Below are 57671 nucleotides of genomic sequence, written 5' to 3'. Positions count from 1 at the left end.
GTTCGAGTGGTGCTGGTGGACAGCATGTTAACACGACGGACTCTGCTGTACGTATGACGCACATTCCAACGGGTGCGATTGTTACGTGTCAGACGGAACGTTCACAGATCAAAAACCGTGAGCGTGCGATGAATCTGTTGAAGGCGAAGATTTACCAGATTCGCGTAGAGGAAGAGGAAGCGCGCTTGGCGGATATTCGTGGCGAGCAGAAAGAGATTGGTTGGGGCAGTCAGATTCGTTCGTATGTGTTCCATCCGTATTCGATGGTCAAGGATCACCGTACGAATGAGGAGACGGGTAACGTTAGTTCTGTAATGGACGGCGAGATTGATCAGTTTATCAATGCGTATTTGCGTTCTAGAATTTCTTAAGTATACTTAGGCAGCTGGGCAGGTCATTTTTTAATGACTTGTTGCGGCTGTTTTTTAATTAAATTGGGTATGTTCATTGTGGGTTTTAAGGTAGAGAGGCTGGAGTGGCTGTTGGGATGGGGATTGGCGCTTCGGAGGGGACGCTTTCCCATGGGCCCGCGGTGAGCCAACCAGGTCGCAGGCTTCCTTTTGGTTGTCTCACCTGATCGGGCTGATCCATCGGGAGTCGCCCTTCCTACGCACCAATCCTTATAATTTGAGTGGGTGACACTCAGTGCGGTTCACTTTAAGTTGGCTGAGCTGTTAATTTTCACAGAGTAGCTCACATGTAAAAAAGTACATGGAAAGATTTTTGTCATGTAGATCTGAAAGTAGATCATAGTAAATGAAAATTCATTCTGTAATATTGTAACGTCCTTGTATATTACAAAGACGTTACAATATTACAGACTATGACAAAGAGTGATTTTTATTTAACTCAAATTATGTGGTACACGCTGAATTTCCTTGTTATGTTACCCACATGACAAAATACTATGTTTAAGAACGGGTTTTCTGGTGAATACTATATATGTATTCACTACCAAAAGGGCTTTTTATGGCTTGAAATAGAAAAGGAACGCGATGGTCCTCGTTAGTTTATAACTTTGTCATCTATTTTCACCATAATTCGGTCGGTATTTGGTATACTACTTGTTGTGTTAGAAAATTTTAAGTAAAAGGGAGGATATTACATGAAGAACAAACTATTGGCTACACTCTTCGGAGCGGCTTTAGTTCTCGGCGCTTGTGGTGGAGGCGACGATAACGCTTCAGAACCAAAAGATGACGCAAACAACGACAACGGCGCAGCTACTACTGATGTAGATGCAGAAGCAGTTGTACAACAAAGCTGTGCATCATGTCACGGAGGAAACTTGGAAGGTGGAGCAGGTCCAGCACTAGAAAACGTTGGAGCTACACACTCTGAAGAAGAAATCCATGATATTATCATTAACGGTAAAGGCGCAATGCCTCCTGGTATTATTCAAGGCGAAGAAGCAGACGCAGTTGCTGCTTGGTTAGCTGAAAAGAAATAATGAACTGTCCGGTCGTCTCCAAGACTTTCTTGGGGGCGATCTTTTTTTGTACATATTTCCAAAAGATAAACTAGATTTTTACAATTTTGCTGTCTTAATCAATTGATACATAACTGTAATACATGGTAGAGTTAAGCCCATGCTATAATAAAAATGGCGAATATGAGAGAAAAACAAAATTCAGGTGGTTATGATGTATGATTGTGATGAAAAATGTATACAAAAAGTACCCGAATGGTGTTGTAGCCTCTAACGGAATTCATGTCGAAATCGATCAAGGGGAATTTGTATATGTTGTCGGGCCGAGTGGGGCAGGTAAATCTACGTTCATTAAAATGATGTATCGTGAAGAAGTCCCGTCTAGTGGATTGATTTATTTTAACAATACCGATCTGACAAAAATGCAAAGAAGAGATATCCCTTATTTGAGAAGACAAATTGGCGTAGTGTTTCAAGATTTTAAACTACTGCCAAAACTAACCGTCTATGAAAATATAGCGTATGCGCTAGAGGTAATTGAAGAATCACCGAGCGTCATACGTCAAAAAGTGACAGACGTGTTGAAATTAGTGGGACTCACTAAGAAAACGAGAATGTTTCCAAATGAATTGTCTGGCGGAGAACAGCAACGCGTGTCGATTGCACGATCGATCGTCAATCAACCGAAGCTTGTCATTGCAGACGAACCGACAGGAAATTTAGATCCAGAGACTTCATGGGAAATCATGAAGATTTTTGAACGGATAAATGCACAAGGTACAACGATCATTATGGCTACACACAATAAAGAAATTGTGGATAATCAACCACATCGCGTGATACAGATCGAAGGCGGACTCATCACACGAGATGAGCACGAAGGAGAATACTCCAATGAAATCTAGAACAGTACGACGTCATATTCGGGAAAGTTTCAAAAGTCTTAGTCGAAATGGCTGGATGACCTTTGCTTCAGTTAGCGCTGTGACTGTGACTTTACTATTGATTGGTGTATTCATCGTGATCATGATGAACTTAAATCAACTGGCCGATAACATCGAGAACGATGTGGAGATCAAAGTCGTTGCGGAACCAGGAGCGAATGAAGTAGAAGTCCAGGAACTATTGAAGGAAGTTAAAGAAACCCCAGGTGTTGCTGAAGTCAAGTATTCCTCACGAAAACAGGAATTGGAGCGAATGATTCAATCTTTCGGTGATGAGTTAGCGCTCTACAAACAAGACAATCCCCTCGGTGATGCCTTATATGTAAAAGCGGATGACCCAAAAAACACAGCATCCATCGCCAATGAAATTGCTACGTATACGTATACGTTTGACGTAGAGTACGGAGAAGGTAAGGTAGAAAAACTTTTCAATGTCTTAAAAATAGGACGAAACGTGGGACTAGGTTTAATATTGGCCTTACTGTTTACTGCCATGTTCCTCATATCGAACACGATTCGACTCACGATTGTGGCGAGACGGACAGAAATCGATATTATGAAACTGGTTGGTGCAACAGATAGTTTCGTACGGATTCCTTTCATGCTCGAAGGTGTGTGGTTGGGGATTTTTGGTGCGATTATTCCAATGGCCCTCATGACCACATTTTACTCGAAATTGTACGAATTCTGGGAAGGTCGTTTGCAAAATCAATTATTCCATTTGCTCGATCCTAACCCCTTCCTATTACAATTAAACTTCTTACTACTATTTGTCGCTGTCTTTATTGGCGTCTGGGGTAGTTTCATGTCAGTTAGGAAATTCTTAAAATCGTAATTTTTACTAAGGGGAGAACACGGATTTGATAAAAAGACATAGAATCATTTCAAGTGTCCTTGCGGTATGTTTGCTAGCCACAACGGTTGGTAGTACAGATGTATTCGCGGACTCTCTGAAAGATTTGCAGAATGAAAAAAAGGCTGCAGAAATGAAGAAGAAAAACTTAGATTCGACTATCCAAAAGAAAGAAACGCAAATACAGGAAAAGCAGTCAAAAGTCGATCAGCTGATCAACCAAATCAAAAAGCTGAATGATAAGATTGAAGAGACTAACCAAAACTTGGATCGCATCCTTGCTGAAATGAATCAAACGAAAAAGGAAATTGATGAACTTCAAGCATCTATTAAAGAATTAGAGATTCGGATCGAACAACGAGACGAAGTATTGCGTGAGCGCGTTCGCGTGATGCAAGTCAAGGGGAATAAAGTCAGTTATTTAGATGTACTTCTTGGCGCTAACAGTTTCTCAGATTTCATTGACCGCTTCTCGGCAGTATCTACATTGATGGATGCCGATCGAAAAATCATTCAACAGCAAGAAGAAGATATGGAGTTACTTGAAGAAGAGAAGAAACTTGTCGAGCAGAAATTGGCTGAACAAAAAGAACGCAAGCAAAAAATTCAAGCGATAAAAGATGAATTGCATAACCAAAAGCTCGAAAAAAGAGATGTGGTCAATGAGCTTGAAAAGAGTCAAGAAAAACTTTCAAGTGAAAAAGGCGCATTAGAAGAAGAATATAGCGATACGGTAGCATTCAGTTCTAAACTCGAAAAGAAAATTATCGCAGAACAAAATCGCTTAGCAGAAGTCGCTCGTAAAGAGCAAGCGAGAAAGCAAAAGTTGCAGCAAGAAAGATTGGCAGCAGCGGCAAGTAGTAGTGCAAGTGCTTCTACAAGTGCAAATGCGGCTCCGCCTGTCTCGAGCGGATCATGGACAAAGCCGACAACGGGTAGATTCAGTTCAGGATTTGGCTGGCGGACTCATCCGATATCGAAAGTGAAAAAACAACACCGTGGAATGGATATTAGCGCACCTACTGGAACTCCGGTTGTCGCAGCAGGAAATGGTGTCGTCTCTTATGCAGGTACTATGGAGGGCCTAGGGAACGTGGTCATGATCACGCACTCCGTAAAAGGTCAAATTTTGACGACAGTCTATGCTCACCTATCCACGATTGGTACGAGTTCAGGACAATCTGTCGATAAAGGTCAATTAATAGGAGCAGTCGGTTCGACAGGTTACTCTACGGGTCCACATTTGCACTTTGAAGTGCACGTAGGCAACTTCTCTGCCACAGGTCCGAGTGCAGTCAACCCTTTGCATTACGTTTCTTTTTAATATAGCATGAAATGAAAACCTGCCTGAAAAGGTAGGTTTTCATACGTTTACAGAAAGAACAGGGGGATGGACAATGCCTGTTACGCAGTATTACCCAATCGGTTCCATTACCATGCCTTCCTCATGGATTGCGTTCATTACAGGTTTCTTAGTGACCTATCTTTTCATTCGCTTATATTTTGGTAAAGTACATGGCGCACGAGTCGGTGATGTATTTTTTAATGTGGTGATTGTCTGGAAATTATCCGTGATTTTGACAGATTTCACTATGGTCCTAAAAAATCCACTCTCTATTCTTTATTTTCATGGCGGGATGTTTGGCTGGATACTGGGACTCGTCGTAGCTGGTTTAATGATGCTCCGGCAAGTATATAAAGAGAAGTGGAAGCGTATCGATAAATGGTCGCTGTTGCTTGCGTTGATTTGTTGGCAAGCTGTCTATCAAATCGCTATGACTTTTCTAAATGAAGGCAGTATAGTAGTGAAAAGTGCAACGGTTCTATTATTTGCGGCCATTTTTGTCTTGTCTTGGTGGAGTGAACGAAAGAAAGTCAATACAGTGAGTGAACTCGCCGGCGTCTTGGTAGCGGTTCATTTTCTCGGATCGGCCATTCAAGGCAATCTACTGAATACAGCATTCATCACGACTATTTTCATCGGCTTGTTCATGTGGGGAATAGAGAGAGCTACAGCACAACCGATTAGTGGAAAGGAAGAGGTAGAGTGAGTAAGAAAACACTTGGGTATATCATTACGGCATTAGTGATCGGAACATTAATCTTCATTATGGTACAAAATACAGTTGGACAGAAAGACCCTGTAGAAGCCCCGATTACACAAGTAAACGAGGAAGATGCATTGCCAGGCGAAGAGGAAGGGTTGGCGCAATATTCAGTTGCACCAGACTTTACACTGGACACATTAGCAGGCGAAACGGTGACGCTTTCTGAGTTGAAAGGAAAGAAAGTCATTTTAAATTTCTGGGCGACGTGGTGTCCTCCGTGTAAAGCGGAAATGCCGCATATGGAAAGTTTTTATTCGAAATTAACGGATGAAGACCAAGTAGAACTGATCGCAATCAACGTGACGGAATCCGAGAGGCTTGGTTTAAGCGAAGTGGAAACGTTTGTAGATGATTATGGATTAAGCTTCCCTATTCCACTAGATAAAACGGCGGAAGTCACCCATACATATGGTGTGTTTTCGATGCCTACGACGTATATGATTGATACGCAAGGACGCATAGCACAAAAAATCATTGGACCATTAGATGAAAAAGCATTGAATGAATTAGTCGATTCGATGGACTGAAAAAAGAGTCTGTTCTCGTGTCGTAACTTCTTGTCTCCCTTCATATAGTGAAGAGAGGAGGAGGTTATGAATGCGTAAGAGCAGGCTTTTTTTGGTGGGGGTGTTATTACTGATCGGCGCCATATGGCTAAATGGTTGTGGTAAGCAGGAGGTGGCAAAGAATGAATCGGTCAGTAAGCTACCTGTAGTCGATGAGGTGTTTGAAAAGATTCAGGAGAGAGCTGTATACCCAGTCAAAAAGGACGAGCTGATTGAAGGGGCATTGAGGGGGATGACGGATACAATCGGTGATCCGTATTCTACGTATCTAACGGGACAGGAAGCGGAGTCTCATCGGGAATCACTTGCAGGATCACGTGTAGGGATCGGTGCAGAAATGACACGGACGAACGGTAAGTATGTGATTGTAGCCCCAGTTAAAGGAGGACCAGCAGAAAAGGCGGGATTACAGCCCTATGATGAAATTGTGCGCGTCAATGGAGAACGTTTGGCCAATGAAACATTACGCGATGTAGTGAATATGATCCGCGGTGATAAGGGAACAGAAGTGAAGTTGACGATTTTTCGACCTGAAGCGGATAAGCATATGGAATATACGATCACGCGCGATCATATGCCCGTGCAGTCTGTGTCACATGAGCTGATGAAAGAACGGGATGCTAAGCTCGGGTACATAGCGCTAAGCATGTTTGGTGAAGAGACCGCAAAAGAGTGGCAAAAGGCTACGTCTGACGTCATCAAAAAAGGTGCCCAAGCGATCATCATCGATCTTCGTGGTAATCCAGGTGGCTATTTGCAGGCAGTATCTGAAATTTCCAGTAGTTTGTTAGAAGAAGATCGAACATTTGTCGTGATGCAAGATGCACAGGGAAATTTGACGCCTATTTCAACGGAGAAAGACGAAGAACTTTCATTCAATGAACGATTGAAACAAATTCCGATTGTGGTCTTACAGGACGTCGGCAGCGCATCGGCGAGCGAAGTATTGAGTGCGGCGATCAAAGACTTGAAACGTGGTGAAATTATCGGCACGACAAGCTTCGGAAAAGGAACAGTTCAAGAAACGATGGAATTGTCAAACGGCGGAGAGTTGAAGTTGTCCACGAGTAAGTGGCTGACACCTAAAGAGAAATGGATCCATGGTAAAGGGGTCGCAGCGGACATTGAAGTAAAACAGAACAGTTTATTCACGGAGCACTTACAGATGGTGACGGATACGATGAAAGAAGGGCATTTCAATGATCAAGTTGCTTATGCGCAACGCATGCTCAAAGCTTTTGATTTCCGTCCAGGTAGAACAGATGGCTATTTTGACAGTGAAACGGCAGAAGCTGTACATGCATTCCGTGCGGAGCAAGAGATCAAAGAAGGCTATGATATGGACAGAGAATTCTTCACGGCATTGAAAACAGCTACAGAAGAATATCGTGCAGAGTCAAAGAACGATAAACAATTGCGAATGGCGGTCGATTTCCTCGTCAATGAACTGGAAAAATAATAGTAGAGGCGGTTCGGCAAGGTCTTGGCAACAAGACACGTGCTGACAGCCTCTTTTTTTATTGTGTAATTTAGCTTATATTGGAACTTCGCTAAGAACTCACTCGCTATTTTCTATCTTTTTTTGTACAATGAAGAAAAGAGCTGTAAAGATAAGCGGGAAAGGTGACAGAAGATGTCTAGCGAACTATTACGTAATTTACAAGAAGCATTACTCTACTTTTTTCTGAATCCAGTCTGGCTAATCGCTTTAGTGGCTGCCTATATGCTGGGCAGTAAACGGGTAAGCCGCGAACGAACAGATTTCAATGTGGGCATACATAAAGGTTCTACTGAAATGAAACACATTCTCTCAGTAGGTTGGTTGCACGGACTCGTCCTGTCGATTCTGATCGCAGGTATAGGGTTGATCGTGGACTTTAACTGGATTATCCTTTTATCCGTTAGTATGTTGCTCGTTATTGTCTCATTCTCTTATAAACTAGCATCACCGATCTACTATGTGGCTCTCGCGTTTTTTGCGCTCTGGGCATTGGATCGTTTTGCAGGAGATTTTTCAATCGGCACATGGTTCGTTCAAGAAGATCTGGACTTCTTCGGTACATTGGCTATAACGGTACCGATTATTGCAGGATTGTTGTTGATTTCGGAAGGCTTATTGGTTCGTCGTCACGCGGCGCGTCATACGTCTCCAACATTCGTTTCGACGCAACGTGGAATGCGTGGAGCCATTTATCAGTCTAAATTACTTTGGCTCGTGCCCGTCGTATTTTTAGTGCCGGGACATATGGTGGCGGAATTTGCTCCATACTGGCCGCAATTCACATTAGGCTCAGAGCAATTTTCCTTCATTCCGGTGCCTGTCGTAATCGGATTCTCGCAACTGGTACGTTCGACGTTCCCAGACGTGCTGTTTCCTAAGATGGGAAAAGCTATTGCTTGGCTTGGTGTAGCGGTAGTGCTTGTAGGGATTGGCGCAATCTGGATGCCAGTACTTGGCTGGGCGGCATTACTTGCAGGTGTTCTATGCCGAATCTTGTTGAGCGCTATGATTTCACTATCAGAACGCAATAAGCAAGTGTTGTTAGTGCCTCAATCGGAAGGCGTGTATGTAGTAGCCGTTCTGGCTGATTCACCAGCAGAGAAGATGGGCATTGTGCCAGGAGATTTGATCAAGTCGGTGAACGGGATCTCGATTCACAATGAAGATCAATTGTATGACGCCATCCAAGTCAACGCTGCACACTGTCGTTTACAAGTAATCGGCCGCGACCAAGAGGTACGTCTGAAGCAACAAGTGCTGTTCCGTCATGATCACTTCCGTTTAGGTATCGTAGTTGTGCGATAAAAGGGGAGAACACTATGCATGATTTCGAAACGAAGTTGCTGTTTGCGATGTTATTGCCAGGGATTTTAGTTGTGTTTTTTACGCGCGTGACATTTCATCACGTCGTCGGATTAATTTTGACAGTAGCGCTCATTGCGGCTTCTGTTTATGCAGGATATACGCATAACTGGATGTTGTATGTGGCGGATGCTGTGTCACTGACAGTAGGTTTTTGGTTTGCGTCGCGCATGGTGAAGAATGCGCGGCTGAATCAGTCCGAAGAGTGAAGAAAAGCGGTTTTCAAAAAGCATATATGCTTTGAAAACCGCTTTTTGTTACGAATACTAGTTAGTAGTTGTTTTAATTGTCTGCGCTATGGGGAATAGTGAGAGTACGAGTTAAAATAAACTGTAGACAGCGAGCGCTGCAATGGTCCCAATCACGACAAACATGACGTCGAGGCCGATGAACGCTAAAGCGAACGCTATGACGGCACCTATGATGCCAAAAAGAATATCATCTTGGATATGTAAAATAGCTGGAAAAATAAGTGCACCGAGTACTGCATAAGGAATGTTGCGCAACACACCGCTGATAACTGGCGGCAATTCCTTGCCATCGAGAATGGTTAACGGAATCATTCGAGGCACATAGGTGGCAATGGCCATGCCAAGCAACATCCACCAATAAGTAGATCCCATCAGTTTTCCTCCTTCTGTACAGTAAAGCGATCGACGTTTTTATTACTTTTTACATATAGAATTTCAACAAAGATTGCGGAAGCAAGCGTCGCGACCAATATCGACCATCCAGTAGACAATAGATGCGTGTAATAGAGCACGCAGTGAATGGCTGCCGCTATCGCTGCAAGCAACACTACCTTACGATTGCCTTTCATAGACGGGACGAGCAAGCCGATAAACATGGCATACAGTGCAACAGACATCGCTTGTTGTAGAAATTGCGGTAAATTGGCTCCGATGACGTGACCTACCGCTGTGAAGATCACCCAACTGCTATAGGCGATCAAGGCTACACCGAATGTGAAGGCGGTCGTGACTTGTCGATTCTGTTGTGTGGCAAGAACCGAAAATGTTTCATCGGTGATGCCGAATGCGTACATAGCTTTCTTCCATTTTGACGCGGGCTCCACTTTTTCGCTCAGAGCAGCGGTCATTAGGAAGTGCCGGATATTGACGATAAATGTATTCGTCACGATGAGCCACGGAGCAACGCCAGTCGCGAGTAAACTAAGCGCCATATATTGAGCCGCACCTGCGTAGACGAATAGACTCATTGCAGTTGCTTCCATAATAGAGAGGCCAGTCGTTTTAGCGAGCAGTCCGAACGTTAACGCCACGGGAAAGTACCCGATGGCAATACTCGATCCTGCTTTCAGGCCATGAAAAAAGGTTGTATTCACTAGGCAGTCCATCTTTCTTTTTATGAATCTAGGAGCTAGTATACTATAATTCAACATATTCTACAGCATTATGACTAAAAATTATGAAAATCAGTGAGGGTGTCAGCGATGAATGAATGGCTAACAATTGATAAAGTGGAAGATCTAGCAGAGGAGTATGAGGCGCTAGGTTTTTTGATGGGCTTAATTCCGCCATTTTTGGAAGCGTTCCTACCATTTCTGCCTCTCTTCATATTTGTTATTGCCAATGCTATCGCGTTTGGTTTTTGGCTAGGCTTTGTGCTTTCCTGGGCAGGAACCGTAGCGGGTTCGTATGTCGTGTTCTTGCTCATTCGTAGATTTGGTGGCAACAAGTTCTTTTCGTTTCTGACGCGTCCTAAGAAAGTACAACAGCTGATTCAGTGGGTCGAGCGTAATGGCTTTGGTCCGTTGTTCGTCTTAATTTGTTTTCCGTTTACGCCTTCTGCTTTGGTGAATCTTGTGGCGGGCTTGTCGAATATGAATAAGAAGAATTATTTGTTTGTGTTGATGCTTGGTAAGCTTGTGATGATTATGATGATTACGTTTATCGGCTATGATGTGCGGGCGCTTGTTACGCAGCCGATCCGGACGTTGATTATGTTTGTTGTGATGTTCTTGTTGTGGTTGGTGGGGAAATGGTTTGAGCGTAGGTTGACGCGGAAGGTGGAGGATGATTTTAGGAGTTTTTCTAGTGTGCGGGGTGAAGGTGAAAAAGAATAAAGGTTAACGTTTCCTGTCTTTCTTTTCTTTCGGTACAATGGAGGAAAGGGTGGCAGGATTTTTATTTTCTGAAATAAAGAGAAGTGATGGAGGGGGAAGCACCGTTGATCTGCGTTCCAGGCGGACGCTTTCCCATGGGCCCGCGGTGAGCCAACCAGTTCGCTTCGCTCTCTTTTGGTTGTCTCACCTGATCGGGCTGATCCATCGGGAGTCGCCGCCTTCCACGCAGATCAACTACATGGTGGTTCTTAGGATTGTGTTTTGGGAAATTATCTTCTTTTAGAGAGTTCAAGTGAATATAAGATATGTAGTGTTGGGGGCGTTGCTCGACTGGTTGTTGGGTATTGAAGTTAGTGAGTTTCTGCTTTCTGAAATAGTGAGACATGGTGGGGGAAGCACCGTTGATCTGCGTTCCAGGCGGACGCTTTCCTGCGGGCATGGCTTGAGCCTCCTCGTCCGCTTCGCTCCCTGCGGGGTCTCAAGGCTCATGCTATTCCCGCGGGAGTCGCCGCCTTCCACGCAGATCAACTACGTTGTGGTTCTTAGGATTGTGTTTTGAAAAGTTATCTTCTCATAGAAAGTTCAAGTGAATATAAAGATATACGGCGTTGGGGGCGTTGCTCGACTGGTTGTTGGATACTGCAGTCGCTGCGTGTCCGCTTTAGCATTGCCTGCTAAATAAAGAACTACTGATCAAACAGAAAAAACTATGTGCAAGAACTACGGCACTATACTGCTACTTACTTACTTATTTAATAATTGACTCTATATACATTCAACTTCTAACGAAAGGGGAGAAAAACATGACATTGCGTTTTATTACGGGTCGTTCTGGAACGGGGAAGACGACTTTTATTGAGCGGGAGATTGCACAAGAATTAAAGGAGCGGCCGATGGGGGCGCCTATTGTGGTGATTGTGCCGGATCAGTTATCGTATTCTATGGAATATAGTCTATCGGTTAAGTCGGGGCTGTCTGGTATGATTCGTGCCCAGGTGCTGACGTTTAAACGATTGGCTTGGCGGGTTTTGCAAGAGGTCGGGGGCATTACGCGTGAGGAAGTGGATAGTTTTGGCTATCGCATGCTTGTGCGTAGTGTGCTGGAAGACAATAAGGAGTCGTTTAAGCTTTTTAAACAAGCGGCTTCGAAGCATGGGTTTGCTGAACAGATTAGTGACGTCATGAAAGAGTTCAGTAAATATTGTATTGATCAGCAGGCGTTTAGTGAATTGAGAAATACACTTGCGGAGCAACAAGCTCCTCGGATTTTGCAGGACAAAGCGCATGATTTGCAGTTGTTGCTGGAGAAAATTGAAGAACGTTTAGGCACGACCTACATGGATAGTGAAGGACAACTCAATGCGCTAGCTGATCAGTTGCCGCATTCGGAGTGGTTGCAAGATGCGTCGATCTACATAGACGGCTTCGGTGATTTCACGACACAAGAATACACGATTATTACACAATTAATGAAATATACGAAACGAGTGACCGTCGTGTTGCCAATGGAAGAAAAAGTGCATAACAGCGAGCACGAATTATTCCATACAGCTCAGCAACAGTACGAAACGCTACAACAACTGGCATACAGTGAGTCCGTGGAGCGTGAAGAACGCGTACATTTGACGCAGTTGCAACGCTTTTCAAATCAAGAATTGGCCCATTTAGAAGAGCAGTTTGATCACTATCCTCCCAAATCGTTTGAATCGGAAGGTGCGATCCAAATTATTGAAGCGTCGAATCGCCGTGCGGAAGTTCATGCAGTGGCGCGTTCGATTCGCAAGATGATGCGTGAAGGCAAGCGTTACCGAGGAATGACGGTGTTAAACCGACAACCGGATGTGTATAACGAATTGATTCAGAACATATTCACGCAATACGATATTCCGGTGTTCATTAGTCAGAAGAAACCGATGCTTCATCATCCACTGATCGAGTTTGTGCGTTCATTGCTTGAGGCGGTGCGAACTGATTGGTCGTATGAAGCGGTGTTCAGGTCAGTGAAGACGGACCTGTTTTTCCCTGTCAATGAAAGCAAGCAAGTATGGAGAGAGCGGGCAGACCGCTTGGAGAACTTTGTGCTAGCTAAAGGAATCCATGGCAAATCTCGTTGGCAAGATGAAGAGCGTTGGAAGGTCAGTCGCTATAGAGGTCTAGAAAAAGTTCGTACTGTCCAAACAGATGAAGAACTGGCGACGCAGGCGGAGTTTGCGGAGACGCGTGATATGATTCGCGAGCCAATTGAGCAGTTACAGCAGAAGTTACAATCTGCCCGCACCGGTCGAGACGTGGCGGAAGCGTTGTTTTATACGATAGAATCACTTCGTATCTACGATAAGATTATAGAGTTACAACAAACCGAACATAAACTTAATCGGTTGCAAGCAGCGGCAGAACATGAACAAGCGTGGACGAATTGGATTAATGTGTTGGAGCAGTTTGTTCTGATGTTTGGAGAGAAGGAGCTGCCGATTGCAGAGGCGATTAAAATATTAGATGAAGGATTCGATACGCTTGAATTCAAATTGATTCCGCCTTCGCTCGATCAAGTGACGGTGACGACTATGGAGTTGTTTAATTCGATGGGTGTCGAAGCGGTGTTTGTCCTCGGCGCGAATGAAGGGATATTGCCTCTGCGCAATGATCACGAAGGGTTGCTGTCGGACAGTGACCGAGAGTTGTTTAGTGAAATTGGTATTACGCTAGCCCCTACGACAAAGCTTCAGCTTATGCGCGAATCGTATATGGCGTATCGGGCGTTTACCGGAGCGAGTGCGCATTTGACTGTCAGCTACCCTATTGCGGATGAAGAAGGAAAGGCGTTGATACCTTCTCTTTATATTCCAAGGCTTAAGCAGATGGTTTCGAATATACCGATGGAAATCGCCGTCATGGAGCCAACGGAATTGTCCGAAGTAGGAGACAAACTTGCCTATATTGAACATCCTGAAGTGGCGCTGTCTTACGCGATTCGGATTATGCGGCAAGCTTCAACTCAGGAAGAAATCGCACCTGAATGGCAAGCGGTTCTAGCCTATTATAAAGAAGATTCACTGTGGTCTTCCGTTGTAGAGTCGATCGTCCAACCTGCTTTGAAGCGTCAGAAGACCGAATTACTGGATACGGAACTAACGACAGGTTTATATGGATCATCCTTTACGACGAGCGTCTCGAGGATAGAATCGTACTATAGTTGCCCGTTCCAACATTTCACGACGTATGGTTTGAATTTACAAGAACGTTTTGAATTCCAGCTTGAAGCACCAGATATCGGGGATTTATTCCACGCAGCATTGAAGTGGGTATCCGATGAAGTCATGCGCCAAGGTTTGTCGTGGGCAGCGTTGACGAAAGAACAGTGCTGGCAGTTAGGCCGAGATGCGATTGATGCACTGGCACCGAAGTTCTTCCACAGAATTTTATTATCGAGTCAGCGCTATGCGTATATTCAACGAAAATTGATGCAAATCATTCAACGGACAATTCGTGCACTACAGTCGCAGGCGCGTAATTCAAGCTTCACGCCAATTGCGATTGAAGCAGGTTTTGGTCCAAATGAAGAAATTGCACCGCTTGAAATCAACTTGAAAAATGGTCAACAGATGCATATTAGAGGCCGAATTGATCGAATCGATACAATGAAAAAAGACGATCAGACGTATTTGCGAGTAGTCGATTATAAATCGTCAGCTCGTGCGCTTGATTTGACCGAAGTGTACTATGGATTATCACTGCAAATGCTAACGTATTTAGACGTCGCACTCGAGCATGCGGAGGATTGGCTCGGAGTCTACGCAAATCCTGCAGGCGTGTTGTATATGTACGTTCACAATCCGATGTTGCGTTTAACGAAAGAATTGAACGAAGAGGCTGTGGAAAAAGAGTTATTGAAATCGTATAAAATGCAAGGCTATATACTAGAAGATGCAGACGTTGCGTTGGCAATGGATGACCACATTGATAGTGAGTCATTGATTATTCCGGCACGCTTAAAGAAAGATGGCTCGTTTTATTCCAATTCAAAAGTCGTGCCACCTGAAGATATTAATATTCTACGTTCCTATGTCCGTAAGAAACATCAGCAAGCAGGCGACGGCATGTTGTCAGGGGATACGCGTGTCTATCCGTACCTTCTGAAAGACCATATGCCGTGCACGTTCTGTTCGTATCAGTCAATTTGTCAGTTCGATAGTACCGATCCGACACAACCGACACGGAACTATTCGGCCTATAAGCCGGAAGAGTCATTAGAAAAGATGAGGAAGGAGATCGATCCAGATGCGAATTCCAGATAAGCCGCCACATGAGACTTTCACGGACGATCAATGGAAAGCAATTCATGCGTCCGGTAAAGATATTCTCGTATCGGCTGCGGCAGGTTCAGGGAAAACGAAAGTCCTCATCACGCGGATGATTGAAAAAGTATTGAACACGGAACAGCCGATAGATGTCGATCAGCTACTCGTGGTGACGTTCACAAATGCGGCAGCGGCCGAAATGCGTCATCGCATGGCGAGTGCGCTTGAGGAAGCAATCGTTCAAGATCCGTCTTCTGTGCATTTGCGCAGACAATTGAATCTGCTGAATAAAGCACAGATTTCCTCCTTGCATTCATTTTGTCTGCAAGTCGTTCGGCAATATTCCTATGTTCTCGATATCGATCCTGGATTCCGTATTGCCGATGCAACCGAGGCGGCGATTTTACGTGATGACACGATTGCACTGGTTTTGGAAGATGCCTATAGTCAGCCAGATCCCGAAGCAATATATCGTCTGAGTGATAGTTTCACCGCAGACCGGAATGATCAAGCGATCGAGACGTTAATTGATAAACTGTATGATTATTCTCGAGTGCATCCGAACCCATCGCAGTGGTTAGAGCTCATCCCACAGCAATATGAAATTGGAGAGGACGCGACGATTGACGGATTGTCATTCATCGATTCGTTGAAAGTATCAATCCAGCATACGCTTGAAGAAGCAAAAACGATCGCGCGTGATTTGCAGCGAGTGGCGGAAATGAATGATGGACCGCTACCATTGCTAGAAACTGCGAAAGTGGATGAAGCGTGGATTGATGGTGCGCTTGACTATATGCTGCACGGCAAGTGGGAAGATGCCTTTGCGTATTTCCAGACGTTGAAGTGGGTGAAAGCGGGTACGATTCGTAAAGATTCATGTGACGAAGACTTGGCTGCGCGTGGGAAGTCGATGCGTGATCAAGTGAAGAAAATCGTCACGGCATTAAAAGATACGTATTTTACTCGCACACCTGCAAGATTATTAGAAGAAATCCGACTGATGGCACCACTTATGCACACACTCGTCGGTTTGGTAGAGGATTTTACGACGCGGTACCAAGCGCTCAAAGAAGAGCGCGGCTTAGTGGATTTCTCGGATCTTGAGCACTATGCATTACAGATTTTATCCGAAGAAGTGGACGGGGAGCGCGTTCCTTCAGATATTGCGAACGATTACCGAAATCGATTTGCAGAAGTATTGGTGGATGAGTATCAAGATACGAACTTCTTGCAGGAAGCGATTTTGCAGTTAGTGAAGCAAGGCGGAGAAACAGACGGCAATTTATTCATGGTAGGGGATGTCAAACAGTCGATTTATCGATTTCGTCTGGCAGAACCAGGCTTGTTTTTAGGGAAGTATGAGCGTTTTTCATCAGATGTAGAAGATCAAGGATTGAAAATCGACTTGAATGCCAACTTCCGAAGCCGTAAAGAAGTGCTCGATGCAACGAATTTTATTTTCAAGCAGATTATGGGGACACGTGTGGGAGAAATTGAGTATGACGACGCGGCCGCGCTAAAGTACGGTGCGCAATATCCCGAAAAAGACGTTTCAGCGGGGCTAACCATTTTGTATGAGAATGAAGAAGAGGATTTGTCGGAAGAGCAAGAGGCCCAGCAGGAGTTGAAGAAATCTCAAGTGGAAGCGCGCTGTATTGCGCAGAAGATCAAGGCATGGAAAGAAGAGCAAGCGCAAGTAGCAGATGCATTTAGTGGGAAGCAACGTCCGCTCGAATATAGCGATATTGTCATTCTCATGCGCTCGATGACGTGGTCGAGTGAAATTGCGGACGAACTAAAGGCCGCTGGGATACCTGTCCACGTTTCGTTATCCTCCGGTTATTTTGACGCCATTGAAGTGATGATTATGCTCAATACTTTGCGTGTCATCGATAATCCGTACCAAGACATTCCGCTTGTGTCGGTTTTGCGTGCGCCGTTTGTAGGGATGACCGAAAATGAACTAGCGCAAATTCGTCTCGTCAATCGGAATGTGACATTTTATGAAGCAGTGCAAGTATTCATGCAGACAGGTGGTGCGGGAGTGAATCCTGCTACACAAGAAAAACTGCAACGCTTTTTCCTACTACTAGAAGACTGGCGGAATAGGGCGCGCCACGGTTCGTTATCGGAATTGATCTGGCAAGTGTATCAAGATACGCATTATTATGAAATGGTTGGAATTTTGCCGAACGGTAAACAGCGCCAAGCCAATTTACGTGCGTTACATGACCGAGCAATGGCCTATGAAAAGACGTCATTCCGTGGTTTGTTCCGTTTCCTTCGCTTTATCGATCGCATGCGTAAACGTGGGGATGATCTTGGGGAAGCACGGTTCATGAGCGAAAAGGAAAACGTTGTACGCATCATGACGATCCACTCATCTAAAGGGTTGGAGTTCCCGTACGTGTTTTTAGCGGGCATGGGACGTCCGTTCAATAAAATGGACTTCCATAACCCCTATTTATTTGATCAACATTTTGGACTCGCGGTCAAAGCAATTGATCCAGATAAACGTATTATGTTCACTTCACTACCGTTTCTAGCGATTAAGGAGAAAAAGGAGCTGGAGATGCGGGCGGAGGAAATGCGCGTGCTCTACGTAGCAATGACACGTGCTAAAGAGCATTTGGAATTGATTGCCTCTGTTAAAGATATCGAAAAGACGATGAACAAGTGGCAAGAAGCACAGTTATTGGATGAACATGAACCACTGCCGGAATACACCCGTTCACGGGCAACCGGTTATCTCGACTGGATCGGTCCAGCCGTTGCGCGTCATATGGACTTTGGGAAGTTCGGTAAGACGACGGGTGGAGAACTGATGGATGATCCGTCATCATGGGAAGTAAATGCTTACCCGTTTTCTGCTTTCCATAGTACAAATGAAGTGGAGATCGAAGACTGGATACCTGTTGATCAAGAAGCGGCCGTGGCGGATCCGAAGTTGGTGGAAGAAGTGCGAAGTCGTTTTGACGCGCATTATCCGTTTGAATATGCGGTGGAGCTGTCTTCTAAACAATCGGTCAGTGAGTTGAAACGGATTGCGTTGCTCGAGTTCGAACGAGGAGATGCCGATCCGTTTGAAGAAATGGAACCTGACGTCACAAAACGCATCGCGAACCTTCATGAACGACCGTCGTTTTTGCAGAAGCGTTCCTTGACGAAAGCAGAAATCGGAACCGCGATGCATACGGTCATGCAACATCTGAATTTGAAAGTGGAACTAGATCAGGCGAGTGCAACGGAATTTGTGAAGCAACTTGAAAGACGTGAACTCCTGACGAAAGAAGAAGCAGCTGCGATTGATGTTCAGGCGGTTGTGGCATTTTTTCAGACGACACTTGGCAAACGGATGAAGCAAGCCGATCAAGTGTTGCGTGAAACACCGTTCACCTATGCACTTCCTGCTGTTGAAGGAGAGTTCCAGTTGCTACAAGGTATTGCTGACTGTCTGTTCCATGAAGACGGCGAGTGGGTACTCGTTGATTATAAAACGGATGATATCAGTAAGTTTCATTCCGATCAGGCGATTGCAAAAGAAATGCAAGTCCGTTATGGCACGCAGTTGAATTTGTATAAAAACGTACTGGAATCCATTCTTTCAATTGAGATTAAAGAAATGTTGCTCTATTTATTCAGCGGAGCAAAAATTATTAGCTTACAGGAGGAATTCATTTGAAATTGACTCCTACACCTCTAACCGAACGGGTGGAAGCACTCGATTACTTGAGAGGAATTGCGTTACTCGGGATTTTGATTGCGAATATGCTTCATTTCCATTCGCCGTATGCGTATATGGATCCATATTCGTGGTTTACCGTTCCGCATGAGCAGTCGATGTTTCATTTTATCGATGTGTTTATAGAAGCTAGTTTCTATCCACTATTCGCCATGTTATTTGGCTATGGTGTGAATATGCAGTATGAAAAATCATTGAAAAACAATACACAGTTCGCACCATTCATGGCACGACGAATGGGGATTCTACTGATCTTTGGCGTGTTGCATGCGGTACTCATTTGGTCAGGTGACATTTTGTTTACGTATGCGCTCATGGGATTCATCATGATTGCGGTGATTCGAATTCCGAAGAAATGGTTACTGGCACTTTCGTTCGTTATTTATTTTGTGCCGACATTATTGTTATACAGTATTTTGGCACTTACTCGTAGTGCAACTTCATCAAATATGTTGGATGGATTTGAAGATGTTCAGCAAATCGAACGTGCGATTGCTGCTTATGCAAACGGTGCGTTCGGCGATATTTTCGCTTTCCGTTTGAATGAATTTTTCACGTTTGAAATCATCGGGTCGATCACAGCGGTCTTTATCATTCTGCCATTGATCATGTTCGGTGCAGCGTTATCGAAATTCAAGATTATTGAGCGTATGTATGCGTTGAAAGGAAAGTTGCTATTCGCGATGCTAGTATTCATTCCGATTGGCGTTGTATTGAAGAACATCCCGAGTTGGGACGATCCGAAATTCGAAAATATCTTACTCGTTCAATCCATATTTGGTGGACCAATTTTGACGCTTGGATATGGGGCATTATTTTTATTACTGTTTCAAATTCCATTTTTAAAGAATATTACGCAACCTTTTGCAAATGTTGGTAGAATGGCATTTACAACGTATATTATGCAGTCGGTGATTGCGACGATGATATTTTATTCATATGGAGTAGGTCTGTATGGTAAAGTAGATATAGTGACCGGCACGTGGCTGGCAATCGGTATTTTTGCGATTCAGCTTATTGTAGCGCAGGTTTGGTTGACGAAATTCCGAATGGGGCCGCTTGAAGCTGTGTGGCGGAAGTGGTCGTACGGAAAGAATTTCGTCGTGAAAGAGGAAAAAAAGTAGATTTTGTCGTACCATAGGAGTATGTGAATTCACATGGAAAGGGTTGGGTATTGAAATGAAACTATTGTCATTCCGTTACGAAGGACAGACTTTATTCGGACCAAAAGTTAAACGCGAGGAAGCTGTATGGGATCTAATCGCAATGGCTGAAGCGTTGGGACAAACTGATTTCCCCAAAACGATGATCGAAGGCGTTTCCCACGGTATGGATTTTGTAGAGGAAGTTCGTAAATTGGTAGAGAAAACGGAAGCTGAAGGAAACGTAGAGCAGTTTAAACATGCGTTCACTGACATCGAGTGGTTATCTCCCATTCCACGCACACCGAAAAACGTGTTATGCGTTGGAAAAAACTACCTTGATCATGCAGAGGAACTTGGATCGAAAGCACCTGAGAAATTGATGCTATTCACCAAGTCCCCAACAGCCATCGCAGGGGACGAGCAATCGTTATCAATCCATAGTGAAGTGACGGATTCATTGGATTATGAAGGAGAATTGGCTGTCGTGATTAGTAAGACAGGCAAAAATATTCCAAAGCAACTGGCATATGATTACGTATTTGGTTACACAATTGGTAATGATATTACAGCACGCAATATCCAGACAGAACACAAACAGTTCTTCTTAGGTAAAAGTTTAGATGACTCTTGTCCCATGGGGCCTTATGTGGTGACGAAAGACGAAATTCCAAATCCGCAAAATTTATCCGTCGTCACAAAAGTGAATGATGAAGTGCGCCAAAACGGTAATACGTCCAACATGATTTTCAAAATCGATGACTTGATCGCGGAAATCTCTAAGTACGTCACATTAGAGCCGGGCGATGTAATTTTGACAGGTACGCCAGCTGGTGTTGGTAAAGGTATGACACCACCAACGTATTTGAAAAAAGGCGATACAGTCAAAGTATCCATCGAAGGAATCGGCACACTAGTTAACCGTTTCGAATGATACGTAGGTCTATGAAATAAGCAACAGAATAGTCGTAGTTTGAAAGATATGGTAGAATATCAATCGACTATACTAATAATGAGGTGGAAGTAATGGGATTTTTAACTGATACAACCCATATGCATATTTTTACATGGGTAGTAGGAATTGTACTATTTTTAGTAGCAGCCAGTATGGCAACAGGAACAAAAGGAAAAAAGATTACACATATGATTTTGCGTCTGTTCTATGTATTGATCATCATCACAGGAGCTGCGTTATTCTTTAAGCATATGAGCATTGATTCCATGTTGTACGGTATTAAATTTGTCCTAGGTATTCTGACAATCGGATTTATGGAAATGGTTCTAGTTCGCGGAAATAAAGGGAAGAATACAGGTCTTATGTGGATTCTCTTCATCGTCGCGCTACTTGCTACGCTGTTCATAGGTTTCAAATTGCCAATGGGCTTCAACTTTTTCGCATAATCACTATTGACTACTAAAGGAGATGAGCAAATGGCAACACAGGTTGGCTGGATATTTTTACTTGTAATCCTGGTACTGATGGGACTGTTTGCCGTCTCCGTTGTAGTCAGTGCGCGTAAACAGCGGGATCTCAAACTTTTAACTGAAGAAGATCGCGAATAATTATGCTTCGGCAGTAGAGATTTTTCTCTACTGCTTTTTTTATTGACGTGAGCGTCATACTTTCACAAGATTGTCTTATTTATAGAACGCCTCCATGGATTTCACAAGAAAGAATGGCATGGCTTGCTACCGTTTGATAAACTAAAAGAAGAGTTTGTATGAGGAGGATTTACTAAAGTGAAACGAATAATCGGACTACTGGCAACTTGTATGCTTGCCCTATCGATAGCACCACCCGCTTTTGCAGATACCGATCGATCTTTCAGCGATGAAAGTATCTATGATTTACTTGTTGACCGTTTCAATAATGGGATTGAATCTAATGATTTCGATGCCGACGCAAAAAATCCAGCAATTTTTAACGGTGGCGACTTCGCTGGAATCAGCAATCGATTGCAACACTTGATCGATATGCACTTTACCATGATCTCTGTCGGACCGGTTTTCAAAACGGCTTCGTATGATGGCAATGAAGTATTGGATTACGATGAGATTGAGCCGCATTTCGGAACAGCGGAAGAATTCATTGCATTAATTGAAGAAATGCATGCGAACGATTTGAAGATCATGGCAGACTTCCCTTTAGTAGGTGAAGTAAGCAATCCGGCTGTACAGCAAGAACTGCTGGAATCCGCTGTACAATTTGTTTCCGATTATGAATTGGACGGGCTTCGTCTGACATTACTGGATCATGCGGATACGGGGTTCCTAAACGACATGATCGAAGCAGTGAAGGAAGCTAATGCTGATCTATACGTCATTACAAATGAACAGAGCGATGCATCATTTGACAGTATGCCGGCTGAAGAACGAAGTGCAGCGATCCAAGAATCGTTTGTGCAAGTAGACCCGGATACGTCTTCATTAAACCAGTTTAGCAATGAAGATACAGGGAAATTACTACAATTTGATGATTTAACTGGTCCACGTTTTACATATAAAATGGTAGAGCTTCGTCAATTCCCACCGACACGTTGGAAAGTAGCGACGGTTGCACAATTCATGCTCCCAGGCGTTCCGTTAGTACCTTATGCGACAGAAATAGCAGTCAATGGAAAAGAAGCACCGGAATCCCATCCGTTCTTTAACTTTAAGACGGATATGGAGTTACACGATTGGATTGGAGATTTGAACACTCTTCGCAATGATTCGGAAACGCTTCGTACAGGAGATTTCAAACTCTTGCATAATGAAGATGGCTTTGTCGTGTTTGAACGTTCTTCTGATGAGGAGACGTGGATTATTGCGCTCAATAATACGTCGGAAGTGCAGAAATTCGAGCTAGACCCTGCGGTATTTGGAGATAAAAAGAAGTTTCGCGGTGTGATAGGTCAGGATTTGATTAAGAAGACGAAGGATAACAAATATCCTTTAGTACTTGAGCGTGAGCTGGCAGAGATATACATCGTTGAGGAGGATAAGGGTTTCAATACCCCTTATCTGATTGCTTCTATTATGGTGGTTGTTCTGTTTGGCCTGTTTTTGTATATGGTTATACGAAAGGGCAAGCAGAGTCGGACTGAGGAAGCTGTTGGAGAGAAGAAGTAAGGGGTAAGGAACCGTTGATCGACGTTCCGGGCGGACGCTTTCCCAGGGGCCCGCGGTGAGCCACCGGGAAGAGTCGTTACGAAAGACGGCTTTTGCGAATAAAAGCGTAGCGTTAGGAGCACATCTTGGCACTCGCCCCCCTGCACTTGCGATCAACTAGGCTAGCACAGTAAACATCATGCGTTAATTCATTATGAAGAAAACCCAAGATAAGTTCCTATTCTGGAATTCATCTTGGGTTCTAGACAGTCTGCAGTTTATGCGGGCTGTTTTTTTATTCGCTTTTTGTGTTGTTAAGGAAGAATAGAGCGATAGTTCCGGGGCCGGCGTGTGAGCCGATGACGGAGCCTATTTGGTGAATTTCGATGGCTTTTGGTTGGATGACTTCTTGGATCATTTCTTGGAACTCTTTGGCAGTGGATAGGTCGTCGCCATGGCTGATCGCGATGGTTTGTTCTTGTAGATTGCTGCCGCGTTCTTCCATCATTTCGATCATGCGCCGTAAGACTTTTTTGCGTCCGCGGTGTTTTTCGATGGGGACGAGTTTACCGTCTTCTACGTGAAGTAGCGGTTTGATGTTGAGCAGTCCTCCAAAGAACGCACTTGCTTTGGATACACGCCCGCCTTTGGCTAAGTAGTCTAAGTCTTCTACTGTAAAGAGATGTTCCATATGGGTGGCCATTGTGCGAATTTCTTGTTCGATCTCTCGCATACCGATGCCTTCATTACGTAGGCGTACAGCTTCTTTAACGAGTAGACCGTAGCCGAGTGAAGCACAGTGCGTATCGATGACCGCTAAGTTCATAGAAGGGTTGTCTTCTTTTACTTGGTCGCTCGTCATGACTGCCGTTTGGTACGTTCCTGATAATTGGGAAGAGAAGGCGATATAGATGCCGTCTTCACCCGATGCTGCAAGGTCTTTCCAAGCGGTCATCATTTGATCGGGTGAAGCTTGGGAAGTTTTTGGTTGCTGTCCTTGACGGATCGCATCAAACACTTCCTTTGAGTTGATCTCGACAATGTCTTCGTATTCTTTGCCGTCTAGAAGAACGCTTAATGGGAATAGTTCAACTTCGTTTTCTGTAAAGAAGTTTAGTGGTAAATCGCATGCGCTATCCGCAAAAATCTTCATTTCTTTTCCCCCTTATACGACGATGTTTTTCTGTAAGGATAATCGTTCTTCCAGTATACGTGAAATTCCGTCTTCATTGTTCGTGTCGGTTATTTCGTCCGCGATGGATTTTAAACGGTCGATGGCATTTCCCATCGCGACACCTGTACCTGCATAGTCAATCATCTCGAGGTCGTTGTCTTCATCTCCAAATGCTATGATCCGATCTTGCGGCACATTCATCCATTTCGAAACTGCATCAATGCCTACTGCTTTATTGAGGCCGTGACGAACTATTTCTATAATATTAAATGGCGCTCCCCAACGGCGGTGATCGATGACTTCTGCATGCAAATCTTCTAGATGCTGTCGAATCGGATCAACTGTTACTGAATCGGCTTGGATTAACAAGCTAGTTGGGTCGGTTTTTAATGAATTCCGAATGTCACCCGCTGTGATGAGCGGATTGCCGAAGTTTAAAATCTCCAGAAAGCGCTCATCATGATAGTGGGTATACACATCATCTTTCACTTCTGCGATGATATTTTCGACTGAGAAATTCTGCATGGCATCTACTACTTCATTGACGATTGGCAATGCAATCGTTTCGTGAATTGTTTGCCATGAACGGTCGGTAGGGTGGTGGACAAAAGCGCCGTTAAAGTTGACGATTGGTGTCGTCAAACCAAGCTGTTGGTAATATACTTCACTAGCTCGGTAAGGTCGTCCAGTCGCAATCATGACATGATGTCCTTGTGACACAGCTGTGCGAAGTGTCTGTTCTGTTTTGGCTGAAATCACTTTTTCATCCGTTAATAATGTTCCATCTAAGTCTACTACTATCAAATGTGGTTTCAAGAAATCCTCTCCTATTACTGCTTTTACTATCAGAGTGTTATGTCTTTATAGTTTATCGTTAACCGTGTAAGTAAGTCAAAAGAATGAGCAATAAGGCGAAGGTTTTGTCTTATTTGGTATATGTTGTTATTCTAACATAACAGTAAATGATTGTAGGAAAAGAGGAAACGTCATGATTATTCGTTCAGAAAAATGGCAAGAGATCCCGGTACTTCACATCGTAGAAGAGTCAAAAGAGAAAGAACATATTCCTGTTGTACTATTTTTTCATGGATTCACTAGTGCGAAAGAACATAATTTACATTACGCATATAATCTAGCGAAACAAGGAATTCGAGTACTATTACCTGAAGCAAAACTGCACGGTGAACGCTCGGAATCAGTAGATGAATTTCAATTAGCATTAAGTTTTTGGGATATCGTATTGACTTCTATTAAAGAAGCAGATGTTTTACATGATGAACTATATGAAAAACAATTGATCGGTGATGATACACCAATTGGCATGGGGGGCACTTCAATGGGTGGAATCACGACATTCGGCTGCCTGACGAATTACGATTGGATCGACGCAGCTTCCGTCATGATGGGCTCACCTGCATTCACGCGCCTAGCCAAAGGACAAATTTCTTACGCAGAGCGTGGCGGTAAGGAAATTCCCGTGTCTCAAGAAGAACGCGAGCAACTATTCGCAGCCCTTGACCAAGTGGATCTATCGCAAAATCCAGGCAGACTGCATCAGCGTCCACTCTTCATGTGGCACGGGGAACAAGATACGATGGTGCCGTTCGCGTTGACGAAAGAGTTTTACGAAGAAATACAAGAGGATTATGAAGATCAGCCGGAGCTATTGAAATGGATGCCTAATGAACAGGCGGGGCACGCTGTTTCACGTCCAGGGATGCTGGCAGCAGTCGATTGGCTTGCACTGCATTTGCGTGCAAGGTAGTATGTTGGTAAGATAAGATTACTACACAGCAGAGAGGAGTATTTCGATGAACACAGAAGAAGAGATCAAACAGTACTTATTTGGTGCATTGGAAAACGTCATCGACCCTGAATTGGGTATTGATATCGTCAATCTTGGATTGGTGTACAACGCGGAGTTGCTTGACGAAGGAGTCGCAAAAATTACAATGACCCTGACGTCAATGGGTTGTCCAATGGGTCCACAGATTGTAGCGAATATTGAGCAGGAGCTAATGGAACTTCCAGAGGTGAAGGATACAGTGGTAGATATCATTTGGAATCCACCATGGTCCCGCGAAAAGATGTCACGTTATGCCAAGATTGCCCTAGGCGTACGTTAATCTATCATACAAACCACACCGTTTTAACGCGGTGTGGTTTTTTTATGGAAAGGGTCGGCTGTTGGGCTGTCAGGCTGACGGGCTGTTGGGACGGGGATTGGCGCTTCGGAGGGGACGCGCCAATCCCTTACAAGCTGAGTGGGTGACATTTTCTGTTATTCGGTGAAATTTGGCTTGTAATCGTTTTATAAATTGAATGTCTTTTAACTTGAACTAATAGAAACTACAACAATCATTCACTTCCTATCTGCAGTATGTAATCTAGTTACCACCACTTTGTAACTAGGATTGAAGCGTCCGCCAGCTGGAGCTTCAATCCCCTTACGGACGCCCTGTAATTATCCTTAGCAAATATCTGTAACTTCTATGACAATATATAGATTTAAAAAAGGAAATGCAGGATTTTGTCGAATAGGAATAGGGTAGCGTCAAACAGAATGTTCTAGGGGGAATGGGAAATGTCAGTTAAAACAGCAGACCTTTGCGATGACTTCATCGACGAACTGCAAGTATGCACAGTAGAGTTTAAATCCTACGGAAAGCACAAAAGATTCTCGGGGCCGATCTCGACAGTGAAAGTCTTTGAAGACAACGTACTCGTCAAGGAAGCACTGCAAACGATTCCACAAGGCCATGTATTGGTTGTAGACGGTGGAGGATCAAAGCGCTGCGCACTCATGGGGGACATGCTCGGCGAAATCGCACAAGATCGTAAACTTGCGGGCGTCATTATCTATGGCTGTGCACGCGACACAGCGGATCTTGGCACGCAGGAAATCGGTGTCATGGCGATCGGTAGCATGCCGGTCAAAAGTATTAAACGTGGCGAAGGACAAAAAGACGAAGTGCTTCATTTCGGAAACGTGGAATGGACACCAGGTCACTATGTCTACGCAGACGAAGATGGGGTAGTCGTTGCGCCTCGCCAACTAGTGTAATATACGTCGCTCGCATAATTGCGGGCGGCTTTTTCTATCTAAAAATAGTTGGCTAATTCGAGTGTTAATCTTTTACTTTACCCAAAAAATGTACTATGATTTAATTAATCAAAGATAGTCAAAGTCAAACAAATGAAAGGCGGATGTATATGCGCATGGATGGAATGCAAGAAGATCAGCGCTCACCATTAGAGCAATTCGGTCGTAATCTTGTGGAAGAAGTGAAAAACGGGAAAATGGATCCGGTGATTGGCCGGGATGAAGAAATTCGAAATGTCATCCGAATACTATCAAGAAAAACAAAAAATAATCCAGTCCTCATAGGGGAGCCGGGAGTCGGTAAAACTGCGATTGTGGAAGGTTTGGCACAGCGTATTGTAAAAGGTGACGTGCCGGAAGGATTGAAAGACCGCAAAATTTTCGAACTGGATATGAGTGCGCTGATTGCGGGTGCAAAGTATCGTGGAGAGTTTGAAGAGCGTCTGAAAGGTGTTTTGAAACAAGTAAAAGATAGCGATGGCGAAATCATCATGTTCATTGATGAGATTCATACGATCGTTGGAGCCGGGAAAACAGAAGGTGCGATGGACGCAGGGAATATGTTGAAGCCGATGTTGGCGCGCGGTGAATTGTACTGTATTGGTGCGACTACACTCGATGAGTACCGAATGTATATCGAAAAAGATGCGGCACTGGAAAGACGCTTCCAGCAAGTGATGGTACGTGAGCCGTCTGTTGAAGATACGGTGTCGATTTTGCGTGGATTAAAAGAACGCTTTGAATTGCACCACGGTGTGCGTATTCATGACCGTGCAATCGTTGCGGCCGCAACTTTATCAGATCGATATTTAACGGAACGGTTCATGCCGGACAAAGCAATCGATTTAATTGATGAAGCGAGCGCCATGATTCGTACGGAAATCGATTCGATGCCATCTGAATTGGATGCGGTGACTCGTAGAATTATGCAACTCGAGATTGAAGAGCAAGCATTGCGTAAAGAGAAAGATACGATGAGTCAGTCGCGTCTACAGACTTTGCGAGAAGAGCTACAAGACTTGAAAGATTCTTCACAAGGTATGCGAGAACAGTGGGATGAAGAAAAGGCGGCATTGAAAACGATTCAAAGTACACGTGAAGAGCTGGATCGCTACCGTAGAGAACTTGAGGAAGCGCAAGGCAGTTTTGATTTGAATAAAGCTGCTGAATTACAGTATGGTAAAATTCCAGCATTGGAAAAAGAATTGAAAGCATTGGAAAGTCCATTAGAAGGAACAAAAGATTTACGTCTTTTGCGTGAAGAAGTAACGGAAGAAGAGATTGCTTCCATCGTGGCTCGCTGGACAGGTATTCCGGTAACAAAGCTGGTTGAAGGAGAGCGTGAGAAGTTATTGCGCTTGCATGAAACATTGAAAGAGCGCGTCATTGGACAAGACAATGCAGTCCAACTCGTCACAGAAGCTGTCTGGCGTGCGCGTGCTGGGATACAAGATCCGAACAAGCCTATTGGGTCGTTCTTATTCCTTGGGCCGACTGGCGTAGGGAAGACAGAGCTTGCGAAAACATTGGCTGCGACGTTATTTGATTCGGAAGACCACTTTGTACGAATCGATATGTCCGAGTATATGGAGAAACACAGTGTGTCACGTCTAGTCGGTGCACCTCCAGGATACATCGGTTATGAGGAAGGCGGTCAGTTAACGGAAGCGGTACGACGAAATCCATATGCTGTTGTATTATTGGATGAAATTGAAAAAGCGCATCCTGATGTAGCGAATATTTTACTGCAAATTTTAGATGATGGTCGCATTACAGATAGTCAAGGACGTTTAGTTAACTTTACAAACACTGTCATCATCATGACATCGAATATCGGATCGGCTTATTTACTTGAAAATGAGTTAGACGATTCAGAGCATGCCAAAGAAGATTTGATCATGGCAGCACTTCGTAGTCATTTCAAACCGGAGTTATTGAACCGAATGGATGATATCATTATCTTCCACTCATTAACTACTGATTCATTTAAAGCAATCACTGACAAGATGCTTGGTGATTTGGTTGAGCGTCTGGAAGAGCAAGATGTAGTGTTGGTCTATGACGACGACGTACTCGACTGGATTGTTCGAGAAGGGGCAGATGCGGACTTCGGTGCGCGGCCATTGAAACGATTTATTCAGCGACATGTGGAAACGAAAGTTGCGAAAGAGGTTATACGAGGCGGTCTTGTGGAAGGACAGCAAATCAAACTCTCTATGCAAGAAGGAGAATTGATTGTGGAAGTTGTTCGATAAGATCAAAAAAAGCGTAGGAACTGTTGAACAGTTCTTACGCTTTTTGGTCGTAAATCAAACGTCTGCTGGTGATTCGTCTGGAATGATTGTAGTAATAATCAATACAAGGATAGCCAAAACGATTGAGACGGTAACGCCCGCCATGAAGTCAAATGCATTGCCCCCAATGGAGCCGGCAACATAGTTTAACATAGCTACTAAGAGGAACGACCAAACAAATGTCATAATATAGTGCATGATTTTCACCTCGACTAGTCTATTTCATAGTACATCATACCATAGTAAGCTAAAACGTTGAAATGAAATTATACATTATATTTGACGGAAACGTGTCCTCTTCTTGAAAAAACCTATTTTTTCTTCTATAATTACTACCAGGTACTAATATTAGATGATAAGGAACGGGGTAGATGAGATGAGAGCTGGACTTTTAGGGATAGGGAAATATGTTCCATCAAACGTGGTAACGAATGAAGATTTAGAGAAGCGTTTAGATACTTCAGATGAGTGGATTCGCACGCGCACTGGAATTGAAGAGCGTAGAATTGCATCAGATGACATTGACACATCAGACATGGCGTTTGCAGCAGCGAAAGATGCGTTACAATCAGCAGACATCCGTGCTGACCAAATCGGTTTGATCTTAGTGGCTACGGTAACACCGGATCATATTTTTCCATCTGTCGCCACGATGATTCAGGAACGTCTCGGTGCGAAGAACGCAGCAGCGATGGATATTTCTGCAGCATGTGCAGGCTTCATCTACGGTATAGTAACAGCAAAGCAATTTGTTGAATCAGGCACATATGATTATGTTCTTGTAGTAGGCGTGGAAAAGTTATCGAAAATCGTTGACTGGGAAGACCGTAACACAGCGGTCTTGTTCGGTGACGGTGCAGGGGCAACAGTTGTAGGAAAAGTGAGTGAAGGAAGAGGAATTCTTTCATTCGAATTAGGAGCAGACGGTTCAGGTGGAAAGCATCTCTATCATGACGAATTTCTACAAATGAATGGCCGTGAAGTGTTCAAATTTGCGGTACGTCAAATGGGGGAAACAGCAGTTAGCGTTGCGGAAAAAGCCGGTTTGAAGACAGATGAAGTAGACTATCTTATTCCTCACCAAGCGAATATTCGTATTATGGAAGCGTCCCGTGAGCGCTTAGGCTTACCAGTTGAGAAAATGTCTAAAACCGTTCATAAGTACGGTAATACATCGGCGGCATCTATACCGATTTCATTGACAGACGATTTAGCTGAAGGTCGAGTGAAAGACGATGATGTGATTGTTCTAGTAGGATTTGGCGGCGGCTTGACATGGGGCGGCTTATGTATAAAATGGGGTAAGTAAATAACCTGGAAAATAAAAGTTGACAATAGAAAGGAAGTTTGAAATTGGAAAAACGACGTGTAGTGGTAACGGGTATAGGTGGAGTTTCTCCGGTAGGTAACTCAGCTGAAGAGTCATGGGAAGCAGTGTTAGCAGGAAAATCCGGTATTGACGTCATGACAAGACTGGATCAAGAGAAATTTCCAGTCAGTGTAATGGCAGAAGTCAAAGGTTTTAATATCGAAGAATACGTGTCACGTAAAGATGCTCGTAAAATGGACCGGTTCACGCACTATGCAGTCGCATCCGCGATGATGGCAATGAAAGATGCGAACTTGGAACTTGAAGGCGACTTAGCGCTTCGTACAGGCGTTTGGATCGGTTCTGGGATCGGTGGAATGGAGTCACATGAGACACAATTCAATACATTCCTTGAAAAAGGCTATCGACGTGTCAGTCCATTTTTCGTTCCAATGATGATTCCGGATATGGCTGCAGGACAAGTCTCCATTTTCACAGGTGCTAAAGGAATCAACTCTTGTTCTGTGACAGCTTGTGCATCGGGTACCAACTCTATCGGAGATGCATTTGAAGTAATTCTGCGTGGAGATGCAGACGTTATGATCACAGGTGGAACTGAAGCACCTATCACGTCACTTGCAGTAGCGGGCTTCATCGCAAGCACAGCATTATCTTTAAATGATGATCCTACAAAAGCTTCCCGTCCGTTCGATAAAAACCGTGATGGTTTTGTAATGGGTGAAGGTGCAGGAATTATGATATTGGAAGAATACGAGCATGCGGTTGCGCGTGGCGCGAAGATCTATGCAGAAATCGTTGGGTACGGTTCCACTGGAGATGCGCACCATATTACAGCGCCAGCGCCAGGCGGAGAAGGTGGTGCGCGTGCGATGCAACAAGCATTAGCAAAAGCGGGCGTTGAACCTACGCAAGTGGATTATATTAATGCGCACGGCACGAGCACACCGTATAATGATTTATTTGAGACGATGGCAGCGAAGACCGTGTTTGGTGATCATGCGTATAAGTTGGCGATGAGTTCGACTAAGTCAATGACGGGTCATTTGCTTGGTGCAGCTGGCGGTATTGAAGCGATTTTCACTGTCAAGGCGTTGCAGGAAGGGATTTTACCTCCTACGATGAATTATGAGACACCGGATCCAGAGTGTGACTTGGATTACGTAGTGAATGAGGCGCGCAAGGCGGATATTACGTATGCTATGAGTAACTCTCTTGGCTTTGGCGGACATAATGCTTCGTTGGTGTTTAAGAAGATATAAAGTGAACGGAAAGGGTCTTTTTAGACTCCTTTCCGTTTTTTAAATGGAAGAAATTCAAGGTCAAAGGCCATGGCCAAGGTGTATAGCGCCGTTGACCGACGTTCCAGGCGGACGCTTTCCCATGGGCCCGCGGTGAGCCAACTAGGTCGCAAGCTCCCTATAGTTGTCTCACCTGATCGGGCTGATCCATCGGGAGTCGCCTTGCACTTACGGTCAACTAGTGTGTTGTTCTATCAAGTGAACATCGGAGCGTTAAAAAACTTAAAGTCAAAACCCGAACCAAATAAAATCAATTTACAATAAAAGAGACTGAAGACATGCTCCTTGGTTCGGGAGATGTTTTCAGTCTTTTTTGGTTATGACTTTTAGGACTCGTCTAATTACACCTAGTCTGAACATAGAATGAATGAAAAGGGTAAAGGACGAGATGTCTGTGACGCGATTTTTAGTATTTGTTTGTAGTTATTGTGTGATTGTCGTGACGTTGGCTAATTTGTTATTTTACTTGAATTATTCTGCGCTTGGTTATAATTACCGACAGATTTTAATTTTTATATTGCAGTCGACGGATTTTATGATGTTGGTAGCAGCGATTATTTTATTGCTACTTACCGTGTACGTCCCAAGCCCATCGCGGCCTCCATCTTTTTGAGGGTGGTGGCAGCGATGGCATTTGCTTTTTCAGCTCCTTGGTCGAGGATTGCATCGAGTTCAGGAGAGTTGATTAGTTCGTGATAACGTTTTTGGATTCCAGCTAAGTGTTCGTTAATCGCATCAGCGACACCCGCTTTAAATGCTCCGTAGCCTTGGCCTTCGTATTTTGCTTCTAATTCTTCTATGGATAAACCACTCAATGAAGATTCGATAATTAATAAATTAGAAACACCTGGTTTGTTTTCTACATCAAATTTCACGATACCTTCTGAATCGGTTACTGCACTTTTAATTTTCTTTTCAATTTCTTTTGGTGTGTCTAAAATCGTAATCGTCGCTTTTTTATTTGGATCAGATTTACTCATCTTTTTCAGTGGATCTTGTAAAGATTTTATCCGAGCTCCATTTTTAGGAATACGAACGGCTGGAATGGTCAATACTTTTCCATAACGGCTATTGAAACGCTCTGCTAGATCTCTAGTTAGCTCTAAATGTTGCTTCTGATCTTCCCCGACAGGCACGATATCCGTGTTATACAATAAAATGTCCGCAGCCATTAATGGAGGGTAGGTAAGAAGTGCGGAAGAGACACCTTCTGCTCCATCTGATTTGTCTTTAAATTGTGTCATACGCTCGAGTTCGCCAATGTACGAAATGCATTGCATGATCCATCCAGCCTGAGCATGAGCTGGAACTTCTGATTGGATAAACAATGTGGATTTATTTGGATCAATTCCACTTGCGATATACGTTGCGGCTAATGAACGAATCGCTTGTTTTAAGTCATCTGGATTTTGTTGTACTGTGATTGCGTGCTGATCTACGATACAAAAAATACACTCCTCGTCGTTTTGTAGTTCAACGAATTGACGAAATGCGCCAATGTAGTTTCCTAATGTGATGACACCTGTTGGTTGTACGCCTGAAAAAATGGTTTTCATAATCATGTATCCTCCTTTTAATTGTCGACTGGAACGAAACAGTCTGAATCGTACGTGAAAAAAGGCATAAAAAAAACATCAGTCATCCCTAGACATAGGGACGATTGATGAAAGGTAACCGTGGTACCACCCGAATTGCTACTAAGTAGCCGCTCAATTCCCGTAACGTGGGAAGACGTGATGGAGTACTCTTTTCATCCATCAAGCTCAGGAGCCCATTCTTTTTGTGCAGTTTTACTTGTTTTCACCTTATACAAGCTCTCTACAAAAACTATCACAAAAATACTTTTTCCTTCATTGCCATTCACTTATTGCTTAAGATTATAGCGATACCTTAAAAAAAATGCAACTTTGATTAGATGAAAAGAAAAAGATTTGTGCAACATGAAACCTTTCAGTACACCTGTACGTACTATATAGTGAGGGAATAATTAGCAGAAGCATTTTCTAAATGAGAATGCATGTATTTACAAATGAGATGTTTAAAACATTTCTACTCTGGGTATAAAAGGAGAAGATGTTCATTTATCGCAGAAAACTGCATGATTCTCTACTGAAATGTTGAAAAATAAGAAATTGTGAATTCCGTAAAAGTTTTTTCGAAAAACTATATTAATTGAGAATGATTATGTGTATAATGAACAGTATAGACATTAATTATAATAATTCTAAAGTGAACTACACGAATTGCAAATATACCAAATCTAATGAGCGTAAGCCGTGGGAAAGGACGTGTCAATAAATGGGTGTCACACTTTATACATCGCCTAGTTGTACATCTTGTAGAAAAGCAAAAGCATGGTTGGAGGAACATGAGATTCCGTATACAGAGCGTAATATCTTCTCTGAACCATTAAATATTCAAGAGATCAAACAAATTCTTCGCATGACAGAAGATGGTACTGACGAAATTATTTCAACACGATCCAAGATTTTTCAAAAGCTAAATGTTGACGTGGAAAGTCTTCCACTTCAAAGACTATATGAATTGATACAAGAACATCCAGGTCTTTTAAGAAGACCAATCATTCTAGATGAAAAAAGACTCCAAGTAGGGTATAATGAAGATGAGATTCGTCGTTTCCTACCGAGAAAAGTTAGAGCCTATCAGCTGCTCGAAGCGCGGCGAATGGTAAACTAATCTTAATAACAGAAGCTGATAGGGATGACACGGGATACAATTGTGCCTATCAGCTTTTTTGAATTGATATTCCCTTGTATTCCTCTAGATGAGCCACTTCAATGCAAACATTAGTAAAATGAAATACAATTAACCCTTACGAAAACGTCGAAGTCGACATATAGTAGTAATAAGCATTGCAAGTGTGTATTAGTATATGACAGGGGAGGGCCTGTTCTACAGAAGGGAGAGATAAGGGATGGAAATAGAGCGCATTAATGAAAACACGGTAAAGTTTAATTTATCCTATGGAGATATTGAAGCCCGTGGTTTTAGTAAAGAAGACGTCTGGTATAACCGCGACAAAAGCGAAGAGCTCTTCTGGGATATGATGGATGAACTTGGTGATGATACGGAATTTGAAGTGGAAGGTCCACTTTGGATTCAAGTCAACGCTATGAATGAAGGCATTGAAGTGATTGTAACACGCGCACATCTTCCGAAGAACGCAGAATCATCACAGTTTCCTTTTGGAATTGAAGATCCAGAAGAATTATTCGACCCAATTTTCGATGCGATTACTGAGTCTGAAGAGGAAAGTGAAGAAGAGTTGCAAGTTACAGATAGATTATTTGTTTTCAATGAGTTTGACCAGATTATACCATTAGCTAAGAAGATGATGTCACTAGAAGACGAATTTGATTCGCAACTATATGCATTCGAGGATCGTTATTATCTCAACTTACGCTTCGATTATTCTCGCATTGAGAAAAAACGTGCGAAGGACATTGCCAGCATGGTAACAGAATACGGTGCAGTGTCTAAGATGTCTATTCATCGTATAGATGAGTACGGCAAGGAAGTCATGGGATCTGACGTATTTGAACAAGTAACTAAATATTTCTCATAATACTCTAAAAGGCTACCAGTATCTTGGTAGCCTTTTTTGTTGCCACAACTACCGATAGACTTTTGTTTGGTAGTAAGTGGGGCTAGGTCAAGTACTTGTCGGGTTGCGTTTTTGTAAAGCGTGTGTAATAAGTGGCGTTCGGTTGCTTGCAAGTGCTTTTCTTTTTCTTGTTCATCTAGGAGGTTGTGATTTAGCTGGCAATCTAAGTGGCAAGTTCATTGTCTTCACTACGGCGCGGGTCCAGAAAGCAAACTCTCAATGAATTCAGTACCCAACAACCAGTCGAGCAACGACCCCAACTAAAAGTAACAAAGACTCGCAGCCGCCTAGTCTTTCCGTCAACCGCATTTCTTAGTTGGGTACTGTGGAAAACTCCTCAATGTACTAACCTAGTTCAAAACATGTAGCTTGCCTCTTGCCAACTAAACAGAAAATTCGTAGTATAGAAGAGAAGGAGTGTGAAGGCCTTGTTAACAGCTCTTACAAGTGGCGGGAAGCAAGTCGTGCTAACACGGCAGTTGTCCCTGTCCAACTTACGAGAGTGGCGTAAAAACGAAACCTTTCATTGTCCTCAATGCAAAGAACACGTACTCCTGAAAGTCGGCGACATTATAATCCCACATTTTGCTCACTTAAAGCAAACCACCTGCCGAGACAGCTTTTCAGAAGGGGAGTCCCCAACCCATCTGCTCGGTAAAATCCAGCTCTATGAACTATTTACACAACTTCCCTTACACACTGAAATGGAACCGTATCTGCCTGCTATTCGGCAACGTCCTGATCTGCTGGTCACATGGCAAAACGAGCAAATTCCTATCGAGTTTCAATGCAGCACAATCCCCATTGCACGTATTCTCGAGCGTAACGCAGGCTACCATAGCGTAAATATGCTCCCTATATGGATCGTACTAACACCTCCTCAAGTTCAAGACACGTTAGCATTTGTTCTTACCTATCGATTGACTCAATTCCACCAACACTTTATTCGCCACATGCATTCAAGTACGAAAGAAACAGTATCAATTTTTTTAACATACAATCCATCAAAGCAACAATTTCACTATCTCAGTCACTTCATTCACCTTCGTGGTACTACGTTTGCGATGTGTCACTCCGTTATGCGAATCAAACATCAAACGATTCCATTCGCTATTCCTGCGACTCCATCTACAAAAGATATAGAAGATCTCGCACGTCACTATCAATCCGCACGTCGAAAGTATCTCCGGTCGGTAATTGGGTATAATCAAAGAGGTATCCATCATCGCTTTTTGCGTGCGTGTTATGAAATGCGTGTGCAACCTATTCAATTACCCGCATGGATTGGTGTTCCGACATTTGGGCAAGCAGCATTTACAGAGTCTGATTGTGAATGGCAACTACTACTAATTGCGGCCATTCGTCAAACGAGGAGGACACCTTTCCAATTCGATCGCTCCATTCTTCATTCATTTGTCAAAACATTTGAAGGGGATTCGAGCCAACAATTGGAAGCATGTCAAAACTATGTGGATTTCTTGAGGGAGCAACGCATAGATATCTACCGATTGGATAAATTTACAGGAAGAGATTTTGTGCTGGAAATACTTTCAGGGCGATTTCTTGCAATGCATGCGAAGAATTGAGAAAATACAAGGGAATCAAATAACGGTAAATGCAGAAGGAGGAATTGGATTGACGAATGAAAACAAAGTATTGACGCGCGATGAAGTATCGGAAGAAGAAACATGGCGCTTAGAAGATATATTTTCTTCTGATGAAGAGTGGGATAAAGAATACAGCAAAATTGAAGAAATGGCTAAAGAAGCAGAACAGTATAAAGGAACACTTGGAAATGGCGCTCGTCCACTATTTGAAGCGTTAACCTATCGTGATAAATTGGCGGAACGTCTACGAAGATTGTATACGTATGCCCATCTAAAAACAGATCAGGATACAACGAATAGTTTTTATCAGGCAATGGACGGACGAATTAGAACGTTAGTTGTGAAAATATCTACAGCGTTATCTTATTTCACTCCAGAATTACTTTCTATTGATGAAAAGCAATTAAATGAAACGATTGAATCACATGAAGGTTTGCGTTTATACAAACAGGAATTTGAAGAGTTGAATGCAGAGCGTGCGCACGTTTTATCTTCAGAACAAGAACAATTAATCGCGCAGTTGTCTGAAGTAACCGGAAAATCTTCTGAAACATTTAGCATGTTAAACAATGCGGATTTAACTTTCGGTTTGGTCAAAGATGAAGATGGCAATGAAGTTCAATTGACACATGGTCGTTATTCACAATTCCTAGAGAGCAAGGATCCGAAAGTTCGCGAAGCAGCATTTAAAGAAATGTATTCAAGATATGGGGAGTTCAAAAATACATTTGCTTCGACGTTAAGCGGGAATGTAAAAGGGCATAATGTGAATGCTAGAATTAGAAATTATAGTTCTGCAAGAGCGGCAGCATTATCCAATAACCATATTCCGGAGCAAGTATATGAAAATCTATTGTCTACAATCAATAAAAATCTTGGTTTATTGCATCGCTATGTTGCATTGCGTAAGAAAGTATTGAATGTGGATACGCTTCATATGTGGGATATCTACACGCCGCTAGTGGAAGATACCGAGATGAAATATACGTACGAGGAAGCAAAAGAAACTATGCTTGAAAGTTTCCATCCACTCGGTGATGATTATCGAGCTGTTGTAAAAGAAGGTCTTGATAATCGCTGGGTGGATGTTCGTGAAAATAAAGGGAAACGTTCAGGCGCGTATTCCTCAGGTTCTTACGGAACAAACCCTTACATCCTAATGAACTGGCAAGACAACGTAAGCAATCTATTTACGTTAGCACATGAGTTCGGACATAGTGTACACAGTTATTATTCCCGTAAGTATCAGCCATTCATCTATAGCGGCTATTCTATATTTGTGGCGGAAGTAGCGTCAACTGTCAATGAGGCATTGCTAAATGATCACTTATTAAAGGTGACGACAGATGAAGATCAGCGAATCTACTTGTTGAACTACTGGCTAGATGGATTCCGTGCGACAGTGTTCCGTCAGACTATGTTTGCGGAATTCGAACACTTAATTCATAAGCTAGATCAAGAAGGTGTGCCGTTAACTGCTGAAAAATTAACAGAGGAATATTATGCTTTAAACAAAAAGTATTACGGCGACGCGATTGTTAGTGACGAGGAAATTGGTTTGGAGTGGGCACGTATTCCTCACTTCTATATGAATTATTATGTCTATCAATACGCAACAGGTTATAGTGCGGCTGTAGCGCTCAGTAAGCAGATTCTAGAAGAGGGAGAGCCTGCAGTAGAACGTTATATTACAAACTTCTTGAAGGCAGGTTCATCCGATTATCCTATTGAAGTACTTAAGAAAGCGGGTGTCGATATGACATCTGACAAGCCGATTGAAGAAGCTTGCCGAGTATTTGAAGCACGATTGGATGAGCTGGAACATCTACTAGCAAAAAGGGGATAATTTTCAATTACATGTTTCGACAAAGGTTGGCAAAGACTGTGACATTTGGATGAAAGCTGTTATAATTTGTTGAAGTCATAAGTCATTTATGATATGGTGTAAATGTGGAATAAATCACATACCAAACATACACCCCTTTTGTTTGAACGTGAACATTTCTCCCATTCCCTTTGAAGAAGAGCATTCACTCCCCCCCAGGAGCGGATGCTCTTTTCTTTATGTTATCTTCATAGTAAAAAGTCGAAGCCCCCAAGTAATTGGTGGGCTTCGACTAGTATAAGGACTATTTAATTAGTGAACAATTAGGTTGCTTTTTTCGCCATAACGTACGATCCTGAAATGGGATTCGTTCGATTTCTTGTTTCAGTAGGCGTTTCTTTAACTCGCGTTCAGCTTCTTTTTCTGTCACGTGACACATTTCTGCGATTTCTGTCGTTGTGAGTAGATCGAAGCGGTTGAACAAAGAGTCAATAGAAGGAGGCATCTCTGGTAAAAGTTGTCCACCGATTAGCTCTTCTAAAATTTGTTCGTAGATTGCATAGTCGTAGAGACCGCTCACTTTCAGTCCTTCGTCTTCAATGTTGCTGTTGAAGAAGACGAAAGTTGGTGCTTCATCCACTTCCATTTCGTTACCTAAATACGTATCAATTTGCAAAGCACGTGATGTTTCTTCAGAAGTAAAATCTGCGATAAATTCATCTACGTCTAAATTAATGCGTGCAGCAATTTCAATGAGTACTGAATAGGATGCGACGTCACGCTTTTTCAAAAAGGAATACTCTAGTAAACAAGACAAGTAACGGAATCCAGCTCTCTTACCTTGGAACTCAGCAGCTTTTACCGCAATATTAGGAAAACAAGGATTTGACCGCTTGGTGGATTGCGCATCATTCGGATCAATCAAAGCAGGTGGATTCAGTTTTGTCATAGGTGTTCTCAACGCAATACGTAACGTAAAATAATGATCGTATTGGACTTGCATTTTACGTAGCATCGGTTGCAGTGACCAACAATCCTTACAATAAGGATCTAGAAATACATAGAGTTCAATGGGCTTTACTGAAGCAGAGTAGTGTAACGTATCATCAATAACAGTTAGATAGTTCACTGATCTTCCTCCTCGTTCCTATTTACCATATGGTTGGCTGTTAAGACAAGGCGTTTATAGTAGACATCCCGAAGTGGACCCTCCAGTCCTACGTCGTCCATTGCCTCAGCCATGCAAGCTAGCCATGCTTCTGCGCGTGTAGGTGTTATAGGGAAAGGGTTATGTCGAGCTTTCATCATAGGATGTCCGTGCTCTTCAGTGAACAAATTGGGTCCACCTAGATATTGTGTTTGAAATTGTTTTTGCTTCCTAATGGTTTCGGATAAATCATCAGGGAATATTGGAATGAGATCTGGGTGAACAGCCACTTTTGCATAAAATGTATCAATTAGTTCATGTAACTTTTTCTCGCCGATCTCCTCAAAAGGGATGACAGGTTTTCGAGTCATTAAATTCACACCCCCTCGTTCATCTGTATCTGTATTCTATCAACGAACAAATTTCTATACAAATAAAAGAACTTATTTTGGTTCTTGTTATATAGCAGATTGGTTAAGTAGATCTTATATATTGTGGAGAATAGTGACTTTAAAGATAAGTAGCGACAGGATAGGTGTCGTTGATCGGTGCCTTGCGCTTACAATCAACTAGATCGTTCTTGATCAACACGGTGAAAAGTCGGCAACTTGAAGATTAAACCATTTGCTGGTAGTAGTTCATGACTTTTCTTACATAGTTCTGGGTTTCTTTGAAAGGGGGGATGCCTCCGTATTTTTTTACGTTCCCCGGTCCGGCGTTATACGCCGCAAGTGCCATTTCGTTTGAGCCGAATTGGTTGAGCATGTTGCGCAAGTATTTGGCTCCGCCCATGATGTTTTGCTTTGGATCCATAGGGTCGGAAACACCGAGATATTTGGCTGTGCCTGGCATTAGTTGCATGAGTCCGGCTGCGCCAGCGTGACTTTTTGCATTGCTTTTAAAGTTGGATTCTTGTTTAATGACAGCGGCAATTAGCTTTTCCGGTAGTTGATATTTGTCAGCAGCTTGTTTGATGATGTCAGCATATAGATTGTTGGTTCCTGATGACGAAGCGGCAGGTGGTGTGGCGCTATTTTCTTCAACCGGGTTTGTGGCTATTCCGAACGGTATGGATGGGGTTCCTTGGCTGAATAGTTGCCCGGATGGTTGTACGGATTCAGGGTTCATTTGATTGCCTTCTAACAAGTGTGTAAGCATCATTTGAAATTCATTGGAGCTAGTCGATGGACGATTACCAAAGGACTGAACCGCTCCAAGAGTTTGCAATGTATTGATTTCAAGGAGTAACCGAGTGTTAATGAGGTCAAGATTCATACTTTTTCCTCCTGTTTATACAAGATATTAAATGAATTCATATATTATATCTATTATACCAACTTTCTTACCATAATGCACAATAACGAAATGCAACTACGTGTGGCATATGGTAGACTAAACGTAAAGTCTATAATTAAGGAAGTGGATGTCTTGGATATAAAAAATACAATCATTGAAACAAGTCAGATCGATAATGAAGTACAATTTACATTGAATCCTGAGGCAGAGTGGCCGTTAGGTTTCCCAACTGGAAAAATGTTAACAGACACAGATCGACAATCATTTGTCTATATATTTGATCATGAAAACGGCTATCGTTATGCATATTTCCCAAAAGACAGCTGGAGTGGACTAGTGGATACGCTATTACAACAAGTTGAACCTGTTTTGATTTGGCAAGATGAGAAAATACAATTAACGGGCGTTGCAGAAGAATTGCGAGCGTTGATTTTTAATATTGAGGGTAATGATAACTATGGCGAGGAATTCAGTACAGCCGTCGAAGAGGTATTCAAGCCGGTACTGGAAAAGGTGAATTAATATATGGCAAAAAAATTTCACAAAAAGAATGGAAGTGACGTAATGAAATTCACAATTCAGTCGCGAAATGACGAAATATCCAATAAGCTAATGAAAGAAGCACGTGTGTATTTACGCGATTTCGGTTTGAAATACGATGAAGAAGAGCCGGATATTGTCTTATCCATCGGTGGGGATGGAACGCTGTTACATGCTTTCCATAAATACATACACCGCTTGGATAAGACGTCATTTGTGGGTATTCATACGGGACACTTAGGATTTTATGCAGATTGGAAACCGTCTGAAATAGAAAAATTGGTAATTTTGATCGCTAGACAAGAGTATGAAGTCATCGAGTATCCTTTGATTGAAGTGACGATTAACTATCGTCATTCTGAAAAAAGTGCATCCTATTTAGCGTTGAATGAATCCACAGTTAAGTCACCTGAAGTGACGTTAGTGATGGATGTTGAACTAAATGGAGAACATTTTGAACGCTTTAGAGGAGACGGACTTTGCATGTCAACACCATCTGGTTCAACTGCGTATAGTAAATCTCTTGGTGGCGCGATTATCCACCCTTCATTGCCATCTATGCAATTGACGGAAATGGCCTCTATTAATAATCGTGTATTCCGTACAGTCGGATCTCCACTCATTTTACCGGATCATCACATCTGTACATTGACACCTGTAAAAGGTCCTGATTTCATGGTAACAGTCGATCATTTGCAACTCCTTCATAAAGATGTTAAATCCATTGAATACAAAGTATCCAATGAAAAAATGGGCTTTGCACGCTTCCGTCCTTTCCCATTCTGGAAACGTGTAGAAGAATCATTCGTAGCGAGTGACTTAATCTATGAACGTGAAGATGATGAAAAGAAAAAATAATACGTTGTTTCAATTACAATTCGTTGTGAAGGAAAGTGGATTGCTTCGTGAATTTTTGGCACAGCATGAAATTTCTAAAACGACACTAACAGCTATTAAATATCGCGGCGGAGAGATTCTGGTGAATGGACAGTCTCAAAACGTGCGACATACGTTGCAGCCACATGATCAAGTGACAATAGTATTTCCTCCAGAACAGGTAAGTGAGGGGTTGACTCCACAAGAAGGCGTTTTATCCATTTTATATGAAGATGAAACCCTTCTAGTGCTTGACAAACCAGCGGGACAAAGTACAATACCTTCTCGCAATCATCCTTCTGGAACGCTTGCGAATTTTGTCTGTGGGAAATTTGAAAGAGAAGGTATACTTTCAACCGCTCATATGGTGACACGGCTTGATACGGATACATCAGGTATTATTTGTGTGGCAAAAAACCGCCATATTCATCATCTATTGAGCAAGCAGATGGCGCAAGATTTGTTTGAGCGTCAATACACAGCATTCGCAGAAGGTATCATGACAACACCTTTTGTGACGATCGAACAGCCGATTGGCAGAAAAGAAGGCAGTATTATTGAAAGAATTGTACGAGAAGATGGTCAATATTCAAAAACGGATGTATCGGTACAGGCCCATTATCATAATGAAGCAGATGATTTCTCCGTCATAGACTTGACGTTGCACACAGGCCGTACACATCAAATCCGTGCGCATATGCAATGGCTCGGTCATCCGCTTGTTGGGGATGATTTATACGGTGCAAACTCAAACCTATTTCCACGCCAAGCATTGCATTGTTCTGGCGTTAGCTTGCTTCATCCGATCACGAAAGAGAGAATGCATTTTACTAGTCCGTTGCCGGAAGATATGAAATACTATTTACGGCAAAGTCAGCAAGTGTACGGATTCTCTCAACAACAGCAACTTTGTTAATGTAACGTAATATGTACGGTGTAGAGGAACTTACTAGTGCGTGAGGGCGTACTGTATAGGCAGAAGGGATGGTGTGAAATCATGACTACTCAACCAGAACAAGTGAAAAGTGAAATCGTTTTGGATGTAGATAAATTGCGAGAATTGCTGATCAACGAAGATATCCATTCGTTCAGACAGGAATATCTAGTACTACATCCATATGATCGAGCGACTTTTTATGAAGAAGTTGGTGCAGAGCTTCGGGAATTGATGTATTTTTATCTATCACCAAAAGAACTTGCGGAAGTATTTGAAACAAGTGAAATTGAAGAAGATGAATACGAAGAGTTCCTTGAGGAGATGGACGCGACATATGCCGCAGAGATGATTTCATACATGTTTGTGGATAATGCGGTTGATGTCCTGAAAGAACTAGATAAAAAGAAAGTCGTTAGCTATCTAACGTTGATGGATAAAGAAGCAGCGATTCAAATTAAAGCATTACTACACTATGAGGAATATACAGCCGGTTCGATCATGACGACAGAATTCGTCACGGTTTCTGAGAATTCCACTGTTCGATCCGCGATGACTATTTTGCGTAGTGAAGCACCAAGCGCTGAGACGATTTATTATATATTTGTTGTAGATGAATTTCAGCGTTTAACTGGAGTCGTTTCGTTACGTGACTTAATTATTGCGGATGAAGACACACTCATTCGTTCCATCATGAGTGATCGTGTCGTGAGCGTGTCTGTTTCCGATGACCAGGAAGACGTTGCTCGCACGATTCAAGACTATGACTTCTTGGCTGTACCGGTTGTTGACTTCCAACAACATATTTTAGGGATTATCACAGTAGATGACATTATTGATGTTATCGATGAAGAAGCATCGGATGACTATTCTAAGCTTGCCGGTGTCTCGACAATGGATACATTTGATAAGAACCCATTCTCTGCTGCGAAAAAACGGATTCCGTGGCTCCTGATTTTATTGATACTCGGAATGTTGACAGCAAACTTAATTGATTTATTTACTGAAACGATTTCTCAAGTTGCTCTATTGGCAGCGTTTATCCCATTAATCGCCGGAACTGCCGGAAATAGTGGGACACAGTCACTGGCTGTTGCGGTTCGTGGTATTGCAACGCGTGATATTGAAGATGAAAGTAAGATCAAGTTACTAATACGAGAAGCGGGTACTGGAATTATTACAGGTGTAATTTGTGCGATTTTCGTAGTCTTATTGATCTTTATCTGGAAGCATGAATTAGTTATTGCTTTACTTGTAGGAGCAGCCATGATGGTTTCCATTTTCGTTGCCACTATTTCTGGTTCATTTATCCCATTATTTATGCATAAACTTAAAGTGGACCCGGCTGTTGCCTCAGGACCATTTATTACCACTCTTAACGACGTAATCAGTGTCGTCATATATTTAGGCCTTGCGACAGTATTCCTTAGTTCTTTATGAACGAGGAATATTGTTTTTTTCGGAACATTAGGCGTTTAGCTCACATATGCTAACTAAAAGGAAGTGATGAAAATGCGTCATGAAAAGCCGTTACTGTTCATCTCTAGCCCGATCATTAGACACTATCGGTTTACGCCTATTACAGAAGAAGAGGAAAGCACGTCCATTTTTCAACCGGAACATTCGAGATCCATGGAACGTCCTGATATCTTACCTGTTCCTGAAATTTCAATGGCACAAGAATCACCAGAAAGTCCGCAAGAGTCAGCAGCTACTCGACTTTTCCGTGAAAGATTAGAATACTTACAACACCCATTCCGCAAAGAACTGTACGCTCCTTTAGAGATCGTCACGGAGAATGGTATAATTAAAGGTAAGCTACACAATGTAGAAAACGAAATGGTCTGGATCAACTCCAGCAAAGAAACGATATCCATCCGTATGGAAGAAATTTTAGATATTCTCTGGAAACGGCAATCATTCACTCTTTAATTCTTAATTCTAAACAGACGAACCTAGTAAATGGGTTCGTCTTTTTTTACGTTCTAAACCTAAAAAAGGCGAACCCTATTCATATAGGATTCGCCAGTTAGCATTGCAAGTAACCAATCAATCTTCGCCGCAGAAATCGATAAACACATCATCGATACACTGAACGCCACAGAAACAGCTTAAATCAACAGTCAAACACGTATTCGTAGGTCCGAAACCATTCACCTTACAAATCTTCTCATAACAGATCTTTCCATCTGTAGTAATATCGAACGGCTTGCCGTCATACAAAGGCTGCAATACTTGAATGGTAGCGCAACAAGAATCAAACACTGTCTGAACACGGAAAAATACGGAAACACAACTCGTATGATTATAAGATGTTGACTTGTGATGAGCCAATGAATCTTCTGCCGTCATTTTAGGATAATGCTTACGTTTACCACCTCTGAATACTGCTTTGAAATAGTCCCCGTTACCCGTCAGTAAACTGAACACGCGTGTGTTGACACGACCTCTAACTGGGCTGACTAAACTGCCAAGCGGTGTCATGAAACAATCTGTGTCACACTCTACACAATCCACCTCCGGACTCGTATTCTGGACGCGCTGGATAAAGCGTACTACTTCACAAATACAATTCGACTTTTGACAGCCGCCATGTTTGCTGTCTTTCTTTTCACATCCCATTACTGTCCACCTCCTGTTTGTCGTTCTCTATACTTTATGCATGGCTAATCGACATGACAGGGCGCTTGCTACTATATGCATAAATCCGACATAAAAGATACATGCTAGACAGAAGGGAGGCGTTGCATTTGAAAAAGCTGAGTATATTGTTCATTATTCTTAGTTTACTCACTGGTTGCAGTGAGAAAGGAACGTATATTGAAAATACCACTTCGCATGATGAGCGTTCGGTAGAAAAAGTCTTAATGAGTAATGACCATGTGAAGCTAGCGAAAGTACTTCTATTTGAAGATGAATTGCTGGCAGGAATTCGTGTCAATACGTTTTCCCGATTTAAAAAGAAAACGATTGCTTCGGATATTCAAAAAAAATTGGAAAAAGAGTATCCTGACTTGAAAGTCATGGTGTCAGCAGATAGTAAAACATTGTTGGAGACGGAGAAATTAATCAATAAAAAAAATCGAAAGGATTATCGAAAAAAAATAGATAAAATCAAATCAATCGAAAAGGAGCAAACCTAATGCAACAGGAAAAGTATGCCCAACTAGAGAAAGAATTATCACCTAAGCCACCGATTATGAAAAATGTCATTAAAGCTTTCTTGGTAGGTGGTACGATTTGTTTGATTGGACAGTTCATTGCACTATTTTATATTACGTACTTTGATTTTACGGAGCGTACAGCAAGTAATCCGACTGTTGCTACGATGATTTTTATAGCCATGCTGTTAACGGGGTTTGGATTATATAAAAAGATTGCTCAATTTGGAGGAGCGGGAGCAGCGGTACCGATTACAGGGTTTGGAAATGCTGTTGTCTCGACCGCTATTGAACATAAGTCAGAAGGATATGTACTAGGTGTAGGTGGAAATATGTTTAAACTAGCTGGTTCAGTTATTTTATTTGGAGTCTTTTCAGCATTCGTCGTCGCGCTGATTAAGACGATTTTAGTGAAATTTGGTGTCGTTTCATGGTAAAACAAGGAGTTTTAACGTTTCAATCTAAGCCGAGTCTCTATGCAACAGGCGTAACAGCAGGCCCATTGGAAAAAAAGAAAAGCGTGTTTGCGCAACAATTCGACAAATTGTATGATGATGAGCGTTGTAATTTGACGACAAATGAAGACGGTCATAGGCAATTAATGTATGATGCGGTGTTGATTACACTCAGTAAAGCAAAAAAACAGCCTGAGAAAATTGATTTTTTATTGACAGGTGACTTGGTCAATCAGATGACACCTTCTAATTTTACAGCCGAAGCATTGGCTATACCGTATATGGGTTTATTTTCGGCATGTGCTACTTCCGTTAGTTCTATGATTACTGCGGCTTTACTTGCAGATGCTAAACAAGCAAACTGGATCATTGCGGGATCTTCTAGTCAACATAACGCAGTGGAACGACAGTTTCGTTATCCGATTGAGTATGGCTCGCAAAAAGGCGCAACATCACAGTGGACAGTCACAGCGGCTGGCGCAGTATTGATTGGACAACATAAACCAGGCACTCCAGTGATTACTTGCGCTACTGTTGGTAAAGTGATAGATATGGGGATGACGGATCCGTTGAATATGGGATCTGCGATGGCTCCTGCCGCAATTGATACATTAATGAATCATTTAACGGGACATAGTAAAACGATTGATGATTACGACACGATTATCACAGGAGATTTAGGAAGTAATGGTTTCAATATTTTTAAAGCGTTAGCAAATGAAAACGGTTTACCCCATACGAAAAACTTTCGAGATGCCGGAGAAGAGTTTTATGGAAATGATCCGTCCTTTAATGCGGGAGCAAGCGGATCTGGCTGTTCATCCGCAGTGTTTTTGTCCGATGTTTATCAAAAATTGCTGACGAGGGAGTATAAGCGGGTTTTGTTGTTGGCAACCGGTGCTTTACTATCTCCGTTGTCGTTTCAACAAGGGGATACGATTCCGTGTATTGCTCATGCAATTGAATTGTCGATGGAAGAGGTGCCGGCCGAATGATATCTATATACATCACTGCGTTTATAGTTGGTGGCTTGATTTGTGTCATTGGGCAATTACTAATGGATGTCGCCAAATTAACGCCTGCCCATACATTAGTTTCGTTGGTTGTAGCAGGATCGGTGCTGGATGGCATCGGCTGGTATGAACCATTTATTGATTTTGCGGGTGCTGGCGCTACGATTCCCATTACGTCGTTCGGTAACGCGTTGACACATGGCGCATTGGCGGAAGCGGAAAAACATGGTCTGATCGGTGTGGTAACTGGCATGTTCGAAGTGACAAGTTCGGGAATCAGTGCGGCAATTATTTTCGGACTGATCGGTGCGTTGCTCTTTACGTCAAAAGGAAATGTCTAAACTACTCAAATGCCCTCTCCAATTCATTCTTCTCTGCATATAGTAGAGGAGAAAGGAAGGAGGGGTTTTTCATGTACGGATGTTATCCATCTCAAGGTTTTGGTGGTTACGGATATGGCGGAGGATACGGTGGAGGTTACGGCGGAAGATATGGCGGTTCTTCATTCGTCTTGATTGTAGTTCTGTTTATTTTATTGATCATCGTAGGCAGAAGCTATTTCTAAGGAGGAGAACTGAATATGAATGATTCATTCTTTAAAAAAATAGAATCTAAGACGGGTGTGCCAATGGAAGAAGTCTTTGCATTAGCGAATGCCATCCAATACGCCGACTTCAAAGATGAAAAACAAGTGAGAAAAATTATTCAAAAAGTAAGCCAAGTAGCTAACAAAGATGTGCCACAATCAGTAGAAGATGAATTAGTCAACTCGATCCTGACGAGTGGTAAAGGGCTGAATTTGAACGATATTTCACAAATGCTTGGCGGAAAGTAAAATAAATATACTAAAAGATGTTTAGAATGTTTGCTGAGTGGGTAAACTAGTAATGATACTCTAGTGAAAGGGAGGTGTGCATTATGGGTTATATTCTACCAATACCAAACTATCAAGCGCAACAGTATGCAGAACGTATGAATAATGAACGGCATAATTTTGCTTATATCGACCGAGTCAGTCCTGTACGTCTACAAGACGAGGAATCGAGTTATTGGGAAGACGTTTTAGCAGATGAAGCAAAACGTCGTGAAGAACAACTGGAGCAGCAAAAAAAACGCGCACCTCAACCTTTAGTGAAAAATGGATTTATTGCTCCAAATCCAGCCCAATTCTCACCTGAAATTGCAGATGTAGTAGGAAAGGGCCGAGCGATTAACACATACGTCTGATACAGTAAAAAATCCCCTTCACCACTTTTAAAGCGGTGAAGGGGATTTTTTGCGCTATTAGTAGTTCTTCAAACTTTTTTCCATGGCGCGATGAGGAATATCCGCATCCATAAACTCAGGAGATGTTACAACATAACCTAGCTTTTCATAAAAAGGCACAGCGTAGGACTGGGCATTGAGAACAAGTTTTTTCATGGAATTCTTTATTGCGTGTTCTTCTAGTGTGTTCATTATCAAAAAACCAAGATGTTTACCGCGGTGTTCAGGTAAAATACAAATTCTTTCTATTTTACCGTGCGCATTTACTAGACCTCTCATTCGGCCGGCACCGATTGGTTGATCTGTTTCATCGTAGACGACGAAATGTATAGCTTCCTGATCGTGTTCGTCCAACTCAAGAATCAGCGGAACGCCTTGCTCTTCCACAAATACCTTCTTGCGGACAGTATACGCATCCTGCTGTCCTTTTTCATCTGTGACGATTTTTACTGTAATCTGCAAATCAAGACTCACGATCAAGACGGAAGGTCTCGTACACTGTCCATGATCCGTCTTCTAGTTGATAAAGTAAATGTATGCGATCGATGACTTCCGAATGGTCAACACCTACCATTTTCATTTGGTTAATGACGTCATCATGTTCACCAGAAGTCAGGTTTTGCGCAATGGTAATATGCGGAACAAACGCATAATTATTTTCATCATGATAGAAGTCTACATTTAAATCTTTGTGTAACGCGAGAATTTCATCATTTGGTACAACTTTAAAGTAGATAGTGTTCGTAGTCGGCGCGAAAGAGCCAACTTTTGTAACGTTCAACTCAAAAGGACTGTTTTTAATTGTAATGTCTTTTAACGCATTTGCTACTTCTTCAATTTCCTTATCATTCGCTTCGAAAGGATTTTTCAGCGTCATATGGGGTGTGATTAGCGCATAATGGGGATCATACCTTTTCCGATAGCCATTTGCTAAATCTTGAAGTTTTTTTGCAGGGAATGCAACAATACCGTATTTCATTTAAGATTACCTCCTTGTGAATTGACTGAATTTTAGGTACATCTATTTAAGTATAGCAGAAAACAGACCGACATGTCTCTTTCTATTACTAAAGGCTGTTTATTTCGATCAACGCACGGCGAATATCAGGTTGCCATGACTTCCATGTATGATCTCCATCCAACTCTGCATAATAGTAAGGAAATCTTTTTTCTTTTATGACTTTATGCAACTCACGGTTAGGTGTGAGAAAATCCAATCTGCCGTCAGCCGTTGTGGGTACATAGGTTTCTTTATCACCGATCACATGATAAATAGATAGGTTGGCTGGGTTTTGATTGGCCTCCACTGATTCAAGTACCTGTTCATTGACGAATGGTGAATGCAACACTACTTTTCCGAAGCAATTTGGATATTTTAAAGCGGTCAGTAAAGAGATAGATGCTGCCAGAGAATCACCCATAAGCATTCTAGAAGAACCCATTTGGTATGTTGGGTAGGTTTCATCAATATACTGAATTAACTCGTGTGCTAAAAAGCGGATATACGCTTTGTGTCGATCACCTTCTGGGTGATACATACGTCTGCGTTCTTGTACCGTTTTGTATGGAATACCTACGATGATGACAGGTTCAATGATTTCTTCTTCCATTAATTCATCAACAATTCGGCCAATCCGTCCGTATTGAAAATAGTCTTTGCCATCTGATACGAGCATGACATTATGTTTGTATAAAGGGGAGTAGCGTGTTGGTAAATATATTAACAGTTCCATCTCTTCTTGTAGTTCATTGCTGTAAAAACGGATTTCTTCAATTTTTCCTGGATTCATTTTGTAGGACCTCCATAATTAATGTACACTTAGTAAATATCATACCGATAAATAACAGTGTAAAGCTAGTGAAAACTATTGCGTATGAAGAGAGAGAGGGGAAATAATATGGATGAAGGTAAGAATATTGTTCATTCGGACATCGTGACAGCAGCAACAAAAGACGCGCTGATCCGTCGTGGAGTTACAATTCAAGATATTGCAAAAATTGTTTATGAACTGCAAGTACCGTATAACAAAGGTTTGTCACTGGAACAGTGTGTCGACTCAGTAGAAAGCGTTCTTCGCAAACGTGAACTGCAACACGCCATATTAGTAGGGGTAGAATTGGATGAAATGGCTGAAAGAGGTCAGTTATCGGAACCACTTCAGCAAGTCGTTGAATCCGATGAAGGCTTATTCGGAGTCGATGAAACGATCGCTTTGGGTGCAGTCTACACGTACGGTTCAATCGCAGTGACTACATTCGGTCACTTAGATAAGAACAAAGTCGGCATCATCAACGATTTGGATACAAAAAAAGGAATTGGTATTCATACGTTCTTAGATGACTTGGTAGCCAGTGTGGCGGCGTGTGCGGCATCAAGAATCGCGCACAGAACACGTGATTTGCAAGAAGCAGGCCTAACATTTAAAGATGTACAAAATGGCAAGAGCTACTAAACGAACCGAACTGCCTCTAGATCATCATGTCTAGCGGCAGTTTTTTCTTTGAATTGGAGCGTTTGGATGTTTGTTGGAATGCGTTTACTCCTTTCGATATAGAAAATCCGTATCATCAGGCTGCAGATCTCCTTACCGTTAGAACCACAACCTAACTACATACCACTTAGTAGCACAGGCACAACTGCGGGGGAGGCCGTGGCCAGGAGACAACTAGGCAGCACCACCGCCAGCTGGCTCCTGGCTGTAGGCAATCCCCCACGTGCCTGTGCGGGTTTAAAAAGCAGACACTCAGTGATTTCCGTACCCAACAACCGATCGAGCAACGACCCCAACAGAATTGAACGGACGCACAGCCGGATAGTCGTCCTATTAAAAGCACGTATTGAGCGGGTAATGCACAAGTTTTCCCGTTTAGCCAATGCAAATTTCAAAAGATAAAAAAATACGAATCTTAGGTATCCACATGCGGTAAAAGCATTATATTGACAAGGACGAATAGCATGAATGGTACAGAAAAATTATATATATTATTATATTGACAAGTTAAAGCGCTTTCATGGTAGAATGGTAATGTCTATGACTACAAATTGTAAAGGGGAGATGGTCACATGAAGAAAAACTCACTTCGCTTACTAGCGTTAGTTTCCATGCTTGCGCTTCTTGTGCTCGCAGCTTGCGGCAACGACGAAAAAGCTGACGGCGACAAAGATGCTGACGGAAACAAAGAAGAAGGTAAGACAGAGCAAGACTACAAGTTCTTGAGCTTACTTACTGGGGGAACACAAGGAACTTATTATCCATTAGGTGGATCATTTGCTGAATTCATTACCCAAGAGACAGGAATCAAGACGACTGCTGAAGTATCTCAAGCATCTGCTGCGAACATGACAGCGCTTAAAGATGGAGATGCAAACATTGCATTCGTACAAACAGACATCGCATATTACGCTTCTAAAGGCGAAATGATGTTTGACGGAGATGTAGTCGACGAAGTATCTGCGATTGGTTCACTTTACCCTGAAACCATTCAATTGGTTACATTAGAGAAGAGCAATATCAAGACGTTTGAAGATCTAAAAGGCAAAAGCGTATCGATCGGTGCTCCAGGTTCAGGAACAGCGGCTAACGCTGAGCAATTACTTGAAATACACGGTTTAGCTTTAAGTGATATCAAAGCACAAAACTTGGACTTTGGTGAGTCACAAGAAAGTCTACAAGCTGGACAAATTGACGCTGCATTCATTACAGCTGGAACTCCAACAGGTGCTGTTGAAGGTCTAAATGCTACTTCTAAAGTGTTCATTGTTCCGGTAGAAGATGACAAAGCTGAAGAATTAATCGAGAAATATCCATACTACGCGAAAGAAATGATCCCTGCTGGAACGTATGGTTCTAAAGTGGAAACACCTGCAGTATCAGTAGGTGCAATGCTGGTTATGCAGAACGATATTTCTGAAGAACTTGGTTACCAGATCACAAAGGCAATTTATGAAAACGCTTCGAAAATCCAACATGCCAAAGGTGCTTTGATTAAAGCAGAAAATGGTTTGAATGGTATTGGTATTCCTGTACACCCAGGTGCTCAGAAGTACTTTGACGAAGTAAACTAATAAACTGAGTAAGTCATCTGATAGGATCGGGAGGGACGGTAAAGCGAAAGCTTTGTCCGTCCCATTCTTCATTTTTAAAAGTTATTAGCGGAATTCATACATTATTATGTCTATTGCATGTAATGTAACAGAAAGGATTAAGCGGATGAAATCACGAAAAATCGTTCTTCTGCTGACGTTTCTGATAGCAATTGTAATGCTGATCATATGGTTTTATCCATACAGACAAATGATCGTACTTGAAGAGGTTCGGAGCGAACAGCCAAAAGCGTATTATCTTCCATTACACGAGAATCGAAATTTCCAAGTTCAGTATATCCACTCGATCCATTTGTCCAATGTGATAGAGCAATATCGCATTACCGACAATGGAAAGCTCCGTTTCGAATTTATGCAGTATGAAGACGTAGCCATCGGATTACCAGGTTATGCCGAAGAAGGCGAAACACTGCAAGTAGAAGATGGTGTTTATACGCTTACATTCGAAAACCGCGTGATAGATTCGTTTGTTCTCTATATAGGTAGGGTGAATGCAGATCTGTCTTTGCGATATGAGCAACAAGACTATCATCTAAAAGAATTTCTTCAAAAGGGTCATTCTTATGAATTTCATGTGGCGAAGGTGTCAAATTATAAGTTGTTAAAAGGAGTCAGATTAAATGGAAAATAATAAAGACTGGGAAAAAGATATTCCCACTATCTCCGATGAAGAAATGGGCACGCTTTCTGAGCAAGAGCAACTCGAAATTCTTCAAAAGTATGACCCTGAATCCAATACGAGAAATTTAAAAGGCTTACTTGGTAAGATTGTATTTTTCGGCTTATTGGCATTCTCGATATTCCAGTTGTATACAGCGATCGGTAAACCGTTCACAGCTCAAATCCAACGGTCTATTCACTTAGGATTTGCTTTATCACTTATTTTCCTGATGTTCCCTGCTAGAAAAAAGATCGGTATACGCCGTGACAAAGTGCCATTCTACGATATTATTCTTGCCTTATTGGCTATAGCCGTAGGTTTATATTGGCCGCTATTTATCAATGAACTAGTATTTCGTGTAGGGCGAGTATCCGATCTGGATTTAATTATCGGGATTTTAGCAGTTCTTCTAACACTAGAAGCAGCAAGACGTGCGGTAGGATTACCAATCACGATCATTTCCGTGGTGTTTCTGGCTTATGCATTCTTTGGACCCTATTTTCCAGGGTTCCTTGCACATAGAGGACAAAGCGTCGAAAATCTCGTTCAATTAATGTTCTTTACAACGGACGGGATCCTCGGTACACCGATTAGTGTATCCGCTACCTTTATATTCGTGTTCTTGTTGTTCGGAGCATTCTTAGTCAAGACGGGTGTAGGTAACTATTTTAATGACTTAGCAGTAGTATTGGCAGGTCGTTTGACTGGTGGACCTGCCAAAGTAGCAATTTTCTCAAGTGCGTTGCAAGGTACTATTTCAGGTAGTTCCGTAGCAAACGTTGTGGGATCCGGTTCGTACACAATTCCAATGATGAAGAAGTTAGGTTATCGTAAAGAATTCGCTGGCGGAGTAGAAGCAGCAGCCTCTACAGGCGGACAGATTATGCCGCCGATTATGGGAGCCGCTGCATTCTTGATGGTGGAATTCATTGGCGGTGTGACGTATTGGGAAATTGCCAAAGCGGCCGCTATCCCGGCGTTGTTGTACTTCACGGGTATTTGGATTATGACTCATTTCGAAGCGAAACGTGTTGGGTTGCAAGGTATGGATGCCTCACAAATTCCAAACCGTAAAGCAACACTGAAAAAGATTTATTTATTACTACCGATTTTAGGGATTATTGTCTTCTTGTTGGCTGGTATTCCAACGATGAAAGCTGCCTTACTTGGTATCGTATTAACAATCGCTGTTAGTGCAATCAGTAAAGAAACGAGAATCGGATTTAGAGATATGATTGACGCGTTAGTAGACGGCGCACGCACAGCTTTGGCTGTAGCGGCTGCCACTGCTTGTGCGGGTATTATTGTCGGAGTTGTTGTCAAGACAGGTCTCGGGCTGAGCTTGGCAACTGGCTTGATCTCAGCAGCTGGTGGTAATGTTTTGCTTACATTGATTTTTACGATGTTCGCAGCTATCATTTTAGGTATGGGTTCTCCGACGACAGCAAACTATGTTATTACGTCAACGATTGCAGCACCTGCCATCATTACACTATTGATGTTGGATGAGCCTACAGGTGCCGCTGTACCGATTGTAGTAGCAGTGTCTGCACACTTATTCGTATTTTACTTTGGTATCATTGCCGATATCACACCGCCAGTTGCATTGGCCGCCTTTGCCGCTTCTGGTATTTCGGGTGGAGATCCGATCAAGACGGGTGTCACTTCTGCAAAATTGGCGATTGCCGCCTTTATCATTCCGTATATGTTCGTCTTTAATCCGGCGATGCTGATGCTCGACTCGAGTATAACCGAGATTGTATGGGTGACCTTGACTGCCATTGTTGGTATGGTCGCCATTGGGGCAGGCTTAATTGGTTTCTGGTACAATAAACTGAACTGGATTATGCGAATCATTACGATGGGTACAGGTATGTTATTGATCTATCCTGAAACCATGACAGACATTATCGGTTTACTATTGTTTATTATCTTGTTCGTATTCCAATGGATGGGCAATAAGAAAAACAATACACCTAAATTAGCTTCAAATTAAATAATTCCAAAAGACTTGTCAGGCCAAATGGAGCTGACAAGTCTTTTTTAAGATTAAACAAATATATATTGAGGATTTATAAAACTTATTGTAGTGCTTTACTAAAGTGATTATGTAAAAAGAACTAGACTACTTGAAATTTATAATAGAGGACGAGTCTAGTAGATACCAGGATCTTCACTGAAACATGAATTGTAAAACATATAATAAAACAAAAGTCAAGAAGCCGAAGGACCATAAATTGTCCAAACTATTTTGGACTAATTACGGAGTTTTACCACCGCGAGTTATGTATATACTACATATAAGCGAGTCAGTCATGACGAATATAAGATATAGATCGGTACAGAAACCAATCCAATTAAAAAGGAGAGAACATACTATGAATACACAAGAAACATGGTGGGAAAACGTATTTGAAGGGCACTTGGCACATGGCTTTAACAAAGAGCGTATGAGTGAGCTGGATCATGAAGAATTTTTATATTTCGAGAATGAATCGATAGAAGAACAAGTAAATCCAATGCAGTAAAACGAAAGGAGAAGCGTCCTGAATAACCTAATAAATTTCCATAAAAATCGGTAATTTTTCTGGCGACATAGAAAAGTTATCGATTTTTAATTTTCTTGTTTACATCCAAGTTAGATAATGCTATTATAGTATTTGTGCTTGAGAGCCTAACTAGCTCACTTTAAACTGCACATCCTAGTATGATCGATTCCGTAGCTCAGCTGGGAGAGCGCCACCTTGACAGGGTGGAGGTCGCTGGTTCGAGCCCAGTCGGAGTCATAGGTGCCAAACCTAAGTTATTTACCGTCGGAACACGGTTTATAACAATAA

General features: G+C 42.4%; 59 protein-coding genes, 1 tRNA gene and 1 other annotated feature (1 of these 61 running past the window's edge). Of the genes, 46 read left to right on the top strand and 14 right to left on the bottom strand.

Going from position 1 to position 57671, the window contains the following annotated elements:
- The 10 genes from prfB to CSV61_RS06475 form a co-directional block, all read left to right on the top strand.
- Positions 1–371 (top strand): peptide chain release factor 2 gene (gene prfB, locus CSV61_RS06520; RefSeq protein ID WP_099638709.1) (it extends 731 nt beyond the left edge of the window). Within the gene, positions 1–371 belong to an annotated coding region that runs on past the window's edge; the region does not span the whole gene.
- A gap of 734 nt (positions 372–1105) precedes the next feature.
- Positions 1106–1450: a cytochrome c551 gene (gene cccB, locus CSV61_RS06515; protein ID WP_099638538.1), complete on the top strand. Its 345-nt coding sequence runs from the start codon at positions 1106–1108 to the stop codon at positions 1448–1450.
- A gap of 197 nt (positions 1451–1647) precedes the next feature.
- Complete coding sequence (gene ftsE / locus CSV61_RS06510) at positions 1648–2334, top strand: cell division ATP-binding protein FtsE (RefSeq protein ID WP_083035233.1); 687 nt, start codon at positions 1648–1650, stop codon at positions 2332–2334.
- A complete protein-coding gene (gene ftsX, locus CSV61_RS06505; protein ID WP_099638537.1) occupies positions 2324–3208 on the top strand; it encodes a permease-like cell division protein FtsX in 885 nt (294 codons plus the stop codon). Before ftsE ends, ftsX begins: the two co-directional genes overlap by 11 nt.
- Positions 3209–3233: 25 nt before the next feature.
- Positions 3234–4550, top strand: coding sequence for a murein hydrolase activator EnvC family protein (locus CSV61_RS06500; protein ID WP_233193535.1), 1317 nt, complete (start codon positions 3234–3236; stop codon positions 4548–4550).
- Positions 4551–4623: 73 nt separating this feature from the next.
- On the top strand, positions 4624–5277 hold the full coding sequence (locus CSV61_RS06495) for a hypothetical protein (RefSeq protein WP_099638536.1): 654 nt from the start codon (positions 4624–4626) through the stop codon (positions 5275–5277).
- Positions 5274–5861, top strand: coding sequence for a redoxin domain-containing protein (locus CSV61_RS06490; RefSeq protein WP_099638535.1), 588 nt, complete (start codon positions 5274–5276; stop codon positions 5859–5861). Before CSV61_RS06495 ends, CSV61_RS06490 begins: the two co-directional genes overlap by 4 nt.
- A gap of 70 nt (positions 5862–5931) precedes the next feature.
- A complete protein-coding gene (locus CSV61_RS06485) occupies positions 5932–7359 on the top strand; it encodes a S41 family peptidase (protein WP_099638534.1) in 1428 nt (475 codons plus the stop codon).
- Between the two features lie 174 nt (positions 7360–7533).
- Positions 7534–8706, top strand: coding sequence for a PDZ domain-containing protein (locus CSV61_RS06480; protein ID WP_099638533.1), 1173 nt, complete (start codon positions 7534–7536; stop codon positions 8704–8706).
- A gap of 14 nt (positions 8707–8720) precedes the next feature.
- Positions 8721–8972: a CsbA family protein gene (locus CSV61_RS06475; protein ID WP_099638532.1), complete on the top strand. Its 252-nt coding sequence runs from the start codon at positions 8721–8723 to the stop codon at positions 8970–8972.
- Positions 8973–9083: 111 nt separating this feature from the next.
- On the opposite strand, the gene CSV61_RS06470 is transcribed toward CSV61_RS06475, so the two are convergent.
- Positions 9084–9386, bottom strand: coding sequence for an AzlD domain-containing protein (locus CSV61_RS06470; protein WP_099638531.1), 303 nt, complete (start codon positions 9384–9386; stop codon positions 9084–9086).
- Complete coding sequence (locus tag CSV61_RS06465; protein ID WP_369824318.1) at positions 9386–10108, bottom strand: AzlC family ABC transporter permease; 723 nt, start codon at positions 10106–10108, stop codon at positions 9386–9388. Before CSV61_RS06465 ends, CSV61_RS06470 begins: the two co-directional genes overlap by 1 nt.
- A 108-nt stretch (positions 10109–10216) precedes the next feature.
- Here CSV61_RS06465 and CSV61_RS06460 point away from each other — a divergent pair, with 108 nt between their 5' ends.
- Positions 10217–10849, top strand: coding sequence for a TVP38/TMEM64 family protein (locus tag CSV61_RS06460; RefSeq protein WP_099638529.1), 633 nt, complete (start codon positions 10217–10219; stop codon positions 10847–10849).
- 61 nt (positions 10850–10910) lie between these two features.
- Here the strand turns inward: CSV61_RS06460 and CSV61_RS06455 are convergent, their stop codons facing one another.
- Positions 10911–11288, bottom strand: a complete 378-nt coding sequence (locus tag CSV61_RS06455) for a hypothetical protein (protein ID WP_099638528.1) — start codon at positions 11286–11288, stop codon at positions 10911–10913.
- A 364-nt stretch (positions 11289–11652) separates the two neighbouring features.
- Between CSV61_RS06455 and addB the strand changes: the two genes are divergently transcribed.
- The 7 genes from addB (at position 11653) to CSV61_RS06425 (ending at position 23145) form a co-directional block, all read left to right on the top strand.
- Complete coding sequence (addB, locus tag CSV61_RS06450) at positions 11653–15144, top strand: helicase-exonuclease AddAB subunit AddB (RefSeq protein ID WP_099638527.1); 3492 nt, start codon at positions 11653–11655, stop codon at positions 15142–15144.
- Complete coding sequence (gene addA, locus CSV61_RS06445) at positions 15128–18832, top strand: helicase-exonuclease AddAB subunit AddA (protein WP_099638526.1); 3705 nt, start codon at positions 15128–15130, stop codon at positions 18830–18832. The genes addB and addA overlap by 17 nt, the downstream gene beginning before the upstream one ends.
- Positions 18829–20016: a DUF418 domain-containing protein gene (locus tag CSV61_RS06440; RefSeq protein WP_099638525.1), complete on the top strand. Its 1188-nt coding sequence runs from the start codon at positions 18829–18831 to the stop codon at positions 20014–20016. Before addA ends, CSV61_RS06440 begins: the two co-directional genes overlap by 4 nt.
- A 55-nt stretch (positions 20017–20071) precedes the next feature.
- Entirely contained in the window at positions 20072–20968 is an 897-nt protein-coding gene (locus tag CSV61_RS06435) for a fumarylacetoacetate hydrolase family protein (protein WP_099638707.1), read from the top strand.
- 92 nt (positions 20969–21060) lie between these two features.
- Complete coding sequence (locus CSV61_RS06430; RefSeq protein WP_099638524.1) at positions 21061–21435, top strand: YisL family protein; 375 nt, start codon at positions 21061–21063, stop codon at positions 21433–21435.
- A gap of 30 nt (positions 21436–21465) precedes the next feature.
- Entirely contained in the window at positions 21466–21597 is a 132-nt protein-coding gene (locus CSV61_RS17180; RefSeq protein ID WP_255408169.1) for a hypothetical protein, read from the top strand.
- A 177-nt stretch (positions 21598–21774) separates the two neighbouring features.
- Positions 21775–23145 carry an alpha-amylase family glycosyl hydrolase gene (locus CSV61_RS06425; RefSeq protein ID WP_099638523.1) on the top strand — a complete coding sequence of 457 codons (1371 nt, stop codon included), beginning with the start codon at positions 21775–21777 and terminating at the stop codon, positions 23143–23145.
- 274 nt (positions 23146–23419) lie between these two features.
- Here CSV61_RS06425 and CSV61_RS06420 read toward each other — a convergent pair whose 3' ends face one another.
- Positions 23420–24277 (bottom strand): DegV family protein, encoded by an 858-nt coding sequence (locus tag CSV61_RS06420; protein ID WP_099638522.1) that lies wholly within the window; start codon positions 24275–24277, stop codon positions 23420–23422.
- A gap of 12 nt (positions 24278–24289) precedes the next feature.
- Complete coding sequence (locus CSV61_RS06415; RefSeq protein WP_099638521.1) at positions 24290–25114, bottom strand: Cof-type HAD-IIB family hydrolase; 825 nt, start codon at positions 25112–25114, stop codon at positions 24290–24292.
- A gap of 172 nt (positions 25115–25286) precedes the next feature.
- Between CSV61_RS06415 and CSV61_RS06410 the strand changes: the two genes are divergently transcribed.
- The 4 genes from CSV61_RS06410 to CSV61_RS06395 all read left to right on the top strand — a co-directional run bounded on the left by CSV61_RS06410 (position 25287) and on the right by CSV61_RS06395 (position 29656).
- The gene (locus CSV61_RS06410) at positions 25287–26063 is read left to right on the top strand and encodes a prolyl oligopeptidase family serine peptidase (protein WP_099638520.1); all 777 of its coding nucleotides are present in this window, start codon (positions 25287–25289) and stop codon (positions 26061–26063) included.
- A 46-nt stretch (positions 26064–26109) separates the two neighbouring features.
- Positions 26110–26424, top strand: a complete 315-nt coding sequence (locus tag CSV61_RS06405) for a metal-sulfur cluster assembly factor (protein ID WP_083035252.1) — start codon at positions 26110–26112, stop codon at positions 26422–26424.
- A gap of 458 nt (positions 26425–26882) precedes the next feature.
- Entirely contained in the window at positions 26883–27362 is a 480-nt protein-coding gene (gene rraA / locus CSV61_RS06400; RefSeq protein ID WP_083035253.1) for a ribonuclease E activity regulator RraA, read from the top strand.
- 155 nt (positions 27363–27517) lie between these two features.
- Positions 27518–29656 carry an ATP-dependent Clp protease ATP-binding subunit gene (locus CSV61_RS06395; RefSeq protein ID WP_369824327.1) on the top strand — a complete coding sequence of 713 codons (2139 nt, stop codon included), beginning with the start codon at positions 27518–27520 and terminating at the stop codon, positions 29654–29656.
- A 54-nt stretch (positions 29657–29710) separates the two neighbouring features.
- On the opposite strand, the gene CSV61_RS06390 is transcribed toward CSV61_RS06395, so the two are convergent.
- Entirely contained in the window at positions 29711–29893 is a 183-nt protein-coding gene (locus CSV61_RS06390) for a DUF2929 family protein (protein WP_029052481.1), read from the bottom strand.
- A gap of 178 nt (positions 29894–30071) precedes the next feature.
- Here CSV61_RS06390 and CSV61_RS06385 point away from each other — a divergent pair, with 178 nt between their 5' ends.
- Together CSV61_RS06385 and fabF are read left to right on the top strand one after the other, a co-directional pair.
- Positions 30072–31004 (top strand): beta-ketoacyl-ACP synthase III, encoded by a 933-nt coding sequence (locus tag CSV61_RS06385; protein WP_099638518.1) that lies wholly within the window; start codon positions 30072–30074, stop codon positions 31002–31004.
- A 44-nt stretch (positions 31005–31048) separates the two neighbouring features.
- Positions 31049–32284: a beta-ketoacyl-ACP synthase II gene (fabF, locus tag CSV61_RS06380; RefSeq protein WP_099638517.1), complete on the top strand. Its 1236-nt coding sequence runs from the start codon at positions 31049–31051 to the stop codon at positions 32282–32284.
- A 608-nt stretch (positions 32285–32892) separates the two neighbouring features.
- Here the strand turns inward: fabF and trpS are convergent.
- Positions 32893–33879, bottom strand: a complete 987-nt coding sequence (gene trpS, locus CSV61_RS06375) for a tryptophan--tRNA ligase (RefSeq protein WP_099638516.1) — start codon at positions 33877–33879, stop codon at positions 32893–32895.
- Between the two features lie 93 nt (positions 33880–33972).
- Positions 33973–34186 (bottom strand) — a binding site (T-box leader).
- Between the two features lie 435 nt (positions 34187–34621).
- Between trpS and spxA the strand changes: the two genes are divergently transcribed.
- From spxA to pepF, 4 genes are all read left to right on the top strand, one after another.
- Positions 34622–35020, top strand: a complete 399-nt coding sequence (spxA, locus tag CSV61_RS06370) for a transcriptional regulator SpxA (RefSeq protein WP_009765721.1) — start codon at positions 34622–34624, stop codon at positions 35018–35020.
- Positions 35021–35258: 238 nt separating this feature from the next.
- The gene (gene mecA / locus CSV61_RS06365; RefSeq protein ID WP_099638515.1) at positions 35259–35909 is read left to right on the top strand and encodes an adaptor protein MecA; all 651 of its coding nucleotides are present in this window, start codon (positions 35259–35261) and stop codon (positions 35907–35909) included.
- A 467-nt stretch (positions 35910–36376) separates the two neighbouring features.
- Positions 36377–37534 (top strand): competence protein CoiA, encoded by a 1158-nt coding sequence (locus tag CSV61_RS06360; RefSeq protein ID WP_158233785.1) that lies wholly within the window; start codon positions 36377–36379, stop codon positions 37532–37534.
- A 49-nt stretch (positions 37535–37583) separates the two neighbouring features.
- A complete protein-coding gene (gene pepF / locus CSV61_RS06355) occupies positions 37584–39401 on the top strand; it encodes an oligoendopeptidase F (RefSeq protein ID WP_233193534.1) in 1818 nt (605 codons plus the stop codon).
- Between the two features lie 283 nt (positions 39402–39684).
- Here pepF and CSV61_RS06350 read toward each other — a convergent pair whose 3' ends face one another.
- From CSV61_RS06350 to CSV61_RS17290, 3 genes are all read right to left on the bottom strand, one after another.
- Positions 39685–40509, bottom strand: a complete 825-nt coding sequence (locus tag CSV61_RS06350; RefSeq protein ID WP_083035261.1) for a DsbA family protein — start codon at positions 40507–40509, stop codon at positions 39685–39687.
- A complete protein-coding gene (locus tag CSV61_RS06345) occupies positions 40506–40898 on the bottom strand; it encodes a globin domain-containing protein (protein WP_099638512.1) in 393 nt (130 codons plus the stop codon). Before CSV61_RS06345 ends, CSV61_RS06350 begins: the two co-directional genes overlap by 4 nt.
- A 244-nt stretch (positions 40899–41142) precedes the next feature.
- A complete protein-coding gene (locus tag CSV61_RS17290; protein ID WP_099638511.1) occupies positions 41143–41802 on the bottom strand; it encodes a lytic transglycosylase domain-containing protein in 660 nt (219 codons plus the stop codon).
- A 153-nt stretch (positions 41803–41955) separates the two neighbouring features.
- On the opposite strand from CSV61_RS17290, the gene CSV61_RS06335 reads away from it, so the two are divergent.
- From CSV61_RS06335 to CSV61_RS06315, 5 genes are all read left to right on the top strand, one after another.
- Complete coding sequence (locus CSV61_RS06335; RefSeq protein ID WP_099638510.1) at positions 41956–42345, top strand: UPF0738 family protein; 390 nt, start codon at positions 41956–41958, stop codon at positions 42343–42345.
- A gap of 42 nt (positions 42346–42387) precedes the next feature.
- Positions 42388–43221 carry an NAD kinase gene (locus CSV61_RS06330; protein ID WP_029052471.1) on the top strand — a complete coding sequence of 278 codons (834 nt, stop codon included), beginning with the start codon at positions 42388–42390 and terminating at the stop codon, positions 43219–43221.
- On the top strand, positions 43190–44155 hold the full coding sequence (locus CSV61_RS06325; protein ID WP_233193533.1) for an RluA family pseudouridine synthase: 966 nt from the start codon (positions 43190–43192) through the stop codon (positions 44153–44155). Before CSV61_RS06330 ends, CSV61_RS06325 begins: the two co-directional genes overlap by 32 nt.
- 81 nt (positions 44156–44236) lie before the next feature.
- Positions 44237–45613 carry a magnesium transporter gene (gene mgtE, locus CSV61_RS06320; RefSeq protein ID WP_083035265.1) on the top strand — a complete coding sequence of 459 codons (1377 nt, stop codon included), beginning with the start codon at positions 44237–44239 and terminating at the stop codon, positions 45611–45613.
- Between the two features lie 72 nt (positions 45614–45685).
- Positions 45686–46105, top strand: coding sequence for a hypothetical protein (locus CSV61_RS06315; protein WP_099638509.1), 420 nt, complete (start codon positions 45686–45688; stop codon positions 46103–46105).
- Positions 46106–46222: 117 nt separating this feature from the next.
- Here CSV61_RS06315 and CSV61_RS06310 read toward each other — a convergent pair whose 3' ends face one another.
- Positions 46223–46795 carry a CotY/CotZ family spore coat protein gene (locus CSV61_RS06310; protein ID WP_099638508.1) on the bottom strand — a complete coding sequence of 191 codons (573 nt, stop codon included), beginning with the start codon at positions 46793–46795 and terminating at the stop codon, positions 46223–46225.
- Positions 46796–46923: 128 nt separating this feature from the next.
- On the opposite strand from CSV61_RS06310, the gene CSV61_RS06305 reads away from it, so the two are divergent.
- The 7 genes from CSV61_RS06305 (at position 46924) to CSV61_RS06275 (ending at position 50029) form a co-directional block, all read left to right on the top strand.
- Complete coding sequence (locus CSV61_RS06305; RefSeq protein WP_099638507.1) at positions 46924–47316, top strand: hypothetical protein; 393 nt, start codon at positions 46924–46926, stop codon at positions 47314–47316.
- Complete coding sequence (gene spoVAC, locus CSV61_RS06300) at positions 47316–47771, top strand: stage V sporulation protein AC (protein ID WP_099638506.1); 456 nt, start codon at positions 47316–47318, stop codon at positions 47769–47771. Before CSV61_RS06305 ends, spoVAC begins: the two co-directional genes overlap by 1 nt.
- The gene (locus CSV61_RS06295) at positions 47765–48784 is read left to right on the top strand and encodes a beta-ketoacyl-[acyl-carrier-protein] synthase family protein (RefSeq protein ID WP_099638505.1); all 1020 of its coding nucleotides are present in this window, start codon (positions 47765–47767) and stop codon (positions 48782–48784) included. The genes spoVAC and CSV61_RS06295 overlap by 7 nt, the downstream gene beginning before the upstream one ends.
- Positions 48781–49143 carry a stage V sporulation protein AE gene (gene spoVAE, locus CSV61_RS06290; protein ID WP_099638504.1) on the top strand — a complete coding sequence of 121 codons (363 nt, stop codon included), beginning with the start codon at positions 48781–48783 and terminating at the stop codon, positions 49141–49143. The genes CSV61_RS06295 and spoVAE overlap by 4 nt, the downstream gene beginning before the upstream one ends.
- 71 nt (positions 49144–49214) lie before the next feature.
- A complete protein-coding gene (locus tag CSV61_RS17170) occupies positions 49215–49367 on the top strand; it encodes a YjcZ family sporulation protein (protein WP_099638503.1) in 153 nt (50 codons plus the stop codon).
- A gap of 15 nt (positions 49368–49382) precedes the next feature.
- On the top strand, positions 49383–49637 hold the full coding sequence (locus CSV61_RS06280; RefSeq protein WP_099638502.1) for a stage VI sporulation protein F: 255 nt from the start codon (positions 49383–49385) through the stop codon (positions 49635–49637).
- 83 nt (positions 49638–49720) lie between these two features.
- Positions 49721–50029 carry a hypothetical protein gene (locus CSV61_RS06275; RefSeq protein ID WP_099638501.1) on the top strand — a complete coding sequence of 103 codons (309 nt, stop codon included), beginning with the start codon at positions 49721–49723 and terminating at the stop codon, positions 50027–50029.
- Positions 50030–50086: 57 nt separating this feature from the next.
- Here the strand turns inward: CSV61_RS06275 and CSV61_RS06270 are convergent, their stop codons facing one another.
- From CSV61_RS06270 to CSV61_RS06260, 3 genes are all read right to left on the bottom strand, one after another.
- A complete protein-coding gene (locus tag CSV61_RS06270) occupies positions 50087–50524 on the bottom strand; it encodes a GNAT family N-acetyltransferase (RefSeq protein ID WP_083036129.1) in 438 nt (145 codons plus the stop codon).
- 7 nt (positions 50525–50531) lie between these two features.
- The gene (locus tag CSV61_RS06265) at positions 50532–51047 is read right to left on the bottom strand and encodes a YjcG family protein (protein ID WP_083035275.1); all 516 of its coding nucleotides are present in this window, start codon (positions 51045–51047) and stop codon (positions 50532–50534) included.
- Between the two features lie 88 nt (positions 51048–51135).
- Positions 51136–51858: an alpha/beta hydrolase gene (locus CSV61_RS06260; protein WP_099638500.1), complete on the bottom strand. Its 723-nt coding sequence runs from the start codon at positions 51856–51858 to the stop codon at positions 51136–51138.
- 108 nt (positions 51859–51966) lie between these two features.
- Here CSV61_RS06260 and CSV61_RS06255 point away from each other — a divergent pair, with 108 nt between their 5' ends.
- From CSV61_RS06255 to CSV61_RS06235, 6 genes are all read left to right on the top strand, one after another.
- On the top strand, positions 51967–52521 hold the full coding sequence (locus CSV61_RS06255) for a phosphatidylglycerophosphatase A family protein (RefSeq protein ID WP_099638499.1): 555 nt from the start codon (positions 51967–51969) through the stop codon (positions 52519–52521).
- 611 nt (positions 52522–53132) lie between these two features.
- Positions 53133–54134, top strand: coding sequence for a TAXI family TRAP transporter solute-binding subunit (locus tag CSV61_RS06250; protein WP_099638498.1), 1002 nt, complete (start codon positions 53133–53135; stop codon positions 54132–54134).
- A 145-nt stretch (positions 54135–54279) separates the two neighbouring features.
- Positions 54280–54804, top strand: a complete 525-nt coding sequence (locus CSV61_RS06245) for a DUF1850 domain-containing protein (protein WP_158233784.1) — start codon at positions 54280–54282, stop codon at positions 54802–54804.
- Positions 54794–56830: a TRAP transporter permease gene (locus tag CSV61_RS06240; RefSeq protein WP_369824313.1), complete on the top strand. Its 2037-nt coding sequence runs from the start codon at positions 54794–54796 to the stop codon at positions 56828–56830. Before CSV61_RS06245 ends, CSV61_RS06240 begins: the two co-directional genes overlap by 11 nt.
- A 382-nt stretch (positions 56831–57212) precedes the next feature.
- Entirely contained in the window at positions 57213–57362 is a 150-nt protein-coding gene (locus CSV61_RS16915; protein ID WP_199173598.1) for a hypothetical protein, read from the top strand.
- Between the two features lie 185 nt (positions 57363–57547).
- Positions 57548–57620, top strand: a tRNA-Val gene (locus tag CSV61_RS06235).
- Positions 57621–57671 lie beyond the last annotated feature (51 nt).

It is taken from the genome of Sporosarcina sp. P3 (assembly GCF_002743415.1).
GTDB lineage: Bacteria > Bacillota > Bacilli > Bacillales_A > Planococcaceae > Sporosarcina > Sporosarcina ureae_A.
The sequence above is the reverse complement of the archived record's forward strand: the minus strand, read 5'-3'. Positions and strand labels throughout refer to the sequence as shown.

Coding starts and splice junctions, on each gene's coding strand:
- cccB (WP_099638538.1), top strand. CDS start 1,106: ATGAAGAACAAACTATTGGCTACACTCTTCGGAGCGGCTTTAGTTCTC.
- ftsE (WP_083035233.1), top strand. CDS start 1,648: ATGATTGTGATGAAAAATGTATACAAAAAGTACCCGAATGGTGTTGTA.
- ftsX (WP_099638537.1), top strand. CDS start 2,324: ATGAAATCTAGAACAGTACGACGTCATATTCGGGAAAGTTTCAAAAGT.
- CSV61_RS06495 (WP_099638536.1), top strand. CDS start 4,624: ATGCCTGTTACGCAGTATTACCCAATCGGTTCCATTACCATGCCTTCC.
- CSV61_RS06485 (WP_099638534.1), top strand. CDS start 5,932: ATGCGTAAGAGCAGGCTTTTTTTGGTGGGGGTGTTATTACTGATCGGC.
- CSV61_RS06480 (WP_099638533.1), top strand. CDS start 7,534: ATGTCTAGCGAACTATTACGTAATTTACAAGAAGCATTACTCTACTTT.
- CSV61_RS06475 (WP_099638532.1), top strand. CDS start 8,721: ATGCATGATTTCGAAACGAAGTTGCTGTTTGCGATGTTATTGCCAGGG.
- CSV61_RS06470 (WP_099638531.1), bottom strand. CDS start 9,386: ATGGGATCTACTTATTGGTGGATGTTGCTTGGCATGGCCATTGCCACC.
- CSV61_RS06460 (WP_099638529.1), top strand. CDS start 10,217: ATGAATGAATGGCTAACAATTGATAAAGTGGAAGATCTAGCAGAGGAG.
- CSV61_RS06455 (WP_099638528.1), bottom strand. CDS start 11,288: ATGCCCGCAGGAAAGCGTCCGCCTGGAACGCAGATCAACGGTGCTTCC.
- addB (WP_099638527.1), top strand. CDS start 11,653: ATGACATTGCGTTTTATTACGGGTCGTTCTGGAACGGGGAAGACGACT.
- addA (WP_099638526.1), top strand. CDS start 15,128: ATGCGAATTCCAGATAAGCCGCCACATGAGACTTTCACGGACGATCAA.
- CSV61_RS06435 (WP_099638707.1), top strand. CDS start 20,072: ATGAAACTATTGTCATTCCGTTACGAAGGACAGACTTTATTCGGACCA.
- CSV61_RS06430 (WP_099638524.1), top strand. CDS start 21,061: ATGGGATTTTTAACTGATACAACCCATATGCATATTTTTACATGGGTA.
- CSV61_RS17180 (WP_255408169.1), top strand. CDS start 21,466: ATGGCAACACAGGTTGGCTGGATATTTTTACTTGTAATCCTGGTACTG.
- CSV61_RS06420 (WP_099638522.1), bottom strand. CDS start 24,277: ATGAAGATTTTTGCGGATAGCGCATGCGATTTACCACTAAACTTCTTT.
- CSV61_RS06410 (WP_099638520.1), top strand. CDS start 25,287: ATGATTATTCGTTCAGAAAAATGGCAAGAGATCCCGGTACTTCACATC.
- CSV61_RS06405 (WP_083035252.1), top strand. CDS start 26,110: ATGAACACAGAAGAAGAGATCAAACAGTACTTATTTGGTGCATTGGAA.
- rraA (WP_083035253.1), top strand. CDS start 26,883: ATGTCAGTTAAAACAGCAGACCTTTGCGATGACTTCATCGACGAACTG.
- CSV61_RS06395 (WP_369824327.1), top strand. CDS start 27,518: ATGGATGGAATGCAAGAAGATCAGCGCTCACCATTAGAGCAATTCGGT.
- CSV61_RS06390 (WP_029052481.1), bottom strand. CDS start 29,893: ATGCACTATATTATGACATTTGTTTGGTCGTTCCTCTTAGTAGCTATG.
- CSV61_RS06385 (WP_099638518.1), top strand. CDS start 30,072: ATGAGAGCTGGACTTTTAGGGATAGGGAAATATGTTCCATCAAACGTG.
- trpS (WP_099638516.1), bottom strand. CDS start 33,879: ATGAAAACCATTTTTTCAGGCGTACAACCAACAGGTGTCATCACATTA.
- spxA (WP_009765721.1), top strand. CDS start 34,622: ATGGGTGTCACACTTTATACATCGCCTAGTTGTACATCTTGTAGAAAA.
- mecA (WP_099638515.1), top strand. CDS start 35,259: ATGGAAATAGAGCGCATTAATGAAAACACGGTAAAGTTTAATTTATCC.
- CSV61_RS06345 (WP_099638512.1), bottom strand. CDS start 40,898: ATGACTCGAAAACCTGTCATCCCTTTTGAGGAGATCGGCGAGAAAAAG.
- CSV61_RS17290 (WP_099638511.1), bottom strand. CDS start 41,802: ATGAATCTTGACCTCATTAACACTCGGTTACTCCTTGAAATCAATACA.
- CSV61_RS06330 (WP_029052471.1), top strand. CDS start 42,388: ATGAAATTCACAATTCAGTCGCGAAATGACGAAATATCCAATAAGCTA.
- CSV61_RS06325 (WP_233193533.1), top strand. CDS start 43,190: ATGAACGTGAAGATGATGAAAAGAAAAAATAATACGTTGTTTCAATTA.
- mgtE (WP_083035265.1), top strand. CDS start 44,237: ATGACTACTCAACCAGAACAAGTGAAAAGTGAAATCGTTTTGGATGTA.
- CSV61_RS06315 (WP_099638509.1), top strand. CDS start 45,686: ATGCGTCATGAAAAGCCGTTACTGTTCATCTCTAGCCCGATCATTAGA.
- CSV61_RS06310 (WP_099638508.1), bottom strand. CDS start 46,795: ATGGGATGTGAAAAGAAAGACAGCAAACATGGCGGCTGTCAAAAGTCG.
- spoVAC (WP_099638506.1), top strand. CDS start 47,316: ATGCAACAGGAAAAGTATGCCCAACTAGAGAAAGAATTATCACCTAAG.
- CSV61_RS06295 (WP_099638505.1), top strand. CDS start 47,765: ATGGTAAAACAAGGAGTTTTAACGTTTCAATCTAAGCCGAGTCTCTAT.
- spoVAE (WP_099638504.1), top strand. CDS start 48,781: ATGATATCTATATACATCACTGCGTTTATAGTTGGTGGCTTGATTTGT.
- CSV61_RS17170 (WP_099638503.1), top strand. CDS start 49,215: ATGTACGGATGTTATCCATCTCAAGGTTTTGGTGGTTACGGATATGGC.
- CSV61_RS06280 (WP_099638502.1), top strand. CDS start 49,383: ATGAATGATTCATTCTTTAAAAAAATAGAATCTAAGACGGGTGTGCCA.
- CSV61_RS06275 (WP_099638501.1), top strand. CDS start 49,721: ATGGGTTATATTCTACCAATACCAAACTATCAAGCGCAACAGTATGCA.
- CSV61_RS06265 (WP_083035275.1), bottom strand. CDS start 51,047: ATGAAATACGGTATTGTTGCATTCCCTGCAAAAAAACTTCAAGATTTA.
- CSV61_RS06260 (WP_099638500.1), bottom strand. CDS start 51,858: ATGAATCCAGGAAAAATTGAAGAAATCCGTTTTTACAGCAATGAACTA.
- CSV61_RS06255 (WP_099638499.1), top strand. CDS start 51,967: ATGGATGAAGGTAAGAATATTGTTCATTCGGACATCGTGACAGCAGCA.
- CSV61_RS06250 (WP_099638498.1), top strand. CDS start 53,133: ATGAAGAAAAACTCACTTCGCTTACTAGCGTTAGTTTCCATGCTTGCG.
- CSV61_RS06245 (WP_158233784.1), top strand. CDS start 54,280: ATGAAATCACGAAAAATCGTTCTTCTGCTGACGTTTCTGATAGCAATT.
- CSV61_RS06240 (WP_369824313.1), top strand. CDS start 54,794: ATGGAAAATAATAAAGACTGGGAAAAAGATATTCCCACTATCTCCGAT.
- CSV61_RS16915 (WP_199173598.1), top strand. CDS start 57,213: ATGAATACACAAGAAACATGGTGGGAAAACGTATTTGAAGGGCACTTG.